34 protein-coding genes are annotated in these 40,562 nt (G+C 73.7%); 17 read left to right on the forward strand and 17 right to left on the reverse strand.

The features are described 5' to 3' along the window. Nucleotides 1-674: 674 nt before the first annotated feature. Nucleotides 675-1,445 (reverse strand): glutamate racemase, encoded by a 771-nt coding sequence (locus tag ABTY56_RS34480; protein WP_350633325.1) that lies wholly within the window; start codon nt 1,443-1,445, stop codon nt 675-677. A 57-nt stretch (nt 1,446-1,502) separates the two neighbouring features. On the opposite strand from ABTY56_RS34480, the gene ABTY56_RS34485 reads away from it, so the two are divergent. After that, nucleotides 1,503-2,651 carry a glycosyltransferase gene (locus tag ABTY56_RS34485; RefSeq protein ID WP_350633326.1) on the forward strand — a complete coding sequence of 383 codons (1,149 nt, stop codon included), beginning with the start codon at nt 1,503-1,505 and terminating at the stop codon, nt 2,649-2,651. An 89-nt stretch (nt 2,652-2,740) separates the two neighbouring features. Next, complete coding sequence (locus ABTY56_RS34490) at nt 2,741-3,487, forward strand: SAM-dependent methyltransferase (protein ID WP_350633327.1); 747 nt, start codon at nt 2,741-2,743, stop codon at nt 3,485-3,487. A 47-nt stretch (nt 3,488-3,534) separates the two neighbouring features. Here the strand turns inward: ABTY56_RS34490 and ABTY56_RS34495 are convergent, their stop codons facing one another. From ABTY56_RS34495 to ABTY56_RS34505, 3 genes are all read right to left on the reverse strand, one after another. Beyond that, nucleotides 3,535-4,410 (reverse strand): alpha/beta fold hydrolase, encoded by an 876-nt coding sequence (locus ABTY56_RS34495; RefSeq protein WP_350633328.1) that lies wholly within the window; start codon nt 4,408-4,410, stop codon nt 3,535-3,537. A gap of 110 nt (nt 4,411-4,520) precedes the next feature. Next, nucleotides 4,521-5,192, reverse strand: coding sequence for a thiol:disulfide interchange protein DsbA/DsbL (locus tag ABTY56_RS34500; protein ID WP_350633329.1), 672 nt, complete (start codon nt 5,190-5,192; stop codon nt 4,521-4,523). A 94-nt stretch (nt 5,193-5,286) separates the two neighbouring features. Then, entirely contained in the window at nt 5,287-6,450 is a 1,164-nt protein-coding gene (locus ABTY56_RS34505) for a glycosyltransferase family 4 protein (protein ID WP_350633330.1), read from the reverse strand. Between the two features lie 465 nt (nt 6,451-6,915). On the opposite strand from ABTY56_RS34505, the gene mscL reads away from it, so the two are divergent. The 5 genes from mscL (at nt 6,916) to ABTY56_RS34530 (ending at nt 12,884) form a co-directional block, all read left to right on the forward strand. Then, complete coding sequence (gene mscL / locus ABTY56_RS34510) at nt 6,916-7,362, forward strand: large conductance mechanosensitive channel protein MscL (protein ID WP_350633331.1); 447 nt, start codon at nt 6,916-6,918, stop codon at nt 7,360-7,362. A gap of 450 nt (nt 7,363-7,812) precedes the next feature. Then, entirely contained in the window at nt 7,813-8,598 is a 786-nt protein-coding gene (locus ABTY56_RS38915; protein WP_502893250.1) for a DUF6643 family protein, read from the forward strand. A 201-nt stretch (nt 8,599-8,799) separates the two neighbouring features. Then, on the forward strand, nt 8,800-9,675 hold the full coding sequence (locus ABTY56_RS34520) for an MOSC domain-containing protein (RefSeq protein ID WP_350633332.1): 876 nt from the start codon (nt 8,800-8,802) through the stop codon (nt 9,673-9,675). Between the two features lie 335 nt (nt 9,676-10,010). After that, nucleotides 10,011-12,536 (forward strand): right-handed parallel beta-helix repeat-containing protein, encoded by a 2,526-nt coding sequence (locus ABTY56_RS34525; RefSeq protein ID WP_350633333.1) that lies wholly within the window; start codon nt 10,011-10,013, stop codon nt 12,534-12,536. Nucleotides 12,537-12,590: 54 nt separating this feature from the next. Then, nucleotides 12,591-12,884, forward strand: a complete 294-nt coding sequence (locus ABTY56_RS34530) for a DUF6191 domain-containing protein (protein WP_350633355.1) — start codon at nt 12,591-12,593, stop codon at nt 12,882-12,884. Nucleotides 12,885-13,122: 238 nt separating this feature from the next. On the opposite strand, the gene ABTY56_RS34535 is transcribed toward ABTY56_RS34530, so the two are convergent. Both ABTY56_RS34535 and ABTY56_RS34540 read right to left on the reverse strand, forming a co-directional pair. After that, complete coding sequence (locus ABTY56_RS34535) at nt 13,123-14,241, reverse strand: PLP-dependent cysteine synthase family protein (protein ID WP_350633334.1); 1,119 nt, start codon at nt 14,239-14,241, stop codon at nt 13,123-13,125. A gap of 200 nt (nt 14,242-14,441) precedes the next feature. Continuing rightward, complete coding sequence (locus tag ABTY56_RS34540; protein WP_350633356.1) at nt 14,442-15,626, reverse strand: ROK family protein; 1,185 nt, start codon at nt 15,624-15,626, stop codon at nt 14,442-14,444. Nucleotides 15,627-15,847: 221 nt separating this feature from the next. Here ABTY56_RS34540 and ABTY56_RS34545 point away from each other — a divergent pair, with 221 nt between their 5' ends. Both ABTY56_RS34545 and ABTY56_RS34550 read left to right on the forward strand, forming a co-directional pair. After that, complete coding sequence (locus ABTY56_RS34545; RefSeq protein WP_350633335.1) at nt 15,848-17,050, forward strand: MFS transporter; 1,203 nt, start codon at nt 15,848-15,850, stop codon at nt 17,048-17,050. Between the two features lie 194 nt (nt 17,051-17,244). Continuing rightward, nucleotides 17,245-17,868, forward strand: coding sequence for a HutD/Ves family protein (locus ABTY56_RS34550; RefSeq protein ID WP_350633336.1), 624 nt, complete (start codon nt 17,245-17,247; stop codon nt 17,866-17,868). A 154-nt stretch (nt 17,869-18,022) separates the two neighbouring features. Here the strand turns inward: ABTY56_RS34550 and ABTY56_RS34555 are convergent, their stop codons facing one another. After that, entirely contained in the window at nt 18,023-18,949 is a 927-nt protein-coding gene (locus ABTY56_RS34555) for an esterase/lipase family protein (RefSeq protein ID WP_502893252.1), read from the reverse strand. Nucleotides 18,950-19,153: 204 nt separating this feature from the next. Between ABTY56_RS34555 and ABTY56_RS34560 the strand changes: the two genes are divergently transcribed. Beyond that, the gene (locus ABTY56_RS34560) at nt 19,154-20,587 is read left to right on the forward strand and encodes a PucR family transcriptional regulator (RefSeq protein WP_350633338.1); all 1,434 of its coding nucleotides are present in this window, start codon (nt 19,154-19,156) and stop codon (nt 20,585-20,587) included. Nucleotides 20,588-20,727: 140 nt separating this feature from the next. On the opposite strand, the gene ABTY56_RS34565 is transcribed toward ABTY56_RS34560, so the two are convergent. Together ABTY56_RS34565 and ABTY56_RS34570 are read right to left on the reverse strand one after the other, a co-directional pair. Further along, a complete protein-coding gene (locus tag ABTY56_RS34565) occupies nt 20,728-21,090 on the reverse strand; it encodes a peptidoglycan-binding domain-containing protein (RefSeq protein ID WP_350633339.1) in 363 nt (120 codons plus the stop codon). 106 nt (nt 21,091-21,196) lie between these two features. Continuing rightward, nucleotides 21,197-21,952, reverse strand: coding sequence for an acyltransferase (locus ABTY56_RS34570; RefSeq protein ID WP_350633340.1), 756 nt, complete (start codon nt 21,950-21,952; stop codon nt 21,197-21,199). A gap of 190 nt (nt 21,953-22,142) precedes the next feature. On the opposite strand from ABTY56_RS34570, the gene ABTY56_RS34575 reads away from it, so the two are divergent. Then, the gene (locus ABTY56_RS34575) at nt 22,143-22,907 is read left to right on the forward strand and encodes a maleylpyruvate isomerase family mycothiol-dependent enzyme (RefSeq protein WP_350633341.1); all 765 of its coding nucleotides are present in this window, start codon (nt 22,143-22,145) and stop codon (nt 22,905-22,907) included. A gap of 228 nt (nt 22,908-23,135) precedes the next feature. Here the strand turns inward: ABTY56_RS34575 and ABTY56_RS34580 are convergent, their stop codons facing one another. Beyond that, nucleotides 23,136-23,909: an enoyl-CoA hydratase family protein gene (locus ABTY56_RS34580; protein ID WP_350633342.1), complete on the reverse strand. Its 774-nt coding sequence runs from the start codon at nt 23,907-23,909 to the stop codon at nt 23,136-23,138. Nucleotides 23,910-24,236: 327 nt separating this feature from the next. On the opposite strand from ABTY56_RS34580, the gene ABTY56_RS34585 reads away from it, so the two are divergent. Next, the gene (locus ABTY56_RS34585; RefSeq protein ID WP_350633343.1) at nt 24,237-25,055 is read left to right on the forward strand and encodes an ATP-grasp domain-containing protein; all 819 of its coding nucleotides are present in this window, start codon (nt 24,237-24,239) and stop codon (nt 25,053-25,055) included. A gap of 62 nt (nt 25,056-25,117) precedes the next feature. Then, the gene (locus ABTY56_RS34590) at nt 25,118-25,522 is read left to right on the forward strand and encodes a RidA family protein (RefSeq protein WP_350633344.1); all 405 of its coding nucleotides are present in this window, start codon (nt 25,118-25,120) and stop codon (nt 25,520-25,522) included. Between the two features lie 106 nt (nt 25,523-25,628). On the opposite strand, the gene ABTY56_RS34595 is transcribed toward ABTY56_RS34590, so the two are convergent. Further along, on the reverse strand, nt 25,629-27,053 hold the full coding sequence (locus ABTY56_RS34595) for an MFS transporter (protein ID WP_350633345.1): 1,425 nt from the start codon (nt 27,051-27,053) through the stop codon (nt 25,629-25,631). Between the two features lie 151 nt (nt 27,054-27,204). On the opposite strand from ABTY56_RS34595, the gene ABTY56_RS34600 reads away from it, so the two are divergent. Together ABTY56_RS34600 and ABTY56_RS34605 are read left to right on the forward strand one after the other, a co-directional pair. Continuing rightward, the gene (locus tag ABTY56_RS34600) at nt 27,205-28,197 is read left to right on the forward strand and encodes an ArsR/SmtB family transcription factor (protein WP_350633346.1); all 993 of its coding nucleotides are present in this window, start codon (nt 27,205-27,207) and stop codon (nt 28,195-28,197) included. 169 nt (nt 28,198-28,366) lie between these two features. Continuing rightward, the gene (locus ABTY56_RS34605) at nt 28,367-30,673 is read left to right on the forward strand and encodes a glycosyl hydrolase family 18 protein (protein ID WP_350633347.1); all 2,307 of its coding nucleotides are present in this window, start codon (nt 28,367-28,369) and stop codon (nt 30,671-30,673) included. A 161-nt stretch (nt 30,674-30,834) separates the two neighbouring features. Here ABTY56_RS34605 and ABTY56_RS34610 read toward each other — a convergent pair whose 3' ends face one another. Further along, a complete protein-coding gene (locus ABTY56_RS34610) occupies nt 30,835-32,097 on the reverse strand; it encodes a geranylgeranyl reductase family protein (protein ID WP_502893251.1) in 1,263 nt (420 codons plus the stop codon). Between the two features lie 278 nt (nt 32,098-32,375). On the opposite strand from ABTY56_RS34610, the gene ABTY56_RS34615 reads away from it, so the two are divergent. Then, entirely contained in the window at nt 32,376-33,740 is a 1,365-nt protein-coding gene (locus ABTY56_RS34615) for a dipeptidase (RefSeq protein WP_350633348.1), read from the forward strand. On the opposite strand, the gene ABTY56_RS34620 is transcribed toward ABTY56_RS34615, so the two are convergent. Both ABTY56_RS34620 and ABTY56_RS34625 read right to left on the reverse strand, forming a co-directional pair. Beyond that, complete coding sequence (locus ABTY56_RS34620; RefSeq protein ID WP_350633349.1) at nt 33,716-34,612, reverse strand: DUF4184 family protein; 897 nt, start codon at nt 34,610-34,612, stop codon at nt 33,716-33,718. The genes ABTY56_RS34615 and ABTY56_RS34620 overlap by 25 nt on opposite strands. A 155-nt stretch (nt 34,613-34,767) precedes the next feature. After that, a complete protein-coding gene (locus ABTY56_RS34625) occupies nt 34,768-35,835 on the reverse strand; it encodes an NUDIX hydrolase (protein WP_350633350.1) in 1,068 nt (355 codons plus the stop codon). A 408-nt stretch (nt 35,836-36,243) separates the two neighbouring features. Between ABTY56_RS34625 and ABTY56_RS34630 the strand changes: the two genes are divergently transcribed. Continuing rightward, complete coding sequence (locus ABTY56_RS34630; protein WP_350633351.1) at nt 36,244-37,158, forward strand: ribokinase; 915 nt, start codon at nt 36,244-36,246, stop codon at nt 37,156-37,158. A 166-nt stretch (nt 37,159-37,324) separates the two neighbouring features. Here ABTY56_RS34630 and ABTY56_RS34635 read toward each other — a convergent pair whose 3' ends face one another. The 3 genes from ABTY56_RS34635 to ABTY56_RS34645 all read right to left on the reverse strand — a co-directional run. Beyond that, nucleotides 37,325-38,194 carry a C40 family peptidase gene (locus ABTY56_RS34635; protein WP_350633352.1) on the reverse strand — a complete coding sequence of 290 codons (870 nt, stop codon included), beginning with the start codon at nt 38,192-38,194 and terminating at the stop codon, nt 37,325-37,327. Nucleotides 38,195-38,552: 358 nt separating this feature from the next. Further along, the gene (locus ABTY56_RS34640; protein ID WP_350633353.1) at nt 38,553-39,974 is read right to left on the reverse strand and encodes an acyl-CoA synthetase; all 1,422 of its coding nucleotides are present in this window, start codon (nt 39,972-39,974) and stop codon (nt 38,553-38,555) included. Nucleotides 39,975-40,280: 306 nt separating this feature from the next. Next, nucleotides 40,281-40,562 (reverse strand): electron transfer flavoprotein subunit alpha/FixB family protein (locus ABTY56_RS34645; protein WP_350633354.1); only part of this gene is annotated, 282 nt, incomplete at its 5' end.

Consider the following 40,562-nt stretch of genomic DNA (forward strand, 5'->3'; position numbering starts at 1 on the left):
TGTGGGTCTACCGTTCGATGCTCCTCTACCGGCGGCGGGTCGGCGAGAGCCTTCCGGTCACCTCGGCCGTCGACCTCGCGCGGCTCCTCAGGAAGAGGAAAAGTCGGACCCGCCGACTTCCCGTGCACCGAGCCGCGGTCCGCCGACCGCGCGAAGCCTCGGCGCCGATTCACGCACAGGGAGCCGCCTCGATTGCTTTCATGTTCACGACAGAAATGCCTCGGACATCTACGCGAGTAGATCCACCCGGGGGCGGCACCATTCGGACACCGGAAGTCGGATCGGCCGACTTCCTGTACACCTCACTGAAGCCCAGGCCAGCGGCCTGATCGTGGAATGCGGGCTCGCGCCGAACGTCGGCCGGATCGACTTCCTGTGCGGGATCGACTGGGCCGTGTGCGGTGGGGGCGGCACATCTACGCGGCGGCCGTCAGTTCAGGCCGGAAGTCAAATGGATCACCCCTCCGAATATCCTCGCCGGATTTCGCCATCGGGTGAGGAAAATCGGATGCGAAGCTCGCCTGCCGGAACTCCGGAGCGCCGAAATTCGGGACGGTACGCACGGGGGGCTTTCCGTCCCGAGCCGCGATCGGACCGGGTGCGTGGGCACAGACGACTCGGACCTCCCCGCTGTGGCGAGGAGGTCCGTCAGGGTGGGGCCGGTGTTGCGGAGGTCAGCCGATGAGGGTGGCCAGCACGTTCCCCTGCGGGTAGAGGGCGGCGACCGGCGGGAGCACGGCGGGGACGCCGGCGTGGAGCACGGTGAGGGTGCCCATTCCCGTGCGGGTCGGGTCTCCGACGCGGCGAAGGGCCTGGGCGGCGACGGCGTCGGCGGAGCCGAGCAGGGTGAGCGCCGGGGAGGCGGTCGGGGCGACGGCGGCGCGGATGCGGTCGTCGACGAGTTCGTAGTGGGTGCAGCCGAGGACGAGGACGTCGGTGCCGACGGGCGTACGGGCCGCGGCGTCGGCGATGGCGGCCGTGATGGCGTCGTCGTCGCCGTGCTCGACGGCGTCCGCGAGGCCCGGGCAGGCGACCTCCGTGATGTCGGCCGTCCCGCCGAAGTCGCGGATCAGCCCGCGCTGGTAGGCGCTCCCGGTGGTGGCGGGGGTGGCCCAGATGGCGACCCGGCCGCCCAGCGCGGCGGCGGGCTTGATGGCGGGCACGGTGCCGATCACCGGCAGTCCGGGCTCCAGCTCGGCGCGGAGGGTGGCGAGCGCGTGGACCGAGGCCGTGTTGCAGGCGATCACCAGCGCGTCGGGTTCGAGCGCGGCGGCGGCCCTGCAGCAGCCGAGGGCCAGCTCGGTGACCTCTTCGGGCGTCCGCGGCCCCCAGGGCATCGAGGCCGGGTCGGAGGACAGCACCAGGTCCGCGTCCGGGCGCAGCTTCCGAAGGGTGGCGGCGGCGGCCAGCAGGCCGATTCCGGAGTCCATCAGTGCGATCTTCACGGGTCAAGACTTTAGTCGATCCGCCCACCCGGCCCCGTTCTGCGGCAGACTGCCGGGGTGACCGTCCTGCTGTGGATCGCCGCGTTCTCCCTGCTGGTCTGGCTCTGGCTGGCGTGCTGCCACGGCTCGTTCTGGCGCACCGACGTGCGGCTTCCGCCGCGTCGTCCGCCGGTCCGCTGGCCGCAGGCGGCGATCGTGGTGCCGGCCAGGGACGAGGCGGCGGTGCTCCCGGTGAGCCTGCCGACACTGCTGGCACAGAAGTACCCGGGGCGGGCGCGGGTGATCCTGGTGGACGACCACAGCTCGGACGGCACCGGCCCGCTGGCCGCGTCGTTGCGGACGATCGACGGGCTGGAGCTGACCGTCACCACCCCGCCCCCGCTGCCACCCGGCTGGACGGGCAAGCTGTGGGCGCTGCGGCACGGCGTGGAGCTGGCCGGTCCGGACGTCGAGTACCTGCTGCTGACGGATGCGGACATCGCGCACGGCCCGGACTCGCTCGCCGAGCTGGTGTCGGCGGCCGAGAGCAACGGCCTGGACCTGGTGTCGCAGATGGCCCGGCTGCGGGTGGAGACCGGCTGGGAGCGGCTGATCGTGCCGGCCTTCGTGTACTTCTTCGCCCAGCTGTACCCATTCCGCTGGAGCAACCGTCCGGGCGCCCGGACGGCGGCCGCGGCGGGCGGCTGCTCACTGGTGCGGCGCGAGGCGCTGGAGCGGGCCGGCGGGGTGGCGGCGATCCGGGGCGCGGTGATCGACGACGTGTCGCTGGCCCGGGCGGTGAAGTCCACCGGCGGCCGGACCTGGCTGGGTCTCGCCGGGCAGGTGGACAGCGTCCGGCCGTACCCGCGCCTGGAACAGCTGTGGCGGATGGTGTCGCGCAGCGCGTACGCCCAGCTGAGGCACTCGCCGCTGCTGTTGCTCGGGACGGTGCTGGGGCTCGGGCTGGTGTACCTGGTGCCGCCACTGGCGACGGTGGCCGGTCTGGTGGCGGGAGCCCCGGCGGTGGCGGTGGTGGGCGGGGCGGCGTGGGCGCTGATGGCGGGAACGTACCTGCCGATGGTCCGGTACTACGGGCAGCCGGCCCCGGCCGTGCTGCTGCTGCCGTTCACGGCGGGGCTGTACCTGCTGATGACGGTCGACTCGGCGGTGCAGCACTGGCGTGGCCGGGGCGCGGCGTGGAAGGGCCGGACCTACTCGCGGGCGTGACCCCCGTACACGCCCGTGAGCAGCCGGCCTCCCGCCTCGGGGCCGGGGTTTCTCCGGCGCGGCGCGCCGATCGGATCCATACTGCTCGGATGGACCGTCAGCAGATCTCCCGCCTCGCCCATGCCCACCACCCGATCGCGGCCCCGCTGGCGGACGAGTCGGTGGCCCGTCTGTTGGACCGCGCGACGGCGGGCCGGGAGGACGGCCGTGCGCTGGACCTCGGTTGCGGCGAGGGCGCCTGGTTGATCCGGGCGCTGGCCGCGCGTCCCGGCTGGCAGGCCGTGGGGGTGGACCTGGACCCCGCGGCGCTGACCCGCGCCCGGGAGACCGCGACCGCCCTCGGCGTCGTGCGCCGGATCGGCCTGCACCACCTGGACGCACGGAAGTTCACCGCGAAGGAGCCCTTCGACCTGGTGCTGTGCGTCGGTTCGACGCACGCGTTCGGCGGACTGCTGCCGACGCTCGCGGCGGCCCGCGAACTCCTGTCCCCGGGTGGCCGGTTGCTGGTCGGCGACGGGTTCTGGCAACGCGAGCCGTCCCAGGCCGCCCTGGACGGGCTGGGTGCAGCGCGGGACGATTTCGCGGACCTGGCGACGACCACCGACCGAGTCCTCGCGGACGGCTGGACCCCGGTGTCCGGGTACGTCAGCACGGAACATGAGTGGGACGACTACGAGTTCGCGTGGACGGGCTCGCTGGCAGAGTGGGCGCTGGACCACCCGGACCACCCGGACGCGGCAGCCGCCCGCGAGGCGGCGGACCGACACCGTACGGAGTGGCTGCACGGCTACCGGGGAGCGCTGGGCTTCGTCACGTACCTGCTGCGCCGCGACTGAGGCCCGCCCACCCGGGGATCCGCGACCGAAGTGCCGAGGACGTTCGGCTACTTCTGCGTGCGTGCGAGGAAGTCGTCAACCAGCGGGGCGATTTCGGGCAGCTTCTCCTCCAGTGCGAAGTGCCCGGTGTCGAACACGTGCAGTTCCGCCCCGGGCAGGTCGCGCAGGTAGGCACGGGCGCCGGCCTCGGTGAAGAAGGGGTCGTTGCGCCCCCAAAGGAGCAGCGTCGGAGGCTGGTTGGCGCGCAGCCAGGCCTGCCAGGCGGGGTAGAGCTCGACGTTGGAGAAGTAGTCGAGGGACAGCTCGACCTGGATGTCCTTGCGGCCGGGCAGGTCGAGGAAGTGCTGGTCGAGGGTCCAGCCGTCGGGGGCGACCAGGCTCGGGTCACCGGTGCCGCCCTCGTACTGGCCGCGGGTGATCTCCAGCGTGAGGATCGATCGCGCGGCCTCCCCGGCGCCCGGGACGCCGCGCCGGTTGGCGATGAACTCCCGCGCCTGGTCGGAGAGTCCCTCCTCGTAGGCGTTGCCGTTCTGGACCACCAGGCCGGTGATCCACTCCGGGCGGCGGGTGGCCAGGCGCAGGCCGACGGGGGCGCCGAAGTCGAAGACGTACAGCGCGAAGCGGTCCAGGCCGAGGGCGAGGCAGAAGCCTTCGATCACGTCGGCGAGGGTGTCGAAGCGGTATGTGAAGGCCTCCGGCGCGGGACTGTCGCTGTGCCCGAAGCCCGGGTAGTCGGGGGCTATCAGGCGGTAGCGGGTGCCGAGCGCGTCGAGCAGCCGGGCGTACTGGTGGGAGGCGGACGGGAAGCCGTGCAGCAGCAGGAGGACGGGGGCGTCGGCCGGGCCGGTTTCGCGGTAGAAGATGCGCAGCCCGTCGACGTCGACGTGGCGGTGGTGGACCTGCGGGATCGTCAGCTCGCTCATGCTAACCATTAAACAGCATCTGAATGGTTAGGCAAGGGCTTGGAGCAGCTGCGGGCCGTTCCACCTGATCCGTCGTCACCGACGCCGGTCGTCGCCGACGCCGGGTGGACTCACTTCTTTAGCTGCTCCTGCTGCACCAGCTGGTCGAGCACCCCGGGCATCGCGCCGACACCGCCGGCCTTGCTCGGCGAAGTCCGGTACTCGCCCTGGACGATGACCGTCGGGAGCTCGTTGATGCCGTAGCGGATGAACGCGGCGGCAGCGTCGTCGACCGACTGACGCACCTCGGCGGACCGGTACGTCCGGCGGAAGAGTTGGGCGTCGACGCCGTGACGGACGGCCCAGTCGGTGGCGGCGGTCTCGGTGCCGAGGTCGACGTGCTCGTTGTGGACGGCGCGGAACACACCGGTCTGCAGGCGTTCGACCAGGCCGAGGCGTTCCAGCGTGTAGTACAACCGCGCGTGGCCGCGCTGCACGTTCTCCTCCGGGCTGCCCGGCCAGATCGCCGGGACACGGCTCAGCGAGACGTCCTCGCGGTGCTTCTCCGCCCAGGCCTGCAGGGGCTGTTCGAGCGCCTGGGAGTGACCGCAGTCGTACGAGAAGAACTCCACCGCCTCGGTCCGGGCGCTCTCGCGCACCGGCTGCGGGGTGTCGAGCCTCGCGAACCGGGAACCCTCGGCCGGGGGTTGGTGACTCGCCGCGCCGGCCTGGAGGGGGGATGCGGCGATCCCGGCGGCGACGACGAACAGGACGGTGGACCGCAACAGCGACGTGGAGTTCACACCGGGCAGTGTGCTGGCCTCGGTTCGTTACCGGCGAGTCAGTGCGCGACGGCGGGGCGGGAATCGCCCGGACGGCGCAGCCGGGACCGGGGCGTCAGTCGGCCGGGGCCGCGCCCGCCGTCCACACCTCGGCCACCAGCCGCTGCCAGGCGTCCACCACCGCGCCCAGTTCGAAGTGCTCCAGCGCGTGCGCCCGGGCCGCCGCGCCGAGGCCCGCCCGGTTGACCGCCAGCACCTTGCCCAGGGCCTCGGCGAGGGCGAGCGGGTCGCCGGGGGCGACGAGCGCGCCGGTGGCGCCGTCCCGGACGACCTCGCGCACCCAGCCGACGTCGGTGGCGACGGCGGGTACACCGGCCAGCGCCGCCTCGATCAGCGCTCCGGGAACGCCCTCACTGTCGCTGGTGAGCAACAGCGCGTCGGCGGCGCGGTAGAGCGGGGCCGGATCGGGCAGGGGGCCGAGGAAGTGGGCGCGGGCGGCGGCCGGGTGGCGGGCCAGCGTCTCCAGCAGCGGGCCGTCCCCGGCGACGGCGAGCCGGACGTCGGGCAGGCGGTCGAGCACGTCGAGGGCGAGGTCGAGCCGCTTCTCGGGCGCTATCGCACCGATCCAGGCGACCAGCAGGACATCGGCCGGCAGGCCCAGCTCGTGCCGGGCGGCGCGCCGGTCGTCCCGGCCGTCGGCGGGCGGATAGCTCTCGGCGGCACGGGAGTTGGGAATCACGTGCACCTTGCCCTCGGGCAGCGCGAACTGCTCCTCCAGGACGACCCGTGCCTCGTCGGTGAGCGTGGTCACGGCGGCGGCGCGGTGCATCAGCGCACCGCCGCGCACCCGGCGCAGCCGGTTCGCGGTCCAGTAGCGGGGGTGGCCGACGGAAACGTAGACGAACGGGGTGCGGGTCCCGGCCAGGGCGAGGGCGCAGGCGGCCAGGGTGTCGGAGCCGTGGGCGAGGACGACGTCGGCGGCGCGCGAAGCGGAACGCAGCGCCCGCAGGGTGCTCGGACGCAGTCTGCCGGGGCCGAGGACGGCGGCGGTGCGCAGGCCGGAAGCGGCAGGACAGTCCCCCGGGTCGGTCTCGGCGGCACCGGCGTGGACCGCCGGATGCGGGGCGAGGGCGCACAGCGCGGAGGACTGGCCCCGGCGGCCCAGTTCCCGGTGGAGGTCACGGGCGAAGTTCTGGGCGCCGCCGCGGCGTGAATCACTGATCAGGTGCAGGACGCGCGGACGGGTTCCGGCCGGATCGGCCGACATATGGTCGGGCATGGACTGACCTTGGCACAGTGCCCCGCCCGGGACAGCCCCTTCGCGCAACCTGATGGTGGCCCATCCGCCCGCGCTTGTACACCGGATGTGCGCCAGAGAGCCGCCGTCGTGCGCCGGTTGCGACCGCCGTGCGCCCCGTCTCGCCCCCGGCCGCGCTCCGGTTCGCCACCGTCGCGCCGTCCCGTTCCCGGGCTCGCCGGCCCTCGACCGTCGCTGCGCGGAGCGCCCGCGCACCGCCCGGCCCGTCGCCCCCGAGTCACTGCCGAACCGCCGCCGAGTCACCCCCGAGTCGTCGCCGAACCGCCGTCGAATCGTCGCCGACCCCCCGACCAGCCCCCGGGAGTGGTTACGCGGATCGGGTGAACGCAGTTGGACCTCGGCACGGACCGCTCGGCAGGATGTCCGGCCGGGGCGCCGCCGGGCTGCCCCATCTCCCCCTCCCCCGTACGGATTTGGAGTCACCCGGTGTTCAAGGGATTCCGCAGCTTCCTGCTGCGCGGAAACGTGGTGGACCTCGCGGTCGGCATCGTGATCGGCGCGGCCTTCACCGCCGTCGTCACCGGGTTCGTCAGCGCCTTCCTCACCCCGCTGGTCGGAGTCGCGTCCGGCGCCGTCGGCGACTTCACGCAGAAGACCTTCGAGGTGGCCGGCACCCGGTTCCCGTACGGCCTCTTCGTCAACGCACTGATCGGCTTCGTGCTGACCGCCGCCGTCATCTACTTCGCCGTGGTGGCCCCGGTCGGCAAGCTTCAGGCGCGCTTCGAGTCCGCCAAGCCCGCGCCGGTCGCGAAGGTGGACTGCCCGGAGTGCCTGAGCTCGATCCCGGCCGCGGCGAGCCGCTGCTCGTTCTGCACCTCGGAGGTCGGCAATCCCGGCCTGCCCGCGCAGACCCAGGCGCTGCAGTCGCACTGACCCGCGTCCGACGGACCGGCCCGCATCCGACGGACGACCGGCCCGCGACCCGGACCGACCAACGACCGCCGGGGGCGCGCCGCCGGCCCACGACCGACAGGCCCGGACCAGGTGATCAACGTGCTCACGGGGCCTTTATCCCCGAAACATTCACAGCCCCCGTCGCCCCCTCGGCGGGGGCTCGAATGCGCCAGCGCACGCCCCGTCCGCAAAAGTTTCTCCGCGAGGTCCCCACCCGTCTACCGGCCGGTCACCGCAAGGCCGTCCGGCGGCGACGTCCGGCCACTGTTCGATCACTGACGGGGTGCCAAGGTTGTCCGGATTCAGACTCCGATATGTCCGTTCTTCCTACTTTCGAAACCTTTGTGCGAGCGAAGACTGTGTAAACACTCGAACTGCTCCCCCTCCCGCTCTCCTCAGCAGGCGCATTGTGGGCTTACCGTATGCCCCATGACCTCGCCCCGCTCCTACGACGGAGTCGGCTACCCCTCTCCGTCCTTCTCCTCCGGCACGCCGATTTACGACAGCCTCGTGGCTGAGCGCGGCGTCCCCCAGATCGCACCCATCAACGTGCCGGCCGCCCTGCCGCCGGCACTGTCGTCCGGTTACGGATCCGGCCTCGGCCAGTCCTACGAGAACCGGTACGGCAACGGGTACGAGAGCGCCGGCAGCAACCTCCCCGCGCTGCCGCCCGCCCGCCTCGCCCTGGGCCCCGGCCCGAGCAGCGGCCCCTCCGCCGGCCCCGCCACGGCGTACATCCCCGCGCAGCCCGCGCCGGCGTACGCCTCCCCCCAGCCGCCGGTCCCCGGCTACGGCGCCCCCCAGCCGTACCAGCGACCGCAGCCCGCCACCGCGGGCTTCACCCAGACCGCCAGCGGCGGCTACCAGCCGACCGGTGGCCAGAGCTTCGGCGGCCAGAACACCTTCATCGGTGGCCAGGCCGGCCAGCAGTCCTTCGGCGCGCAGCAGCCCGCCGGTCCGGGCGGTTTCGGCCAGGGCCAGCCCGGCGGTCCGCAGGGCTTCGGCGGCCCGCAGTCCTTCGGCGGTCCGACGGCCGGCGGCCCCGGCTTCCAGGGCCAGGGCGGCGACCAGTCCTTCGGCGGCGCCCAGCTGCGCCCGGCCATGGCACCGGTCGCGCCGGTCCGCCCGATGCAGCCGCAGCGCCCGGGCCCGTACGGCGACCCCGGCCAGTTCCAGGGCAACGGCGGCTACCAGTCGCAGGGCCAGGGCTACTGAACCGCTGACACCCCCGAGGCCGTCCCCCCACGCGGCCCACACCCGCACCACCTGAGCACCACCCGGCGACCCCTGAACGCCGGGCGAACGGAGAAACGGGTCATCCACGGACCGCCCGGCACGCCCCCCATGGCGTCCGGGCGGTCCGTGCGCATACGGGGCTCCTGTGAACGGCCCGAAGCCGGCTGGCAGGATGGGGGAATGCAGCTCACCGGACTCCACGTCTACCCCGTCAAGTCCATGTACCGCCTGAGCCCGGACACCGCCGCGCTCCATCCCTGGGGCCTGGCCGGAGACCGCCGCTGGATGCTCGCCGACCCGACCGGACGCTTCGTCAGCCAGCGCGAGAACGCCGCCCTCGGACAGATCCGGCCCGCCCTCCTGCCCGACGGCTCGCTCGCGCTGACCGCCCCCGACGGCTCCCGGATCGAGGTCCACGCCCCCGGCGTCGCGGCCGGCGACCCGCTCGCCGAGGTCGATGTCTGGGGCACCCGCTTCCACGCCGCCGAGGCCGCCAAGGAAGCGCACCAGTGGATCGTCGAACACCTCGGCGACTACCGCCTGGTGCACCTGGACGACCCGCGCGCCCGCCCCGTCGACCCCGAGTACGGCGAGCCCGGCGACACCGTCTCGATGGCCGACGGCTTCCCGCTGCTGCTCACCACCACCGCCTCACTGGACCGGCTCAACGAACTGATCGCCGCCGAGCACCCCGAGGAGGACACGCCCCTGCCGATGGAGCGCTTCCGCCCCAACGTGGTCGTCACCGGCTCCGAGCCCTGGGCCGAGGACGGCTGGCGCCGGATCCGGATCGGCGGGCTCACCTTCAAGGTGGTCAAGCCCTGCGGCCGCTGCATCATCACCACCACCGACCAGGAGACCGGCGAGCGGCGCGGCAAGGAGCCGCTGCGCACGCTGGCCCGGCACCACCGCCTGCTGCGCAAGGCCGCCTTCGGGCAGAACCTGATCCCCGAGCGCCCCGCCGGCGTCGAGGGCGACGTGCTCGGCACCCTGCGTGTGGGCGACGAGGTCGAGGTCCTGGAGGACGGGGCGCACTGGCCGGCCGACGAGCGCTGAGCACGGGCCGCGCCCCGGAGCCGCCCGGTCGTCTCGGCTGCGCGCGTGCGCCGATGTGTCGATGCGCCGCTGTACCGCTGTACCGCTGTACCGATGTGCCGCTGTACCGATGTGCCGTTGTGCCGAACCACCGCCGCACGGAACCACCACTGTGCGCGCTCGTTGAAACAAGTGGTCGGAACCTGTGGCGGCGGTGGGCTCTACCGGTGACCGCGCGAGAACGGGCGGCCGGAGCACCCATGTGAGCGCGCTACGGTGGGGCGGACGGCCCGCGCACCCCCGCGCGTTCGGCCCGTTGCACGCCGGCACGACGAAGGTGGGGACGACAGACCGTCATGGCTGAGCACAGGGTCCGGGTCACCCAGGACAGCGCATCCCGCTGGCGTCGCCGCGCGGGCGAGTACGACACGCTCGCGGAGGCCCTGGCCGCCGCCGAGGCGGGCGACACCGTGACCGTCCGGCCCGGCACCTTCCGGGAGAACGTGCTGCTGGACAAGCCGGTGACGATCGTTCCGGCTCACGGCCCGGGTACCGTGCGGATCGAGCCGCCCTCCGGAGTGGCACTGACCGTCACCGCCGCCGCGACCGTCCGCGACCTGGTCGTGGAGGGCGGCGACAGCTCCGCCCCCGCCGTCCTGGTCACCGGCGCACAGGCGACGCCCGCGTTCAGCGGCTGCCGGATCGAGACCCGCTCGGCCAGCGGCATCGAGATCACCGACGGCGCCCGGCCGACCCTGCGCGGCTGCGTGGTCGCCAACCCGGGCGGGCTCGGGCTGCGGCTGCGCGGCGAGGGCACCGCCGCCGCGTTCGAGGACTGCGAGGTCGCCGCCGCGGGCCAGGCCGGACTCGCCGTCCTCGGCGGCGCGACCGCCGCCCTGGACCGCTGCCGCGTCCATCACGCCTCCGGGGCCGGCGTGCTGCTGTCCGATCCGGGCAGCGCGGCCGAGCTGACCGGCTGCGAGATCTACGAGATCCGCGGCAGCGGCGTGCAGGCCGAGGCGCAGGCGGGCGGCCGGCTGGTCGACTGCGAGATCCACCGGGTCACCGGCAACGGGCTGACCCTGGACGGCGAGGCCGAGCTGGTCCTGACCGGCTGCCGGGTGCACGATCTGCCGGAGAACGGCGCCGACCTGCGCGGACGCTCCCGGCTCAGCCTCGCGAACAGCACCGTCCGGGACTTCGGCCGCGGTGCGCTGTCGGTCTGGGACCAGGGCACCGAGGCCGTCGCCGAGTCCTGCCGGATCCACGGCTCCAGCGGCGAGTACCCCGCGCTGTGGGTCAGCGACGGCGCCCGGCTCACCCTCACCGACTGCTCGCTGCACGACCTGCCGGACGCCCTGTTCGTCCTGGACCGGGACTCCGCCGCGACCGCCGAAGGCTGCTCCTTCAGCCGGATCCGAAGCTCGGCGGTCTCGGTCAGCGGCGGAGCCACCGTCTCCCTGGCCGCCTGCCGGGTGCAGGAGGCGGGCACCGGACTCTGGTTCCGCGACCACGGCAGCGGCGGACTGCTCACCGGCTGCGAGATCTCCGACGTGGCCACCGGCGTGATCGTCACCAAGGGCGCCGACCCGGTGCTGCGCGACTGCACCGTACGGGCCAGTACGGACGCCGGGGTGTACGTCTCGGCGCAGGGGCGCGGCACCTTCGAGGACTGCCGGGTCTCGCACGGCAAGGGCTTCGGCTTCCACATCATCGACGGCTGCCGGACACAGCTCACCCGGTGCCGGGCGGAACAGAACCAGCGGGCCGGGTTCGAGTTCTCCGAGCCGGGGCCGGTCACGGAGGGATGCACCTCGGACGACGTCGCGGCGGCACCGGCCCCGGGGCTTGGCAGCGGTCCCGGTTCCGGGCCGGGACTGGGCGGCGGTCCCGGGCTGGGGTCGGGAGCAGGGTCGGGGCTTGGGTCAGGGCTGGGCGGCGGGCTCGGGTCGTCGTTCGGGGGCACGGACGTGCCGTCGCCTCGGACCTCCCAACTGGCCGCAGCAGCCTCGGTGTTGGCCCCGGCGGCGGCCGCTTCGTCGGCGATCGCCCCGATCCCGGACTGCCGACCGGCCGACGAGGCGCTCGCCGAGCTGGACTCGCTGGTCGGGCTGGCCACGGTGAAGCAGGAGGTGCGCACCCTGATCGACCTGATCTCGGTCGGGCGACGCCGCCGCCAGGCCGGGCTCAAAGCACCGTCGCTGCGCCGGCACCTGGTCTTCACCGGCGCCCCCGGCACCGGCAAGACCACCGTCGCCCGTCTCTACGGCGAGATCCTCGCCTCGCTCGGGGTGCTCCAGCGCGGACACCTGGTCGAGGTGGCCCGGGTCGACCTGGTCGGCGAGCACATCGGCTCCACCGCGATCCGTACCGCGGCCGCCTTCGACCGGGCGCGCGGCGGTGTGCTCTTCATCGACGAAGCCTACGCACTCGCCCCCGAGGACGGCGCGCGGGACTTCGGACGTGAGGCGATCGACACCCTGGTCAAGCTGATGGAGGACCACCGGGACGAGGTGGTCGTCATCGCGGCGGGCTACACCGCCGAGATGGAGCGCTTCCTTTCCGCCAACCCCGGTGTTTCGTCACGGTTCTCACGGACCATCAGTTTCCCCGACTACACGGCGGACGAGCTACTGGAGATCGCCCGGGCCCAGTGCGCGGAGCACGAGTACGCGCTCTCCGATGAGACCGAGAAGGCCCTGCTGGACCACTTCGGGCGGCTGGAGCGCGGCCCCAACTTCGGCAACGGGCGCACCGCACGGCAGATCTTCGAGACCATGGTCGAGCGGCACGCGGTACGGGTCGCCCACCTGGCCGACCCGTCCACGGAGGAACTCCAGCTGCTCGTCCCGGCCGACCTGCCGACGGCGCCGCTGCCGTAGCGCCGCCGCCGGGGAACTCGTCAGCCGCACAAGGACGTTGAGGCGGGCGTGAGCATGCTTCTGACGGGCGCGGCGGGCGGGTTACTGTTGCCGGCCGGGCTGGTGGTGCTGTTCTTCCTCGGTGCGGTGGTGCGGCGGATTCGCGCCCGCCCGGGGACGGGCGCGCCCGAAGGCCGCAGCGCGGGCGCGACCGCCACCGAGGAACTGCACGCACTGCTCTACCCGAGCAAGCGGGCGCAGCTGGAGCAGCGGCGGATCGAGCTGGTGCTGCGGGACGACGAACACGACGGCGCGCCGAAGCGCACCGGGATCGACCTCGCGGGCGGCCGGGCGGTGATCCGGCGGTAGGCAGGCGGGTGACGGGCTGTTGGTGACAGGCTGTTCATGACGGATCGCGGGTGGCGCGTCGCGGGTGGCGCATCGCGAGTGGCCGGTGGCGGCGAACAGATGACAGCGAACAGATGACAGATGACGGATGACAGAGTCTGAAATCTGTCATCCGTCATCTGACATCCGTCCGGCGAGCAGCCTGCCGGAGCGTCGGACCGGCAGCCGAACCCGCCCGATCGTCGGACCGGATGCGGCGTCAGCCCACCCAGGGGCCGCCGGCGAGGAAGGACTCCAGCGCGTCCCGGTAGGGCGCGATCTCGATCCGCTCGCCGGCCAGCCAGTCGTCCGAGTAGTACTTGTCCAGGTAGCGGTCCCCCGGGTCGCAGATCAGGCCGACCACGCTGCCGGTCTGCCCGGCCTCGCGCATCTCGGAGACGATCCGCAGCGCGCTCCACAGTCCCGTCCCGGTGGAGGCGCCCGCCTTCTTCCCGAGGACCCGCTCCAACACCCGTACCGCGGCGATCGACGCGGCGTCCGGCACCTTCATCATCCGGTCGATCGCCCCCGGGACGAAGCTCGGCTCCATCCGGGGCCGCCCGATGCCCTCGATCCGCGAACCGCTCTCGCAGACGGCGTCCGGGTCGTGGCGCACCCAGCCGTCGAAGAAGCAGGAGTTCTCCGGGTCCGCGACGCAGATCCGGGTGTCGTACTGCATGTAGTGCACGAAGCGGGCGATGGTCGCCGAGGTGCCGCCGGTGCCGGCGGTGGCGACGATCCAGGCGGGCTCGGGGTTCGGCTCCAGGCGCAGCTGGGCGAAGACCGACTCGGCGATGTTGTTGTTGCCGCGCCAGTCGGTGGCCCGCTCCGCGTAGGTGAACTGGTCCATGTAGTGCCCACCGGTCTCCTCGGCGAGCCGGGCGGACGCCTCGTACACCTCGTCCGAACGCTCGACCAGGTGGCACTCGCCGCCGTGGAACTGGATCAGGTCGATCTTGGCCTGGCTGGTGCTCTTGGCCATCACGGCGATGAACGGCACACCGATGAGCTGGGCGAAGTACGCCTCGGACACGGCGGTGGAGCCACTGGAGGCCTCGATCACCGGCTTGCCCGGGCGGATCCAGCCGTTGCAGAGCCCGTAGAGGAAGAGCGAGCGGGCCAGCCGGTGCTTGAGCGAGCCGGTCGGGTGGGTGGACTCGTCCTTGAGGTAGAGGTCGATCCCCCACTCGGCCGGGAGCGGGAAGCGCAGCAGGTGGGTGTCGGCGGAGCGGTTGGCGTCGGCCTGGACCTTGCGCACCGCCTCCTTGAGCCAGGTCCGGTAGTCCTGGTCGGAGCGGTCGACGTCGACGGTCGGCTCGATGCCGGACTGGGTACTCATGGTCACTTCTCCCTCGCGGTGGCCCCCCACTGCTCACTACGAGTGTATGAGTGTCACGATAAGTGACCGTTTTCGAAGACCCAGCTTCCGCTTATTGTCTCGACCTCTCGCCTCGCTTCGCCCCCCCGGCTCGCCGCCTCGCCTGACCGCCTCGGCGCTTCAAGGCCTCATCGCCCCGACGACCCGTCGACCCCGACGGCTCAGCCGACCCGGACGGGCACCGACTGCGGATCCGCCAGGTACGGCCCCCAGCCCAGCTCCGCCGCGCCGGCGAGTGCACCGTGCGCCAGCTCCGCGCCGACGATCGGCACCCGTCCGCTGCGCCCCCACAGGCTGCGCTCGGCGACCACCGCTCGCAGCCGCCCGGGCGCGGCTTCCAGCAGGTCGAGGTGCAGGCCGCTGAGGACCACCCGGTCGGGGTTGAGGATGTTGGCGACACCGGCCAGCCCGAGCCCGAGCCGGTCGATGACGTGCTCGACCGCCGCGCGCGCCCGGTCGTCGGTGGCGGCCGCCCGGCACAGCTCGCGCGCCTGGTCGAGCAGCGGGCGCCCCGGCTCCGGGCTGCGGCCGGCGGCGGCGAACAGCGCGTCGGGGTCGGTCTCCGAGTTGAGGCAGCCGCGGTTGCCGCACATGCAGGGCCGACCCTGCGGGTCCACGGTGAGGTGGCCGACCTCCAGGGCGAGCCCGGCGCTGCCGGTGTGCAGGTGGCCGTCGATCACCAGCGCCCCGCCGACGCCGCGGTGGCCGGAGGTGACGAAGAGCAGGTGGCGGGCGCCGCGGCCGGCGCCGTGCCGGTACTCGGCGAGCGCGGCGAGGTTGGCGTCGTTGGCGATCGCGGTGGGCAGCGGGCGCAGCGCGTTGGGGCCGTGGTCGGCGCGGCCGACCTCGACGTCGTAGAGGTCGGCGACCGGGGTGCCGCTGGGCCAGGCGAAGTGCAGCGCGGCGAGTGCGGCGCCGTCGGGCTCGGTGACCGGGTTGGGCAGCGCCAGCGCGGCACCCAGGCAGCGGCGGTCGGTCGCCCGGGCGAGTCCGGCGCCCGCCTCGGCGACGGCGCGCAGCATCCGGACCGGGTCGGTCGCGGCGGGCAGCGGCAGGTGGACGGGCGGGTCGAGCAGCCCGCCGAGGCCGGCCAGGGTGACGCTCAGCCCGTCGGCGTGGATCTGCCCGGCGACCACGACCGGGCCCTGCGGGTCGATCGCGAGTCGGTGCGAGGGCCGTCCGCGGCCGCCGCCGGCCGGGCGCGAGTCGACGGTGATCAGGCCGAGCGCCTCCAGCTCGGCGGTGACGGCACCGGCCGTCGCCCGGGTGACGTCCAGTGCGCGGGTGAGCGCCGAGCGGGTCGGCGTCTGGCCGGTGTGGATCAGCGAGAGGGCTGGGCCGAGCAGCGTCCGACCGCGGTCGGGGGCCGCGCGGCGGTGGCCGTCGCGCTGCGCGGCGGGGTCGTTCCCGGTGCTGGGCCTCGGGCCTGACGGCCTCGGGCTTGAAGGCTTCGGGCTTGAAGGAGAGAGCTGCACGCCCCTATTGTGACTTTGTGTCGCTTCGAAACAAAATCCACGCCCATCCCGGACAGGACCACCTGTCCTCCCAGTCTCGCAGCACACCCCCGGTGGCCGACAGCCCCTGGAGCCCCGCACGCATCGCGCTCACCGCGTTCTTCGCCGTCGACGGCTTCCTGTTCGCCGCCTGGGTCGTGCGCATCCCGGACGTCCGCAGCCAGGTCAGCGCCTCGCACAGTGCCCTCGGGCTCGCCCTGCTCTGCCTGTCGATCGGGGCCGTCCTCACCATGCCGATGGTCGGCCGGCTCTGCCTGCGGTACGGCTCGCGGCCGGTGACGGTCGGCTCGCTCGCCCTGCTCAGCCTCGCCGTCCTGCTGCCCGCGCACGCCCACTCGGTGGCCACGCTCGGCGCTGCGCTGCTGCTGTTCGGCGCCGGGTACGGCGGAGCCAACGTCGCGATGAACAGCGCCGCCGTCGACCTGGTGGCGCAGCTGCGGCGGCCGGTCATGCCCAGCTTCCACGCCGGGTACAGCTTCGGCGGACTGCTCGGTACCGGCGTCTGCGGACTGCTCGCCGGGCCGCTGAGCACCGCGTGGGCGCTCGCGCTCAGCGGACTGCTCGGCATGGCCGTAACGGTCGGTGCGGGCGTCGTGCTGATGCGCAGCCCCGACGCGCCGCTGGTCGCGCCCCGCCGGGCGACCCGAGGGGCAGCCGGGGGTCCGGCGGACGGCGCGGACGCCGCCGATGGCGACGCGGGCGCAGGCCGTACGGCCACCCGTCTGCTGGTGTTGCTGCTCGGCGTCACCGCGCTGTGCACCGCGTACGGCGAAGGCGCGATCGCCGACTGGACCACCCTGCACCTCACCGACGACGTCCACGCGAGCTCCGCGGTGGCGGCGACCGGCTACGGCGCGTACGCCTTCGCGATGGCGAGCGGGCGGGTCGGCGGGACCTGGCTGTCGATCAGGCTCGGGCAGACCCGGCTGATGTTGCTCGGCGGGTTGGCGGCCGCGGCGGGGATGCTGGTCGCTGCCCTCGCCCCGGTGGCGCCGCTGGCGATCTGCGGGTTCGTCCTGGTCGGGCTCGGGCTGGCCAACCTCTTCCCGCTCGCCATCGCCCGGGCCGGCGAGGCGGGCGGACCGCAGGGCGTCGCGCTCGCCTCGTCGCTCGGCTACGGCGGGATGCTGATCGGCCCGGTGGTGATCGGCTTCCTGGCCGACGCGGCCGGACTGCCGCTGGCCCTCACCACGGTCGCGGTCGCGGCGACGGCTGCGGCACTGCTGCCGCTGTCGGTCGGACGACGGTTCCGGTAACCGACGGGGGCGGGCGGCGGGCGACAACGAATGACGAATGAGGGATGACAGATGACGGATAACAGCTGACAGATTTCAACATCTGTCAGCTGTCATCTGTTCGCCGTCACCGGTTCCCCGCCGTTGCTTCCCCGCGGCACCCCCACCCTCCCCCAGCTGACGGATCCACCCGAGCAGTGGCAGGATGCGGGGCCATGACGACCAGCGAACGCTTCCAGGTACTGCGGGCGAGCGAGCGCCCGGCAACGGCGTGGCTCAACGGAGGCGGGGTGACCAGGGAAGTCGCGGGCTTCCCGGCCGGGACGGGGCTGGACCGCTTCGACTGGCGGGTCAGCCTGGCCGACGTGGCCTCGGCCGGACCGTTCTCCCCGTTCCCCGGCATCGACCGCGTGATCACCCTGGTCGAGGGCGCCGGCATGGCACTCACCGTCGACGGTGTCGAGCAGCTGGTGGACACCCCGTACCGACCGTTCCCGTTCTCCGGCGATGCCGCCACCGACTGCCGTCTGCTGTCCGGCCCGGTGGTGGACTTCAACGTGATGACGCGCCGCGGGCGGGTCGAGGCCACCGTGGACCTGGCCACCGCGCCCGTCCCGGTCGAGGTCCCGGCCGAAGGAGCCGTCCTCCTCGTCTGCCTCGCGGGCACGGCCGTCGTCGGCGGCACCGAACACACCGAACAGGCTGGACACACCGAACAGGCCGCACACGCCGAACTCGCCCGCTACGACGCCGCGCTGCTGGACGCGCCGGGCACGGGCACGTACGAGCTGCGCCCGGACGGCGTCACCGCCGTCGTGACCTTCCGTACGGCCCGCTGACGCCCGGCCACGGCACATACCGAGGAACGACGGCGCTCCCGCCCCCCTGATCACAGAGGCAGGAGCGCCGTTGCCGGTTCGGCCGGTTCAGCTGGTCATCCGGTCCAGCAGCTCAGCCGGACCAACCGATCAACGCTCAGCCGGTTCAACCGGTTCAGCCGCAGAGCACCGGCGTGGCATGTGCCGGATCCAGGGCGTTGGCCACCAGGTGCAGCGCCGTCGGTGAGAACGCGATCCCGACGTGCTCCACGAGCGAGACCGGGCAGTGGTTCTGCAGCACCACGTTGTCGACGTTCGCACCGTTCAGGAACTGGGTGCGCCACGGGGTGACGACCTCGTCGTACACCGTCGAGATCACCGTGTAGCTCACCCCCGGAACGGTGTCCGGTCGGGAGGCCATCGTCTTGTTGAAGTCGGAGCCGACTGCCTGGTCCCGGCAGGCCTGGCAGACGGTGTAGACGAGCTTCGCGACGTCCGGGAAGTACGGCGCAAGGTTGACGATCCCGTCGAGCGTGGTGCCGTGGTTGGACGGCGCCAGCCCGATCAGCTTGCCGACCTTCGACGCGCCGCCGAGGAACTTCAGGTAGTAGTTCGGCAGCATGCCGCCCTGCGAGTGCCCGACGATGTCGACCTTGGCCGCGCCCGACGCGTTGCGCACCAGGTCCACGAAGCGGGCGAGTTGGGCCGCCGAGTCCGGCACCGCGCCGAGGCCGCCGATCGGGAGCAGCAGGCCGCTGCCGGTCGACGTGATGCCGGGGATGGTCCCGTAGTCGAGGGCGAAGACGCAGTACCCGAGGCTCTTCAGCAGCGGGGAGAGCGCCAGCCAGTTCTCGTAGCGGTTGGCGAAGGTGCCGTGCACCAGGACGACCGGGTTGGGGTGGGCGACGGTCGGCCGGCAGGTCCAGTCGTTGGCGCCGGGCGGCGAGGCCACCGTGTCGCCGTCGGGCGGCAGTTCGGCGGCAGCATCCGACGGGGCAGCGTCCGACGGGGCGGCGTCACCGGCCGGGGTTGCAGCGGCGGCAGCGGCCGGAGCGGCGAGCGCCGGGGCCGCGCTCGCGGGCACGGCGGTCGCGCCCACCAGCAGCGCACCCGTCAGCAGGCCCGCGCCGAGCGCGCCACCGAGCCTGCGTCGCGAGGGACTTGCGGAGAAGCGGAGAAGTGGGGTTCTCAACTGTTGCCTCCACAGCGGAAGTTTGTTACCAACAGGTAACCCGAGTGGCTCAATCATGCGGTCGCCCCTCCGGCCCGGCCCTTGGGCGTTCACCAGACCTGGACGGTGTTCTCTGTGACCGGTCACAACGCACCCCACTGCACGCCCCCGGACACCTCGGCACAGGCACCGGGTTGGCGCATCCCGGTGATCGGCGGCCTCCCGGCCGACCAACGGCTCCTCTGCGGCGTCCGCGAGTTGGCGCACACCGTGGTCGACGCCCTGCTGGACCGCGTGCCGGTCTACCGCCGCCTCCCCCGCGAACAGATCACCGGCGAACTCACCCGGGACACCGAGCGCCGGATCCGCGCCCTCGCCCACACCGTACGCACCGGACTCCCCGCCCCCGCCGAGGAGTTCGCCGCCGTCCGGGAGGCCGCCGCCCGGCGGGCCGAGGAGGGCCTGCCGCTGGACGCCGTCCTGCTCGCCCACCACCTCGGGCTGGAGGTGTGCTGGGAGTTCGTCACCCGGCACGCCCGGGAGGGCGACGCCGCCGAGCTGCTGGTCCTCAACCGACTGCTGCTCGACCAGCTCCGCCAGGCCACCACCGCCGCCGGTGCCGGCTTCCTGGACGGGCGCCGCCCGACCGCCGACCTGCGGTGGACGGCCCGGCAGTCCCTGCTCACCGCGCTGCTCGCGGGCACCCCCGCCGACGAGGCCGCCGCCCGGGCCGGGCTCCGGCTTCCCGCCCGCTACGCCGTGCTCTGCCTGTCCGTCGCGGACCACCCCGACGAGCACTCCCCCGGCGTCGACCCGGGCATCGCCGCCCGCCGCAAGCTCCGCCGACTCGGCGCCGAACTCGACCACCGCACCCGACAGTCGGCGCTCACCGCGCTCACGCCGTCGGGTGGACTGGTCCTCGTCCCGTTCGACCCGACACCGAAAGCCCCGACGGCGTCACCGGCGTCGCCCGCGTCTCCGACGCCGTCGGCTCCGAGAGCACAGGCAACAGCGAAGGGAGCGAGGGGAGTTCCGGGAGTAGCGAGGGTCCCGCCGCTACCGTCGGAGTCGCCCGACGGGGACGCCGACGCCCCCTGGCCGCAGCTCGCCAGCGCCCTCGCCGCAGCGGCCCGGGCGGCCGGCGCGCCGATACTCGCCGGGGCGGCGATCGCCGCTCCTGCCGAGGTGCCCGAGGCGGCCGCTCTCGCGTACGAAGTCCTCGACATCGCCCGGGCGTTCGGTCGCCCACCGGGGCTGCACCGGCTGGACGACGTCCTGCTGGAGTACCAGCTCACCCGGCCCAGCCGGGCCCGTGCCCGACTCGCCGCACTGCTCGAACCCCTCGGCGATGCCGGGGAGTTGCTCACCACATTGCGCACCCACCTGGCCGGGGGTCTCAACCGTCGCCACACCGCGAGCGCGCTGCACCTGCACCCGAACACCGTCGACTACCGGCTGCGCCGGATCGCCGCGCTGACCGGCCTGGACCCGGCCCGCCCCGCCGACATCCTGCGGATCACCGCTGCCATCGCCGCGCGGACCGCCGAACAGGCCGCCCCCACACGCTAGTTCCGATCGACCCCGATCGACCCCGATCGCTCCCGATCGATCGCGGACAGCGCCGCGCACCCGCGCCGCCGCCGTTCACCGGACGGCGACAGCACGGGTGCCTGCGAGGCCGGAGATCCGGAGATCCGGAGATCCCGAGCTCAGCAGTCGAGAGAACTGTGGGCCAGCACCCAGCCGTTCAGCTTGTCCCAGGTCTGCGGGCCGACGATGCCGTCCTGCCCGATGCCGGCGCACCTCTGGAACCGCCAGACGGCCGCGTCGGTCGCGTTGCCCCAGGCTCCGTCCTCGTCCAATCGGGTGCTCCCGGACGAGTACGGGACGTGGTTGAGCTCGCACTGGAGCTGCTTCACCGCGTCACCGGTGCTGTTGTACCGCAGGGTGGGCTGGGCACCGGTGTAGCCGCAGTACTGCGAGGCCTGCGCCGAGGCGGCGGGCGCGGTAGCGATCCCGGCCGCCAGCACGATTCCGGCGGTGACGAGGCCGCCGACGAGACGGTTGCGCATGGAAGTCCCCCGTTCCATAAGTCGATCAAAATCGAACGAACGGCACACTAGCCGATACACCGTCAGAGGAACGGCGAGCTCACCTAAAGGATCGACAAAACGATGGTCAGTTCTGCTGCCCTGGCAGCCTGAGGTCCCAGCCGACCAACGCGCGCAGCTGCTCCGCCGTCACACCCTCCGGCACCGGCTGCGGCGCCTCGTGGCGCAGCGGCGGCTGCCAGCCCTCCTCCTCGGTCCAGCGGCGGACGACCTTCGCCGGTGCACCCGCCACCACGCTGTGGTCGGGCACCTCACCGCGCACCACCGCGCCCGCCGCGACCACCACGTTGCGGCCGATCCGCGCCCCCGGCAGGATCACCGCGCCGGTGCCGATCCAGCTGCCCGTACCGATCTCCACCGGCTCGTTGCGCGGCCACTGCTTGCCGATCGGCAGGTCGGTGGCCCGGTACTCGTGCGCCTGGTCGGAGATGTAGACGCCCGGCCCGGTCCACACGTCGTCGCCGAGCACGATCGACTGGTGGCCGACGATGTGGCTGTCCCGGCCGATCACACAGCCGCCACCGATCCGCACGATCGGCTCCGGCCCGAGGTCGAGGCCGGGCAGGAACCCGGCGCTGATGGTGACCCGCTCGCCGATGATCGAGAACGGTCCGATGGTGATCCACTGCTCGTTGAACACCGCCCCCAGCGGGAAGGCGAGGGTCGTACCGTCCCCCAGCTCGCCGAACCGGTACGGTCCGGGGCTCTGGTTGGTGACCGCCCCGGTCCGCTGCACCCAGCGCCAGCCCCGATGGACGAGGCGTCCGGCGGCACGGCGGCCACCTGCCCGGACGGCGGAGACGAGGGAACGGGTTATCGGCATGCGCTCACGTTACCGGCCCGTAGCGGAGGCCCGGCCGCCGGGCGGCCAACATCACACCGGCCCCTCCCGTCCCGACCGCACCAACCCCGGCACCCGCCGCAACCGACCACGACAGGCCCCGACCCCGACCACTCGAAGAAATGTCCGAATTCCGCGCCCGGCGGCGATCCGCGATGGAAGACTCCGTCCCATGGAGATCACCGAGCACATCGACGCACTGCGGCACGAGGGCATCCGGCTCGCCGAGGCCGCCGCCCGTACGGACCTGTCCGCCCCCGTCCCCACCTGCCCGGAGTGGCAGCTGCGTGACCTGCTGCAGCACGTCGGCCATGTGCACCGCTGGGCCACCGCCTTCCCGGCCCGGGGTCTGCGGGCGCCGCTGGACGACGCGGGCGAGGAGGCCGTCGTCGGGCCGATGCCCTCGGACGCGGCGCTGCTCGACTGGTTCCGCGAGGGCCACGCCACCCTGGTGGACGCGCTCACCGAAGCCCCGGCCGACGTCGATTGCTGGACCTTCATGCCCGCGTCCAGCCCACTCGCGTTCTGGGCCCGGCGCCAGGCGCACGAGACCGCCGTCCACCGCCACGACGCCGACGCGGCCGCCGGGACGCCCGGCCCGGCCGTGGACACCGCGCTCGCCCTGGACGGCATCGACGAACTGGTGCGCGGCTTCATGACCCGCAGCCGGTCCACGCTGCGCAGCGACCAGCCGCGCACCCTCCGGGTCCGGCCGACCGACGGCCCCGGATCCTGGCTCCTGACGATCACCCAGGAGCCGCCGGCCGTCACCACCGGCGAGAGCGCGAGCCCGGCCGACCTCACCCTTACCGGCCCCGCCCAGGACCTCTACCTGTTGCTGTGGAACCGGCTGCCCGGCGAGCAGGCCGCGGACGTCGAGCAGGCAGGCGACCGGCGCCTGCTCGACTTCTGGCGGGAGGCGGCAGTGGTCCGCTGAGCGTGACGCCCGCCGGTCGGGCGGGCAGGCGGGCAGGCGCGACCCCCGGGTAGCCGGGGTGCGCCCGCGGCACCGGCAGACCCGGGGCTCGGCGCCGCCGGAACCCGACCCGCCGCGCCGACGGAACCCGGCGTCAGCACGCTCAGCGGTCAACGCACCCGGCGTCAGCACGCCCAGCGGCCAACGCACCCAGCGATCAGCACGCTCAGCGGCCAACGCACCCAGCGGTCAACGCACCCAGCGCGCGGGCCGCTTCTCCAGGAACCCCCGCATGCCCTCCTGCGCCTCCTCCGAGCCGAACAGGCGCGCCGACAGCTCGACGAGTTCGTCGGCGTCGCGCTCGAAGGAGCGCACCACGTCGGCGTTGGCCAGGCGCTTCGACTCCGCCAGCCCCTGCGGGGAGCCCTGGCGCAGCGCGTCCAGCAGGCCCTTCAGCACGACGCCGGTGTCCTCGGCGGACCCGGTGGCGCTGGTGATCAGGCCGATCCGGGCGGCCTCGGCGGCGTCGAAGACCTCGCCGGTGAGGTAGTAGCGGGACGCCGAGCGCGGCTCCAGCTTGGGGCGCAGCGGCAGCGAGATGACGGCGGGCGCGAGGCCGAGCCGGACCTCGGTGAAGGCGAAGGTCGAGGTCGGTCCGGCGACGGCGAGGTCCGCCGCGCCGACCAGGCCGAGACCGCCGGCCCGGACGTGCCCGTCGATGACCGCGATCACCGGCTTGGTGCAGTCCACGATCGCCCGCTGCAGCTCGACCAGTCCGCGCGGGCCGACCGTCGGGTCCGCCCCGGTCGCCTCGGAGAGGTCCGCGCCCGCGCAGAACACCTTGCCGGTGTGCCCGAGCACCACGGCGCGGACCTCCGGGTCGGCGGCGGCCGCCGCCAGCCCGGCGCGCAGCTCGGCCATCAGCCGGGTGGAGAGCGCGTTGCGGTTGTGCGGCGAGTCGAGGGTGAGCGTGGTGACGGCGTCGGTGGTGCTGACGCGGACGAGGGGCTCTGCGCTGGTCATCGGCGGGGCCTGCCTTCCGGCTGAGGGTGGGTCGGACTGCGGGCGCGGTCCGGGGTGCCCGGACGGCGCCCGGACGACTCTGGCACGCCCACCCGCCCCTCGGCCAGAGCCAACCTGCCGCGCCCACCGGACCGCCGACGGAAGCAGCCCGCCGCAGCACCCGCCCCCGGCCTGCCGGCACACCCGGAACCAGCCCGCCCGCAGGCCCAGCCGTGGCCCGCCGCGCCCGCCCGGGGCCAACCCTCCGCCGCACCCGGCCCCGACCCAGGCCCGCACGAGCCGATATCCGCTGGCCACACCTGCCTCTACCACGGCAGCATCGTTGCCATGGCCACCGACACCCCCGTCCTGCTGCTCGCGCCGCGCATCAACGAGACGGGCCTCCAGCTGCGCACCGCCGCCGGGCGCCGCGGCCTGCGGGCGTGCGTCGCGACGTCCTGGCAGGCCCCGCGCGAGCTGCTCGACGCGCGGGTGCACGTGTACGGCGGGCCGCTGTTCGGTGACGCCGTAGGACGGGAGCTCGGCCTCGGCCTGCTGGAGCCGGCCGCCGACTGGCTGACCCGTCTGCCGCTCGCCCTGACCGGGCGCCGGGTGACCGCGACCACCCTCGCCGAGGCACGTCGGCTGCGCCGCCCGGCGTTCGTCAAGCCGCCGGTGGACAAGCTGTTCGCCGCCCGGATCTACCCCGACGGCGGCGCCCTTCCCGGGCCCGAGGTGCTGGACGCCGACACGCCGGTGCTGGTGAGCGAGGTGGTGCGGTTCGGCGCGGAGTACCGGCTGTTCGTCCTGGACGGCGCGGTGCGGGCCGGCTCGCGCTACGCGGTGGACGGTGAGCTGTCCGTCGCGCCGTTGGAGACCGCGGGCGCGCCCGGCGGGGAGGCCGCCGAGGTGCTCGCGTTCACCCGGGACGTGCTTGCGGCCTCGGCAGCCGATGCGCCGCTGCCGAGCGCCTCCGTGGTGGACATCGGGCGGACGGAGAACGGCCGTTGGGCCGTGGTGGAGGCCAACGCGGCCTGGGCCAGTGGTGGTTACGCCGCCGATCCGGACGCCGTCCTCGACGTGGTGTTGCGCTCGGGCGGGCCGGCCTCCCAACTCCCCTCCACCGAGCGCCCGTTCCTGCGTGAACTGCCCGAGGTGGTGCGCTGAGGCCGGTCGGCGGGCCGGAGCCGGGCTTGCGGCCGCAGCGGATCACGACCAAGATCCGCGGCATGACCACCTCTCACCTCACCCACATCACCGAGCCGCCCGGCGTCGCACCCGGCACCGGCTACACCCAGGTCGTCACCGGCACCGGTCGGCTGGTCCAGGTGTCCGGCCAGGTCGCCTTCGACGAGCAGCGGAACCTGGTCGGCGTGGGCGATCCGAAGGCACAGGCGCGGCAGGTCTTCGAGAACCTGCGCCGCTGCCTGGCCGCCGCCGGGGCCGGGTTCGAGCACGTCGTGAAGTTCACCTTCTTCATGACCGACATCGCCCACCTCGCGGCTATCCGCGAGGCCCGCGACGAGTACCTGGGCGCCCTACCCCTGCCGGCCGCCTCCGCGATGCAGGTCGTGGCACTGTTCAGGCCCGACGTGCTGATCGAGATCGAGGCGCTGGCCGTCGTCCCCGAGTAGCCGCCCGGAGCCGGCCGGAGGCGGCCCGAGCCGAACGGACCGGCCCGGGCCCACACCGCAGCCTGTCCCCGCACCTCGGCCTGCCCCCGCACCACGCCGCCCGGTCTCACGGCGCCGTGAGGACCGCGTCCCGCCGCCCGGCCCACCGCACGACGGGACGCATCGCCAGGCCGGCCGCCGCCAGCACCGCGCCCAGGACGACCCAGCCGACCGTGCCGTACCCGATCACCAGGGTGCTGACCAGTGCCGGACCGGCCATCATCGCCGCCGCCGTCCCTGCGTTGAACACGCCCTGGTAGGCACCGTGGTCGCGCTCGCCCGCGAGGTCGTAGCTGAGCGCCCAGCCGCCCGCCTGGGCGGTCACCTCGCCGAGCGACTGCAGCGCGACCCCGGCGAGCACCACCACGGCCGCCACGATCGCGGGCAGGCCGTGCGCCAGCGAGAGGACCAGGCAGGACGCGGCGAGCACCACACCGGCGCGCCCGCAGGCCCGGGCGGCTCCCGTGCGCTCCTCGGTGCCCCGGGTGGCCCGCACCTGCAGGGTGATCACCAGCAGGGTGTTGACGATCAGGGTGCCCGCGACGGTGATCCGCGGCGCGTCGGTCTCCTGGACGATCCAGAGCGGCACGCCCACCTCCAGTACGGCGAACTGCAGGCAGAGCAGGGCGTTCAGTACCGTCACTGCCACGAACGGACCGTCCCGCAGCGCCGGGTTCCGCCGTCGCCCCTGCTTGACGCCCCTGTCCGAGGGGTCCGACGGGTTCGGGACGCCGGTCTTCGCCGACGACGCGGAGGCCGACGGCTCGGAGGCCGACCGCTCGGAGGCCGACCGCTCGGAGGCCGACGTTGCGGCCACCGACGGCCGCGGCGGAACGACGAGGCGGTGGAACAGCACGGCGACGGCCACGAAGGAGACGGCGTCGGCCAGGATCGCCGTCAGGTAGACCGGCCGGGTGTCCACCTGGAGTGCGATCGCGCCGACGCCCGTCCCCAGGCAGATCCCGATGTTGGTCACCACCCGCAGGTGGGCCCGCCCCGCCACCCGGCGATCGGCCGGCAACGCCTCGGCGTAAAGAGCGTTCCGCACGGCGGCGGAGCCCCGGTCCACGGCGGAGACCACGCAGGCGAGCGCAACGAAGGCCGGATAGCTGTGCACCAGCGCGTAGCCGGCGGTGCCGACCGCCTGCACCGACACCAGCACCACCAGCACCGGCCGGGCACCCCAACGGTCGGCGGCCCGGCCGGCCGGCACGCTCGCGACGACCCCGCACAGGCCGGCGGCCGTCATCCCGAGGCCCAACTGGGCTGCGCTCAAGCCGAGCACCCGGGTGAAGAACAGCACCGCGACGGCGAGCGAGAGGCCGTTGCCCACCGTGTTGACCAGGGTGATCCCGGCCAGCCGACGGACCGTCGGATCAGGGTGCAGGCGCGCCCGCAGGGCGGCGACGACCCCGCTCGCGCCGGGACCGGCGGGCCCCGCCGTACTCCGGGGCGCAGCATCGGCTTCGGAGGTGGCAGGGATTTCGGGCACGGCAGGGGAAGGTGCGGAGGACTCCGCCGTCGAGGTGGTCATACAGGGATCCCACCGCCCGCCGGGGCGACCCGGGTACTCCTTTAGGCTCTGGCTAAATCCGAAGCCGGGCGCCACCGGCCCTGGCCGGCCCCATCAGGAGGACGCCCTCGTGCACCGGTTCACGCTCCGCCTGGCCGACCTCGCCACCACCTGGTTCGCCGCCTCCCCGATCCACGAGGCCGTGCTCGGCCTGCGGATGTGGACCCACCCGGGCGTCTACCACCTCCAGACCCGGTCCTTCGAGCAGCTCAGGCCCTCCTTCGAGCGACTGGACTCCCGTCTGCTGCTGTCGCTCGTCGCCCGGAACCGCTGGGTGCCGGACTTCCTGACGCCCCGTCCGGCCTCACCCTCCCCCGAGTTCCGCGCCGAGCTCGCCACCGTCCGCGCGCTGCCGCCGGAGCAGCTGCGCATCGAACTGGAGCAGACGTTCCTCCCGCACGGCCAACCGCTGCCCGCCTCGCTCGACGCCGGACTCGCCGATCCGGAGCGGCTGTTGGCGCGGATCGCGGACGCGCTGGAGGAGTACTGGGAGGTGTGTCTGGCCCCCACCTGGTGGCCGCAGGCCCGCGCGGTGCTGGACGCCGACCTGGTCTACCGTGCCCGATTGCTCGCCCGACACGGCGCGGCAGCCCTCTTCGCCGACCTGGACCACCGGCTCCAGTGGCGGGACGGTGTCCTGTCGATCAACCGGCACTGGGGGGACGGCGACGTGGAGACCCCCGTGGACGGGCGCGGCCTGGTGCTGTGCCCGACGTTCTTCGCTCGTGGTGCGATCACGATGATCGGCAACGACCGCGCGCCGCAGATCAGTTACCCGGCTCGCGGACAGGCGGGCATGGCCGGCCGAGGGGCGCCGGTGCCGCCACAGGCCGTCGAGGCGCTGGTCGGCGCGCCGAAGGCCCGGTTGCTGGCCCTGCTCGCCGAACCCGCCTCGACCACCGAGCTCGCCTACCGCCTCGGCGTGACCCCGGGAGCGGTCAGCCAGCACCTGTCCGTCCTCGCCGCCACCGGCCTGGTCACCCGGGCCCGGCACGGCCGGTCGGTGCTGTACCGGCGCAGCCCGCTCGGGGACGAGCTGACGGGGTCCGGGGTGAACAGATGACGGGGCGGGGCGAGCAGATGACAGGCGTGGTACAGACCTGTTGACGCATTGGTCCAGTCCTCCTACAGTTCCCATGCCTTCGCCCCCCACGACGAAGGCACCGATCGCACACGGATCAAACCCGGTTCTACGTCACCCTGTTCCAACCCCCACAGTCACAGGGAGAACCATGTCCGCTCGATCCCGGGCCGGACGCCCGCGCGTGCGCAGCAGACTGCTCGCACTGCTCAGTGTCCTGCTCCTCCTCCCCCTCGCCGCGCTCACCGCGCTGGCCACCCCGGCGAACGCCGCCGGAAGGCTCACCGCCACCTTCGCCACCGCCGACAACGGTTCCTGGTGGCAGGGCACCTACGTCGTCCACAACGACAACGCGACCGCCGTGTCCGGCTGGACCCTGGAGTTCGACCTCCCGGCCGGCGTCACCGTCGGCAACAGCTACAACGGCACCGCCACCGTCAACGGCCGACACGTCAGCGTGGTCGCCGCGTTCTACAACTCCACCGTCAACGCCCACAGCACCACCGAGCCGTACAGCTTCTGGTTCGTCGGCAGCGGCCCGGTCTCCACTCCGCTCAACTGCCGTATCAACGGCGACAAGTGCGACGGCACCCCCGACGTCCCGCCGTCCGCCCCGGGCACCCCGACGGTCACCGAGTCCACCGCGCACACGCTCGCCCTGAGCTGGCCGGCCGCCACCGGCGGGGACTTCCCGGTCGCCTCGTACGACGTGCTGAACGGCAGCACCGTCCTCGCCTCCAGCCCGACCACCGGCACCCTGGTCACCGGCCTCACCCCGGCCACCTCGTACACGCTGACCGTCCGGGCCAAGGACAGCCGCGGCAACACCGGCCCGCCGAGCGCGCCCGTCACCGCCGCCACCTTCGACCCGTCCACCGACCCGGTGCCGCCCACCGCGCCCACCAACCTCCGTACCACGGCGGTCGGTTCGACGGACGTGACGCTCGCCTGGAACGCCGCGACCGACAACGTCCGGGTCGCCGCCTACGACGTCTACCAGGGCGGCGCCCCGGTGGCGACGGTCACCGGCAAGACGCTCACCGCGACCGTCGGCAACCTCTCGCCGTCCACCACCTACACCTTCACGGTGAAGGCCCGCGACGCCGCCGACAACGCCTCGCCCGCCTCCGCCCCGCTCACCGCGACCACCTCGGACCTGGTCGGCGCCGGCAAGTACGCCCGGGTCGGCTACTTCGTCCAGTGGGGCATCTACGGCCGCCAGTACTTCGTCAAGAACCTCGACACCTCCGGCAGCGCCGCCAAGCTGGACGTCGTCAACTACGCCTTCGAGAACATCGATCCGGTCAATCTGACCTGCCTCGCGGGCGTCACCAGGGGCACCACCTCCAACCCTCAGGACCCGGACCAGGGCACCGGCGCCGGTGACGCCGACGCCGACTACGCCCGCCCGATGAGCGCCGACCAGTCGGTGGACGGCGTCGCCGACGACGGCTGGGGCAAACTCCGCGGCAACCTCAACCAGTTGAAGAAGCTCAAGGCCAAGTACCCGAACCTGAAGGTGGTCGTGTCACTCGGCGGCTGGACGTACTCCAAGTACTTCTCCGACGTCGCCGCCACCACCGCATCCCGCCAGAAGTTCGTCAAGTCCTGCGTCGACACCTGGATCAAGGGCAACCTGCCGGTCTACAACGGCGCCGGTGGCGACGGCGTGGCGGCCGGGATCTTCGACGGCATCGACCTCGACTGGGAGTGGCCCGGCTCCGGCGACGGCCACGCCGGCAACCACTGGAGCGCCGGCGACAAGGACAACCTGACCCTGCTGCTGGCCGAGTTCCGCAAGCAGCTCGACGCGTCGGGCGGCTCGCACAAGCTGCTCACCGCCTTCACCCCGGCCGACCCGGCGAAGGTCGCCGCGGGCTGGGACCTGGGCAGGATCTTCGGCTCGCTGGACATCGCCAACGTCCAGGGCTACGACTTCCACGGCTCGGGCAGCGACAACTCCTGGGAGCCCGACCGCACCGGCCACCAGGCCAATCTCTTCCAGGACCCGAACGACCCGTACAACAACCACTTCAGCGTGGACGCGGCCGTCCGGACCTACCTCGACGCCGGGGTCAACCCGCGCAAGCTCACCATCGGCTTCCCGTTCTACGGGCGCGGCTGGCAGGGCGTGGCGGACGGCGGTGCGAAGGGCGTCTGGCAGTCCGCGAGCGGAGCAGCACCGGGCCAGTTCGCCGAGGAGGCGGGCACCCGCGGGTACCAGAACCTGATCACCGGCCTGTCCGGCCTCACCGTCTACCACGACCCCAAGTCGATTGCGACGTACGGCTACACGGGCGCCGGCGGCCAGTGGTGGACCTTCGACGACGCCTGGTCGATCGCCCAGAAGGCGGCCTACCTCAAGTCGAAGAACCTGCTCGGCGGCATGATCTGGGAGATGTCCGGCGACACCCCGTCCGGCACGCTCATCACCGCCCTCGACACCGGCCTCAAGTAGCCGCCACCGGCACCCCGCCACCGGCACCCCGGCGCCGACCACGTGGAGTCAACCGCCCCACCACGCACGGAAAGCGGGGCCGGTGCTCCTCCCCCGCAGGAGGAACACCGGCCCCGCACCGACATGCCGCACCGATGTGCCGCGCCGACGTGCCGCGCCGCCTACCGCGAGGCCATCGACATCAGCTTCCGCGCCGCCCGGTTCTGCCGCAGCACCTGGGCGAAGGTGGTGTGGCCCTGGGTGGTCCGGGCGAAGGCCCGCCAGGCCGCCGGCACCAGGCTGACCGCCGCGTGGAACAGGTACGGCCGCCGCTCGAAGGCACCCAGCAGCTGCTTGCCCGCGCGCATCTCCACACCCAGCCCGGCCTTGATGGCGAACGCGTAGTTCAGCGCCTCGCGACGCACCTCCGCCGCGTTGCCCGCCTCGGCGACCCTCACCGCCCACTCGCCGGCCAGCCGGCCCGAGCGCAGCGCGTACGAGATGCCCTCGCGGGTCCACGGCTCCAGGAGTCCGGCCGCGTCCCCGGCGACCAGCACCCGGCCGCGGGAGAGCGGCGAGTCCTCGGCCCGGCAGCGGGTCAGGTGCCCGGACTCGACCCTGGGGGTGAAGCCGGCCAGGCCCAGCCGCTGGATGTAGTCGGCGAGGTACCGCTTGGTCCGCTCTCCGTCGCCGCGCGCCGAGATGACGCCGACGGTCAGGCTGCTGGTCTCGGTCTTCGGGAACACCCAGCCGTAGCTGCCGGGCAGCGGACCCCAGTCGAGGTGGATCCGGCCCGCCCAGTCGGCGGCGACCTGCGGCGGCACGGGGATCTCCGCCTCCAGGCCGAGGTCGATCTGGTCGAAGGTGACGCCGACGTGCCGGGCGATCCGGCTCGCACTGCCGTCCGCGCCGACCACCGCGCGGGCCTCGAAGGTCCGCCCGTCGGCCGCCGTCACCAGTGCGGTCCGGTGCTCGCCGCCGCGCTGCTCGACACCGGTGACGGTCACTCCGGTGACCAGCACCGCCCCGGCCGCCTTGGCCGCCTGCACCAGGCGCAGGTCGAAGTCGTCCCGGTTGACCAGGCCGAACAGCATCCGCTGGGAACGCCGCGTCCGGGTGTACCGCCCGTCGTACGCGAACGTGACGGCGTGCACCCGGTCCTGCAGCGGCAGCCGGAAGTCCGGCGGCAGGCTGTCCCGGGAGGGGCCGATGATGCCGCCGCCGCAGGTCTTGTAGCGGGGGTGCTCGGCCTTGTCGAGCAGCAGCACCCGGCGGCCCTGGGCGGCGGCCGCGTGGGCGGCCGAGGAGCCCGCCGGTCCGGCGCCGACCACCACGACGTCCCAGACGCCGTCCGGCGGCGAGGCCCCGTCGTCGAGCGGCGAGGCCGCATCGTCGTTCGGGCTGTCGAGCGGGCTACGGGAATCGGAGCTTCCGGAGTCAGTCACGTCGAGCAATCCTATGCGTCCGCCCGCCCCACCGGACGCAGCGCCGCCCGGGCCTGCGCACGAACCCGCCGCACGGCTCCGTCCCCGCCCGTACGTCCCGGGGCCCGGGCTCTCCGGACTCCGGCCGCCCGACCACGCCCGTGCAAGCCCGACCACGCCCGACCGTGCGGACCCCCGGCCCCCGAGCCCCCGAACCCGCTCCGCCTATGATCGGCGGTACCCCAACCGCCCCTCTGCCCGCAGCACCCCGCGGGCGGACGCATCCCCTCGGAGCCCCGATGTCACAGCCCCTGGCCGACGCCGTCCGGTCCCTGATGGACCGTGCCCGCACCGACCTCGCCGAGCTGGTCGCCTTCCCGTCGGTCGCCGACCCGCGCCAGTTCCCGGTCGAGGAGTGCGAGAAGGCCGCGCGCTGGGTCGCCGACGCCTTCGCCGCCGAGGGCCTGACCAACGTCCAGCTGCTCGACACCCCGGACGGCACCCAGTCCGTCTATGCCGAGCTCCCCGGCCCCGAGGGCGCGCCGACCGTGCTGCTCTACTCGCACTACGACGTCCAGCCGCCGCTGGACGCGGACGCCTGGCTCAGCCCCGCCTTCGAACTGACCGAGCGTGACGGCCGCTGGTACGGGCGCGGCGCCGCCGACTGCAAGGGCAACATCCTGATGCACCTGACCGCCCTGCGGGCGCTGCGCCAGGTATACGGGGACGCCTACCCGGTCGGCCTGAAGATCATCGTGGAGGGCTCGGAGGAGCAGGGCACCGGCGGCCTGGAGCGCTACGCCGAGGCGCACCCCGAGCTGCTCGCCGCCGACGCCATCGTCATCGGCGACACCGGCAACTTCGCCCCCGGCCTGCCCACGGTGACCGCCTCGCTGCGCGGCATGACGGTGGTCGAGGCCTCGGTCACCACCCTGGGCGGCAACCTGCACTCCGGCGCGTTCGGCGGCGCAGCCCCGGACGCGCTGCAGTCGCTGGTCCGGATGCTCGCCTCGCTGCACGACGAGAACGGCGACGTCACCGTCGCCGGGCTGACCGCCGACCAGACCTGGGAGGGCGTGCAGTACCCGGAGGAGCAGTTCCGCGCCGACGCCAAGGTGCTCGACGGCGTCGCCCTCACCGGCACCGGCACCATCGCCGACCGGCTCTGGGCCCGCCCGTCCGTCACCGTCCTCGGCATCGACGCCCCGCCGGTGATCGGCGCCACCTCCTCCGTCCAGGCCGCCGCGAAGGCACTGATCAGCCTGCGCGTCCCGCCGGGCATGGACGCCGCCGCCGCCCAGGAGGCGCTGATCGCCCACCTGGAGGCGCAGGTCCCGCTCGGCGCCGACCTCACCGTCGAGCGCCAGGGCTGCGGCTCCCCGTTCCAGGCCGACACCACCGGCCCGGCGTACGAGGCGATGGGCGCGGCCATGGCCGAGGCCTTCGGCACCGAGATGGTCGCCTCCGGCGAGGGCGGCTCGATCCCGCTCTGCAACACGCTGCGCTCGCTGTACCCGCAGGCCGAGATCGTGCTGATCGGCGTCGAGGAGCCGACCACCCAGATCCACGCGGTCAACGAGAGCGTCGACCCGCAGGAGCTGGAGCGGATGGCCCTCACCGAGGCCCTCTTCCTGCGTCGCTACGCCGAGCTGCGCTCCGTCTGACGAACCTCGGGCCGGGGGCTGCCGCTCGCGGCCCCCGGTCCCGGCCCCGGTCGTCCGCCGCGCAACCGGCGGGCGGCCGACACCGCCGCCGCGTACCCGACGGCGCCCACGGCGAGCCCGGCGCCGGCACCGAAGCACACCTCCGGCACCAGGTTCCGCTTCAGCGGGCTGAGCCGGTGCAGCACTCCGACCGCCGTCGCCGCACCCAGGACCGCGACGGCGGCCCGCCGCGTCCGGGGCGCGAGCCCGACCGTCGGCCGCACCGGCTCGACCGCCCGTACCGCGCGCGCCGCCCACCCGCCCATCGCGACCAGCGCGAGCGCCGAACTGCCGTACTGCAGCGCCTCGTACAACGGCACACCGGCCACCGACCGGTCCAGTACGGGCAGCAGCCGGACGCCCAGCCGGCCGCCGTGCGTGAACGCGTCCCAGCCGACGTGGGTGGCCGCGCCGATCGCCGCCGACGCCGCGAACCAGACCGCGTCCGAGCCGATACCGGGCTCGCCTCCAACACCGGCTCCAGCACGGGATCCAGCACCGGCTCCAGTCGTGGCGACGACCCGGCGAACCGTCAACGCCTCGGCACCGCCCGCCCATCGCTCCGGAAGCAGCGCCACCAGCGGTCCGCGCAGCAGCCCGTGCCAACCGGCCACCAACGCCCCGGCGATCGCCACGTCCAGCGTCGGCACCGCCCACCAGCTGTGCGTCAGCCCGCCGTGGGCGTAGACCCCGGGCAGCAGGGACTCGGCGAAGAACGGCACGTCGGGCGCCATCGACCCGGCGACCAGCGCCGACGCGACCAACGGCCCACGCGCCCCGGCCCGGCGCAGCAGGGGCAGGACGGCGGCGGGGTGGCTCAGTGTGAACGGCATGCCCCCATCCTCCCGCTCGTGCCGTCGGCCCGGCGAACCCACCGGCCCGGTGCCACACCGCACCGACCGCCCGCCCACCGCGCCCACCCCGTCCGCACCGTCCGCACCGCCCGCACCGCCCGCACTGCAACCACCGGCTCTGCCGCAGCCGTCGGCTACGCCGCGTCCGCCGCACTCGCCAGCCCGACGGCCACCCGGCACCCCGCCTCCAGGTACCGCAGCTCGCCACTGCGCCGAGCGTCCAGGGAGGCCGCCAGGCGCCGGTAGCGGCTCGGGGGCAGCAGCTCGGCGGCCTCGTCCAGCGTGACGAAGCGCCAGCTGCGCAGCTCCTCCTGCTGCAGCAGCAGGTTCTGGCGGCCCGCCGCGTCCAGCAGACCGCCGTCGTACATCAGCCGCAGACCGCCGCGGCGCGGACCGGTGCGCGGCTCCCAGTCGACGGCGAGCAGGCGCAGCCCGGACGGGTCGAGGCGCAGGCCCAGTTCCTCGGCGGTCTCGCGCAGGGCGGCGTCGGTGGGGGCCTCGCCGCGCTCGACCACGCCTCCGGGGAAGTCCCAGTCGGGCTTGTAGACCGGGTCGACCAGCAGGACGCGGTCCTGCTCGTCGAAGAACAGGACGGCGGAGGCCACGGTGTCCCCGGTCGGGTCCGGGCTCTGGACGATCGGGCAGCGGGCTGCACCGACCCGGACCAGCTCGGCGATCCGGAGGGCGGTCTCCCGGGGCGTGAGCTCGCTGGTGTCGACCATCCGGGCGTCCCCGACCAGCCAGCGACGGGCGGCGCGGTAGCGCGGCAGGTGCTCCAGGCACCAGGTCCGGACCCGCTCGCTGGCCTCCGGGTCGCCCGGGCACTCCTCGCGATGGGCGATGCGCTCGCGCAGGATCGTTTCTTCTGGGTCCAGGACGAAGTGGTGCACCGTGATCCCGTGGGACGCGAGGTCACCGAAGATCTCGTCCCGGTAGTCCTCTCTGAGCAGGGTCATCGGCACCACCAGGGGGCCCCCGACCTCGTCGAGCAGCGCGGCCGCCGTCTCGGGGACGAGCCGGCGCCAGGCCGCCAGGTCCTGGAAGTCGGACACCGTCGCCAGCCGGTCGGCCGGGAGCATCCGGCGCAGACCGAAGCCCACCAGCTCGGGATCGAAGAGCACGCTCCCGGGCAGCAGTTCCACCAGCTCGCGGCAGGCGCTCGTCTTGCCCGCCCCGAATGTGCCATTGACCCAGACGATCACAACGTCCCCTGCCCCTCGACTTCCCCCGATGCCGTTCGCACCGGGCAGCGCCCCCGTCAGCCGAACCAGCGCCACCCGTGGTGGTACCCGCGTCACGCCGCTCCCCATACCTCCCCGCCGCGCCCGCCCGCGCGCCCCCGTCTGCCCCGTGACAGCGGCATGTGCCCAGGCCAGGCGCCTGCGGGCAGGAATATACAGACCGGTCCGCATAAAAATTGCACCCCTTCACCACCGCTCGCGCACAGGAGGTCGGATGGGCCGACTTCCTGTGCACACCAGCCCCGCACAGCGACACCCGGCTCGTGCACCCGGCCTGCACTGAGGCCTGCACTCCGGCGCGCACCCCGGCCTGCACCCGCCGTGGCCGCCCGCTTGCGTCGCCCGCACCCCGGCGCGTACAGAGGAACGATGAAGCTGCTGCCCGTCGGCCGAGTCGTCGTCATCGGGTCGGTCAACACCGACCGCATCCTGCGCTGCCCCGTGCTGCCCTCCCCCGGTGAGACCGTCCTCGCCGACGCCGCCACCCTGGGCTTCGGCGGCAAGGGCGCCAACCAGGCCGTGGCAGCGGCCCGGATGGGCGCGGCGACGCACCTGGTCGCCAAGGTCGGACGCGACGCCGACGGCGAGGCGGCGCTCGCCGACCTGCACGGCGCGGAGGTCGAGACGGGCTCCGTGCTCACGCACCCCGACGCACCCACCGGGCAGGCGATCGTCATGGTCGACCCCTCCGGCGAGAACAGCATCGTCGTCGTCCCCGGAGCCAATGCGCACCTCACCCCGGACGAGGTCACCGCGGCCCTGAGCCGCCTCCGGCTCCTCCCCGTCGACGTGGTCCTCACCAGCAACGAGGTCCCCGCGGAGTGCATCCGAGCAACCGCCGCCGCCCTGCCGGCCGCGGGCCCCTCCGGCGGCACCCGCTGGCTGCACAACACCGCCCCGGCCGGCGAGCTGCCGGACGTCGGCCCGACCGGGCGCCGGCCGCTGGTCATCGCCAACGCCGTCGAGGCCCGCCAGCTCACCGGGGCCACCGACGTCACCGAGGCCGCCCGGGCCCTCGCCACCCGCGCCGAGGGCGTGGTGATCACCCTCGGCGGTGACGGCGTCCTGGTCGCCGCGGACGGACGGTCGAGCCGGCTGCCCGCCCCGGCCGTCCGGGTGGTCGACACCACCGGGGCGGGGGACGTCTTCTGCGGCGCCCTCGCCGCCGAACTCGCGCGCGGCACCGACCTCCCCGCCGCGGCCGCCACGGCGGTCGCCGCCGGGGCCTTCGCCGTCACCGCCCTCGGCGCCCGCGGCGCCCTCCCCCGCCCGACGGACCTCTGACCTCGCGTCGGACGACCGAGCCCCGAGCGAGCACGCACCGGACGACCAAGCGCCGGACGGGCACGCACCGGACGACCGCCCGCCGGACAGCCGCGGGTCGGGGGCGCCGGACCGACCGGACGCCCCCGACCTGCGGGCCCGCGGGATCACGGACCCGCGGTAGCCGCTACGGCCGACCCATGTACGCCGGGTAGTAGCCGCTGCTGATGCGCGAGATCCTGATGTTGGTCCCCGGCCGCGCGGCCTCGACGTACTGGTTGTCGCCCAGGTAGATCGCCACGTGCTGGATGCCTCGCGGAGTCCCGTCGGGCGACCAGAACAGCAGGTCACCGCGACGCAGCTGGCTCGCCTTGATCGGCGTGGTCGCCGCGAACTGGTCGTTGGCGACTCGCGGCAGGCTGATGCCGCCGCGCCTGAAGGACTGCTGCACCAGGCCCGAGCAGTCGTACCCGTCCGGCCCGTTGCCCGCCGTCCTGAACGGCTTGCCGAGCTGGGCGAGCGCGTACTGCACGGCGGTCTCGACGTCCGGGTCCGCGGCCACCGAGCCGCCGGAGGAACCCGAGCCCGAGGAACCGGCGGAACCCGACGAGGAGCCGCCCCCGGTCCGCGCCAGGTAGATGTCGTAGTGCGTGGTCCAGCGCCACTCGCCCTTGCTGTTGCGGAACCAGTAGCGCGAGCCGTCCCAGCCCTGCTTGATCCCCCCGCTCGACGACGTGCCCGAGGACTTCGTTCCACCCCCGGTCCGTGCCAGGTAGACGTCGTAGTGCGAGGTCCAGCGCCACTGCCCCTGGCTGTTCTTGAACCAGTAGCGCGAGCCGTCCCAGCCGGCGTGCGCCGGCGCGGTCTCGGCGGCCGCGGGGCTCACACCGGTACCGAGGCCGAGGACACCCGCTCCGGTCGCGATCACGGCCACCATGCCTATCCCCCGGCGGAGCCGCGCGGCCCGGGACGGACGGGGGGAACGGGCGGTGGCAGCGACCTGCTGCGCGGTCGGTTCGTCGGCGGCATCCGGCGCGCCGGTGTTGACGGTGGTCATCCTGCTGACTTCCTTCACTGCTGCGGTCTCTGCGAGTCGCTGCGGATCGCGGCGACTCGCTGCGGACTACCGCCGGGCGGGCGGCTGCGGAACTGCTTCGAACCCGCCGTACGTTCCGGAAACACCGGTCGGTACGGCTCGGCAGATCCCCGCCCGAACCGCCGCGGCCTCCGGCCTTGCGACCGGGAGCCGCGGCGTGTCGCCCAGGGATTCGGTTCTGCCTGCTCGTCACGTTAGGCACGCGTCCGCTCACGGCGCGCAGTGGAGTGCGCCAATGGAAGGAAGGGTCAGGGCCGTGAGCACCGACGGCGCATCAGGGTGAGGACCCGTCACCGCAGGGGCGTCCGACACCCCCTCATCACCGGCCCCCGGCCTCCGCCAGCAGCTGCTTCTTCAGCACCTTTCCCAGTGCGTTCCTGGGTAGTTCGGGCACCAGCACGACCCGGCGCGGCCGCTTGTGCACCGACAGCCGATCCGCCACAAAAGCCGTCAGCTGTTCCCCCGTCACGGCACCGTCCGGGATGACGTACGCGACGATCGCCTGTCCGAGGTCCTCGTCCGGCACGCCGACCACCGCCGCGTCGGCCACCGACGGGTGGTCGCGCAGCGCGGCTTCCACCTCGCCCGCGCCGATCCGGTAGCCGCCGCTCTTGATCAGGTCCACCGAGGCCCGGCCGACGATCCGGTGGAAGCCGTCCGCCCCGATCACCGCGACGTCGCCGGTACGGAACCAGCCGTCCGCCGTCCATGCCTCGGCGTCGGCGTCCGGCCGGTTGAGGTAGCCGCTGAACAGCGTCGGACCGGAGACCTGCAGCTCACCGACGGTCTCCCCGTCGTTCGGCACCGGTGCGCCGTCCTCGCCGACCAGCCGGGTGCGCACCCCCTCCAGCGGGAGGCCGACGCTGCCCGGGCGCCGCTCGCCGTCCGCCCTGGTGCTGACGGTGATCAGCGACTCGGTCATCCCGTACCGCTCGATCGGGGCGTGCCCGGTGAGCGCGGCCAGCCGCTCGAACACCGGCACCGGCAGCGGCGCGCTGCCGGAGACCAACAGCCGGGCCGAGGCCAACCGGGCGGCCGCCTCCGGGTCCGCCGCCACCCGGGACCAGACGGTGGGCACCCCGAAGTAGAGGCTGCCGCCGGCCGCCGCGTACCCCGCCGGGGTGGGCCGGCCGGTGTGGACCAGTCGGCTGCCGGTGCGCAGGGCGCCGAGCACGCCGAGCAGCAGCCCGTGCACGTGGAACAGCGGCAGGCCGTGGGCGAGGGTGTCGTCGGCGGTCCACTGCCAGGCCGCGGCCAGGGCGTCCAGGTCGGCGGCGATCGCCTGCCGCCGGATCACCGCGCCCTTGGGCGCGCCGGTGGTGCCCGAGGTGTAGAGCACGAATGCGGTCGAGTCCGCGGCCGGCTCGGCGTGGGTGACGGCGGAGCGCCGCAGCGGATCGACCGGCAGCCCCTCCACCGAACCACCCTCGGGCAGGGCCTCTCCGACGGCGTGGGCGAGCAGCGCCGCACCCGAGTCGCGCAGGATGTGCTCGCGCTCCTTGGGCCCCGAGTCCGGCGGCAGCGGCACCACCGGGACGCCCGCCAACAGGCCACCGACCACCGCGGTGACCGTCTCGACGGTGGGCCGGGCGAGCACCGCCAACGCCGGGGCGCCGGCCACCCGGTCCGCGACGGCGGTCGCCGCGCCCAGCAACTCCTCCCGGGAGAGCGCCCGGCCGTCGATCCGCAGTGCGTCCGCCGCGTCGCCGAACCCGCCCTGAAGTGCCGTCAGCAGTGCCATGCCACCGTCCTCGCCCTCGTCGCACGCCGTCACGTCACGTCCCACACGTCACGCGTCCGGCTCATGAGCTGTCCTCATGCCTCGCACGTCACACGTCCGGCTCATGAGTCCGACTCATGCCCTGCGCGTCACACGTCCGGCTCATGAGCCCGGCTCATGCCCGCGACATGAGGTCGGCTCATGACCGCACGTCACGTGTTGCGCCGACTCTACGGGCCCCCGCACCACCCGCCGCGCTCCGGGGACGACGACGGAGGGCGTGGCACCGAGCACCCGGCGCCACGCCCTCCGAACCTTCCCGCGGGATCAGGCCTTGCGGGCCTTCACCTCGGCGGTGAGCTGCGGCAGCACCTCGAAGAGGTCGCCGACCACGCCGTAGTCGACCAGCTCGAAGATCGGGGCCTCGGGGTCCTTGTTGACGGCCACGATGGTCTTCGAGGTCTGCATGCCGGCCCGGTGCTGGATGGCGCCGGAGATGCCCGCCGCGATGTACAGCTGCGGGGAGACCTGCTTGCCGGTCTGGCCGACCTGGCTGCTGTGCGGGTACCAGCCGGCGTCGACGGCGGCACGGGAGGCGCCGACGGCCGC

The organism is Kitasatospora sp. NPDC097691, assembly GCF_040302665.1.
Classification (GTDB): Bacteria; Actinomycetota; Actinomycetes; order Streptomycetales; family Streptomycetaceae; genus Kitasatospora.

Bases quoted from the DNA above. Each gene is read 5' to 3' on its own strand.
- ABTY56_RS34490 (WP_350633327.1), top strand. From the start codon at position 2,741: ATGGACCGTCAGCAGATCTCCCGCCTCGCCCATGCCCACCACCCGATC.
- ABTY56_RS34495 (WP_350633328.1), bottom strand. From the start codon at position 4,410: ATGAGCGAGCTGACGATCCCGCAGGTCCACCACCGCCACGTCGACGTC.
- ABTY56_RS34505 (WP_350633330.1), bottom strand. From the start codon at position 6,450: ATGCCCGACCATATGTCGGCCGATCCGGCCGGAACCCGTCCGCGCGTC.
- ABTY56_RS38915 (WP_502893250.1), top strand. From the start codon at position 7,813: ATGACCTCGCCCCGCTCCTACGACGGAGTCGGCTACCCCTCTCCGTCC.
- ABTY56_RS34520 (WP_350633332.1), top strand. From the start codon at position 8,800: ATGCAGCTCACCGGACTCCACGTCTACCCCGTCAAGTCCATGTACCGC.
- ABTY56_RS34525 (WP_350633333.1), top strand. From the start codon at position 10,011: ATGGCTGAGCACAGGGTCCGGGTCACCCAGGACAGCGCATCCCGCTGG.
- ABTY56_RS34530 (WP_350633355.1), top strand. From the start codon at position 12,591: ATGCTTCTGACGGGCGCGGCGGGCGGGTTACTGTTGCCGGCCGGGCTG.
- ABTY56_RS34535 (WP_350633334.1), bottom strand. From the start codon at position 14,241: ATGAGTACCCAGTCCGGCATCGAGCCGACCGTCGACGTCGACCGCTCC.
- ABTY56_RS34550 (WP_350633336.1), top strand. From the start codon at position 17,245: ATGACGACCAGCGAACGCTTCCAGGTACTGCGGGCGAGCGAGCGCCCG.
- ABTY56_RS34565 (WP_350633339.1), bottom strand. From the start codon at position 21,090: ATGCGCAACCGTCTCGTCGGCGGCCTCGTCACCGCCGGAATCGTGCTG.
- ABTY56_RS34570 (WP_350633340.1), bottom strand. From the start codon at position 21,952: ATGCCGATAACCCGTTCCCTCGTCTCCGCCGTCCGGGCAGGTGGCCGC.
- ABTY56_RS34575 (WP_350633341.1), top strand. From the start codon at position 22,143: ATGGAGATCACCGAGCACATCGACGCACTGCGGCACGAGGGCATCCGG.
- ABTY56_RS34580 (WP_350633342.1), bottom strand. From the start codon at position 23,909: ATGACCAGCGCAGAGCCCCTCGTCCGCGTCAGCACCACCGACGCCGTC.
- ABTY56_RS34585 (WP_350633343.1), top strand. From the start codon at position 24,237: ATGGCCACCGACACCCCCGTCCTGCTGCTCGCGCCGCGCATCAACGAG.
- ABTY56_RS34590 (WP_350633344.1), top strand. From the start codon at position 25,118: ATGACCACCTCTCACCTCACCCACATCACCGAGCCGCCCGGCGTCGCA.
- ABTY56_RS34605 (WP_350633347.1), top strand. From the start codon at position 28,367: ATGTCCGCTCGATCCCGGGCCGGACGCCCGCGCGTGCGCAGCAGACTG.
- ABTY56_RS34615 (WP_350633348.1), top strand. From the start codon at position 32,376: ATGTCACAGCCCCTGGCCGACGCCGTCCGGTCCCTGATGGACCGTGCC.
- ABTY56_RS34620 (WP_350633349.1), bottom strand. From the start codon at position 34,612: ATGCCGTTCACACTGAGCCACCCCGCCGCCGTCCTGCCCCTGCTGCGC.
- ABTY56_RS34630 (WP_350633351.1), top strand. From the start codon at position 36,244: ATGAAGCTGCTGCCCGTCGGCCGAGTCGTCGTCATCGGGTCGGTCAAC.
- ABTY56_RS34635 (WP_350633352.1), bottom strand. From the start codon at position 38,194: ATGACCACCGTCAACACCGGCGCGCCGGATGCCGCCGACGAACCGACC.
- ABTY56_RS34640 (WP_350633353.1), bottom strand. From the start codon at position 39,974: ATGGCACTGCTGACGGCACTTCAGGGCGGGTTCGGCGACGCGGCGGAC.